The 57,671-nt window shown below is 36.0% G+C and carries 44 protein-coding genes and 1 other RNA gene (1 of these 45 only partly in view); 36 read left to right on the top strand and 9 right to left on the bottom strand.

Annotated elements, in window-relative coordinates; translation table 11 throughout:
* Positions 1-124 precede the first annotated feature (124 nt).
* The 4 genes from AC2Q9J_RS15235 to ssrA all read left to right on the top strand — a co-directional run bounded on the left by AC2Q9J_RS15235 (position 125) and on the right by ssrA (position 4,173).
* Positions 125-871, top strand: coding sequence for an alpha/beta hydrolase (locus AC2Q9J_RS15235; protein WP_499041263.1), 747 nt, complete (start codon positions 125-127; stop codon positions 869-871).
* Positions 872-894: 23 nt separating this feature from the next.
* Positions 895-3,216 carry a ribonuclease R gene (rnr, locus tag AC2Q9J_RS15230; RefSeq protein WP_499041261.1) on the top strand — a complete coding sequence of 774 codons (2,322 nt, stop codon included), beginning with the start codon at positions 895-897 and terminating at the stop codon, positions 3,214-3,216.
* A 51-nt stretch (positions 3,217-3,267) separates the two neighbouring features.
* Entirely contained in the window at positions 3,268-3,732 is a 465-nt protein-coding gene (gene smpB / locus AC2Q9J_RS15225) for an SsrA-binding protein SmpB (protein WP_101803302.1), read from the top strand.
* 87 nt (positions 3,733-3,819) lie between these two features.
* Positions 3,820-4,173: a transfer-messenger RNA gene (gene ssrA, locus AC2Q9J_RS15220) on the top strand.
* 120 nt (positions 4,174-4,293) lie between these two features.
* On the opposite strand, the gene AC2Q9J_RS15215 is transcribed toward ssrA, so the two are convergent.
* From AC2Q9J_RS15215 to AC2Q9J_RS15205, 3 genes are all read right to left on the bottom strand, one after another.
* Positions 4,294-5,481 carry a site-specific integrase gene (locus AC2Q9J_RS15215; RefSeq protein ID WP_499041258.1) on the bottom strand — a complete coding sequence of 396 codons (1,188 nt, stop codon included), beginning with the start codon at positions 5,479-5,481 and terminating at the stop codon, positions 4,294-4,296.
* 247 nt (positions 5,482-5,728) lie between these two features.
* A complete protein-coding gene (locus tag AC2Q9J_RS15210) occupies positions 5,729-6,868 on the bottom strand; it encodes a tyrosine-type recombinase/integrase (protein WP_499041256.1) in 1,140 nt (379 codons plus the stop codon).
* A gap of 20 nt (positions 6,869-6,888) precedes the next feature.
* Positions 6,889-7,119: a helix-turn-helix domain-containing protein gene (locus AC2Q9J_RS15205; RefSeq protein WP_499041254.1), complete on the bottom strand. Its 231-nt coding sequence runs from the start codon at positions 7,117-7,119 to the stop codon at positions 6,889-6,891.
* A 202-nt stretch (positions 7,120-7,321) separates the two neighbouring features.
* Between AC2Q9J_RS15205 and AC2Q9J_RS15200 the strand changes: the two genes are divergently transcribed.
* The 17 genes from AC2Q9J_RS15200 (at position 7,322) to AC2Q9J_RS15120 (ending at position 31,579) form a co-directional block, all read left to right on the top strand.
* Positions 7,322-7,444, top strand: a complete 123-nt coding sequence (locus tag AC2Q9J_RS15200; RefSeq protein WP_499041252.1) for a helix-turn-helix transcriptional regulator — start codon at positions 7,322-7,324, stop codon at positions 7,442-7,444.
* On the top strand, positions 7,445-7,702 hold the full coding sequence (locus AC2Q9J_RS15195; protein WP_499041250.1) for a hypothetical protein: 258 nt from the start codon (positions 7,445-7,447) through the stop codon (positions 7,700-7,702).
* Positions 7,703-8,241: 539 nt separating this feature from the next.
* The gene (locus tag AC2Q9J_RS15190) at positions 8,242-10,527 is read left to right on the top strand and encodes a dynamin family protein (RefSeq protein ID WP_499041249.1); all 2,286 of its coding nucleotides are present in this window, start codon (positions 8,242-8,244) and stop codon (positions 10,525-10,527) included.
* 12 nt (positions 10,528-10,539) lie between these two features.
* Positions 10,540-12,897, top strand: a complete 2,358-nt coding sequence (locus AC2Q9J_RS15185; protein WP_499041247.1) for a dynamin family protein — start codon at positions 10,540-10,542, stop codon at positions 12,895-12,897.
* 15 nt (positions 12,898-12,912) lie between these two features.
* Entirely contained in the window at positions 12,913-15,294 is a 2,382-nt protein-coding gene (locus tag AC2Q9J_RS15180) for a dynamin family protein (RefSeq protein ID WP_499041245.1), read from the top strand.
* A 12-nt stretch (positions 15,295-15,306) separates the two neighbouring features.
* Positions 15,307-16,479 carry a hypothetical protein gene (locus AC2Q9J_RS15175; RefSeq protein WP_499041243.1) on the top strand — a complete coding sequence of 391 codons (1,173 nt, stop codon included), beginning with the start codon at positions 15,307-15,309 and terminating at the stop codon, positions 16,477-16,479.
* A gap of 15 nt (positions 16,480-16,494) precedes the next feature.
* Positions 16,495-18,120, top strand: coding sequence for a hypothetical protein (locus tag AC2Q9J_RS15170; RefSeq protein WP_499041241.1), 1,626 nt, complete (start codon positions 16,495-16,497; stop codon positions 18,118-18,120).
* Between the two features lie 5 nt (positions 18,121-18,125).
* The gene (locus AC2Q9J_RS15165; RefSeq protein ID WP_499041239.1) at positions 18,126-18,404 is read left to right on the top strand and encodes a hypothetical protein; all 279 of its coding nucleotides are present in this window, start codon (positions 18,126-18,128) and stop codon (positions 18,402-18,404) included.
* A 14-nt stretch (positions 18,405-18,418) separates the two neighbouring features.
* Entirely contained in the window at positions 18,419-19,519 is a 1,101-nt protein-coding gene (locus AC2Q9J_RS15160; RefSeq protein ID WP_499041237.1) for a hypothetical protein, read from the top strand.
* A gap of 291 nt (positions 19,520-19,810) precedes the next feature.
* On the top strand, positions 19,811-21,373 hold the full coding sequence (locus tag AC2Q9J_RS15155; protein WP_499041235.1) for a hypothetical protein: 1,563 nt from the start codon (positions 19,811-19,813) through the stop codon (positions 21,371-21,373).
* Positions 21,374-21,397: 24 nt separating this feature from the next.
* Entirely contained in the window at positions 21,398-22,684 is a 1,287-nt protein-coding gene (locus tag AC2Q9J_RS15150) for a hypothetical protein (protein ID WP_499041233.1), read from the top strand.
* Between the two features lie 110 nt (positions 22,685-22,794).
* Positions 22,795-24,465, top strand: coding sequence for a DUF262 domain-containing protein (locus tag AC2Q9J_RS15145; RefSeq protein ID WP_499041231.1), 1,671 nt, complete (start codon positions 22,795-22,797; stop codon positions 24,463-24,465).
* Positions 24,466-24,487: 22 nt separating this feature from the next.
* Complete coding sequence (locus AC2Q9J_RS15140; protein WP_499041229.1) at positions 24,488-26,647, top strand: GmrSD restriction endonuclease domain-containing protein; 2,160 nt, start codon at positions 24,488-24,490, stop codon at positions 26,645-26,647.
* Between the two features lie 187 nt (positions 26,648-26,834).
* Complete coding sequence (locus AC2Q9J_RS15135; RefSeq protein ID WP_499041227.1) at positions 26,835-28,136, top strand: MBL fold metallo-hydrolase; 1,302 nt, start codon at positions 26,835-26,837, stop codon at positions 28,134-28,136.
* Positions 28,137-28,711: 575 nt separating this feature from the next.
* Complete coding sequence (locus AC2Q9J_RS15130) at positions 28,712-29,713, top strand: replication-relaxation family protein (RefSeq protein ID WP_499041225.1); 1,002 nt, start codon at positions 28,712-28,714, stop codon at positions 29,711-29,713.
* 116 nt (positions 29,714-29,829) lie between these two features.
* Positions 29,830-30,768 carry a hypothetical protein gene (locus AC2Q9J_RS15125; protein WP_499041223.1) on the top strand — a complete coding sequence of 313 codons (939 nt, stop codon included), beginning with the start codon at positions 29,830-29,832 and terminating at the stop codon, positions 30,766-30,768.
* Positions 30,731-31,579, top strand: a complete 849-nt coding sequence (locus AC2Q9J_RS15120; RefSeq protein WP_499041221.1) for an ATP-binding protein — start codon at positions 30,731-30,733, stop codon at positions 31,577-31,579. The genes AC2Q9J_RS15125 and AC2Q9J_RS15120 overlap by 38 nt, the downstream gene beginning before the upstream one ends.
* A 1,856-nt stretch (positions 31,580-33,435) precedes the next feature.
* Here AC2Q9J_RS15120 and AC2Q9J_RS15115 read toward each other — a convergent pair.
* On the bottom strand, positions 33,436-33,801 hold the full coding sequence (locus tag AC2Q9J_RS15115; protein WP_499041219.1) for a helix-turn-helix domain-containing protein: 366 nt from the start codon (positions 33,799-33,801) through the stop codon (positions 33,436-33,438).
* 180 nt (positions 33,802-33,981) lie between these two features.
* Here AC2Q9J_RS15115 and AC2Q9J_RS15110 point away from each other — a divergent pair, with 180 nt between their 5' ends.
* The 6 genes from AC2Q9J_RS15110 to AC2Q9J_RS15085 all read left to right on the top strand — a co-directional run bounded on the left by AC2Q9J_RS15110 (position 33,982) and on the right by AC2Q9J_RS15085 (position 41,510).
* Entirely contained in the window at positions 33,982-34,275 is a 294-nt protein-coding gene (locus AC2Q9J_RS15110) for a hypothetical protein (RefSeq protein ID WP_499041217.1), read from the top strand.
* Positions 34,276-34,297: 22 nt separating this feature from the next.
* Positions 34,298-34,594: a hypothetical protein gene (locus tag AC2Q9J_RS15105; protein ID WP_499041215.1), complete on the top strand. Its 297-nt coding sequence runs from the start codon at positions 34,298-34,300 to the stop codon at positions 34,592-34,594.
* Between the two features lie 96 nt (positions 34,595-34,690).
* The gene (locus AC2Q9J_RS15100) at positions 34,691-35,182 is read left to right on the top strand and encodes a hypothetical protein (RefSeq protein ID WP_499041213.1); all 492 of its coding nucleotides are present in this window, start codon (positions 34,691-34,693) and stop codon (positions 35,180-35,182) included.
* A gap of 437 nt (positions 35,183-35,619) precedes the next feature.
* Positions 35,620-37,140 (top strand): class I SAM-dependent DNA methyltransferase, encoded by a 1,521-nt coding sequence (locus AC2Q9J_RS15095; RefSeq protein WP_499041212.1) that lies wholly within the window; start codon positions 35,620-35,622, stop codon positions 37,138-37,140.
* Positions 37,130-38,425: a restriction endonuclease subunit S gene (locus tag AC2Q9J_RS15090; RefSeq protein ID WP_499041211.1), complete on the top strand. Its 1,296-nt coding sequence runs from the start codon at positions 37,130-37,132 to the stop codon at positions 38,423-38,425. Before AC2Q9J_RS15095 ends, AC2Q9J_RS15090 begins: the two co-directional genes overlap by 11 nt.
* Entirely contained in the window at positions 38,409-41,510 is a 3,102-nt protein-coding gene (locus AC2Q9J_RS15085) for a type I restriction endonuclease subunit R (protein ID WP_499041209.1), read from the top strand. Before AC2Q9J_RS15090 ends, AC2Q9J_RS15085 begins: the two co-directional genes overlap by 17 nt.
* A 162-nt stretch (positions 41,511-41,672) precedes the next feature.
* Here AC2Q9J_RS15085 and AC2Q9J_RS15080 read toward each other — a convergent pair whose 3' ends face one another.
* Entirely contained in the window at positions 41,673-42,341 is a 669-nt protein-coding gene (locus AC2Q9J_RS15080; RefSeq protein ID WP_499041207.1) for a hypothetical protein, read from the bottom strand.
* Between the two features lie 26 nt (positions 42,342-42,367).
* Here AC2Q9J_RS15080 and AC2Q9J_RS15075 point away from each other — a divergent pair, with 26 nt between their 5' ends.
* The 4 genes from AC2Q9J_RS15075 to AC2Q9J_RS15060 all read left to right on the top strand — a co-directional run bounded on the left by AC2Q9J_RS15075 (position 42,368) and on the right by AC2Q9J_RS15060 (position 48,827).
* Positions 42,368-46,204 carry a YobI family P-loop NTPase gene (locus tag AC2Q9J_RS15075; RefSeq protein ID WP_499041205.1) on the top strand — a complete coding sequence of 1,279 codons (3,837 nt, stop codon included), beginning with the start codon at positions 42,368-42,370 and terminating at the stop codon, positions 46,202-46,204.
* A 146-nt stretch (positions 46,205-46,350) separates the two neighbouring features.
* Entirely contained in the window at positions 46,351-46,623 is a 273-nt protein-coding gene (locus AC2Q9J_RS15070) for a hypothetical protein (protein ID WP_499041203.1), read from the top strand.
* A 479-nt stretch (positions 46,624-47,102) separates the two neighbouring features.
* Complete coding sequence (locus tag AC2Q9J_RS15065; RefSeq protein WP_499041202.1) at positions 47,103-47,645, top strand: dihydrofolate reductase family protein; 543 nt, start codon at positions 47,103-47,105, stop codon at positions 47,643-47,645.
* A 111-nt stretch (positions 47,646-47,756) separates the two neighbouring features.
* Positions 47,757-48,827: an aldo/keto reductase gene (locus AC2Q9J_RS15060; RefSeq protein WP_499041200.1), complete on the top strand. Its 1,071-nt coding sequence runs from the start codon at positions 47,757-47,759 to the stop codon at positions 48,825-48,827.
* 79 nt (positions 48,828-48,906) lie between these two features.
* Here the strand turns inward: AC2Q9J_RS15060 and AC2Q9J_RS15055 are convergent, their stop codons facing one another.
* Positions 48,907-49,761, bottom strand: coding sequence for an alpha/beta fold hydrolase (locus AC2Q9J_RS15055; RefSeq protein WP_499041198.1), 855 nt, complete (start codon positions 49,759-49,761; stop codon positions 48,907-48,909).
* A 157-nt stretch (positions 49,762-49,918) separates the two neighbouring features.
* Here AC2Q9J_RS15055 and AC2Q9J_RS15050 point away from each other — a divergent pair, with 157 nt between their 5' ends.
* The 4 genes from AC2Q9J_RS15050 to AC2Q9J_RS15035 all read left to right on the top strand — a co-directional run bounded on the left by AC2Q9J_RS15050 (position 49,919) and on the right by AC2Q9J_RS15035 (position 54,440).
* Positions 49,919-50,815: an alpha/beta hydrolase gene (locus tag AC2Q9J_RS15050; protein WP_499041196.1), complete on the top strand. Its 897-nt coding sequence runs from the start codon at positions 49,919-49,921 to the stop codon at positions 50,813-50,815.
* Between the two features lie 210 nt (positions 50,816-51,025).
* A complete protein-coding gene (locus AC2Q9J_RS15045) occupies positions 51,026-51,643 on the top strand; it encodes a class I SAM-dependent methyltransferase (protein ID WP_499041194.1) in 618 nt (205 codons plus the stop codon).
* Positions 51,644-51,929: 286 nt separating this feature from the next.
* Positions 51,930-53,426: a glycine betaine uptake BCCT transporter gene (locus AC2Q9J_RS15040; protein WP_499041192.1), complete on the top strand. Its 1,497-nt coding sequence runs from the start codon at positions 51,930-51,932 to the stop codon at positions 53,424-53,426.
* 138 nt (positions 53,427-53,564) lie between these two features.
* Positions 53,565-54,440: a 5'-3' exonuclease gene (locus AC2Q9J_RS15035; protein WP_499041190.1), complete on the top strand. Its 876-nt coding sequence runs from the start codon at positions 53,565-53,567 to the stop codon at positions 54,438-54,440.
* Positions 54,441-54,445: 5 nt separating this feature from the next.
* Here AC2Q9J_RS15035 and AC2Q9J_RS15030 read toward each other — a convergent pair whose 3' ends face one another.
* The 3 genes from AC2Q9J_RS15030 to AC2Q9J_RS15020 form a co-directional block, all read right to left on the bottom strand.
* A complete protein-coding gene (locus AC2Q9J_RS15030; protein WP_499041188.1) occupies positions 54,446-54,961 on the bottom strand; it encodes a C39 family peptidase in 516 nt (171 codons plus the stop codon).
* Positions 54,962-54,988: 27 nt separating this feature from the next.
* Positions 54,989-55,453, bottom strand: a complete 465-nt coding sequence (locus AC2Q9J_RS15025; RefSeq protein ID WP_499041186.1) for an STAS domain-containing protein — start codon at positions 55,451-55,453, stop codon at positions 54,989-54,991.
* 176 nt (positions 55,454-55,629) lie between these two features.
* Entirely contained in the window at positions 55,630-55,950 is a 321-nt protein-coding gene (locus AC2Q9J_RS15020) for a thioredoxin family protein (RefSeq protein ID WP_499041184.1), read from the bottom strand.
* A 270-nt stretch (positions 55,951-56,220) separates the two neighbouring features.
* Between AC2Q9J_RS15020 and AC2Q9J_RS15015 the strand changes: the two genes are divergently transcribed.
* A protein-coding gene (locus tag AC2Q9J_RS15015; protein WP_499041182.1) for a 3-hydroxyacyl-CoA dehydrogenase/enoyl-CoA hydratase family protein crosses the window boundary here: on the top strand, positions 56,221-57,671 show its 5' portion. Its footprint extends 934 nt past the window's final position; 1,451 of the gene's 2,385 nt are visible here — the first part of the coding sequence; its start codon is at positions 56,221-56,223; its stop codon lies beyond the right edge, outside the window.

Genomic DNA, 57,671 nt, shown 5'->3' with positions numbered 1-57,671 from the left:
TAAATATATATATCTAATTTGAATAGACATTTTATTATTAATTATAGTGGAAGGCGGCGACTCCCGCGGAAAGCGTCCGCCTGGAACGAAAATTATAATGATATTAATTTCTGGAGGGATTTGCATGAGGATTACACCACCAAAACCATTTTTCTTCAAAGCAGGGCCGCGTGCGGTTCTTTTGCTGCACGGCTTTACCGGCAACTCTGCTGATGTGCGGATGATGGGCCGTTTTCTTGAAAAGAAAGGGTATACATCGATTGCCCCTCATTTGGAAGGGCACGGCGTTGAGCCTGAAAAATTAGTGGAGAGTGGACCGGAAGGCTGGTGGCGGGAAGTTGAACAGGCTTACCAGCAATTGAAAGACGAAGGCTATTCGGAAATTGCGGTCGGGGGATTGTCGCTCGGCGGCGTATTATCACTGAAAGCAGGGTATACATTCCCTGTAAAGGGCATATTTACGATGTGCTCACCTATGATTATGAAAACGACGGATTTATTATTCGAAGGTGTCATCAATTACGCCCGCAATTATAAGAAACTTGAAGGAAAAGAAGACGATGTTATAGAAGAAGAAATAAAGGCCCTTCGTGAACATGGCATGGATTCACTGTCAGACTTGCGGGAATTGGTCCAGGATGTACGGGACCATGCGGATCATGTTTATGCGCCGACATTTGTCGTGCAGGGTTCTTTGGATAATGTTATTGATACCGATTCGGCGAATATCATTTATGATGCCGTGGAATCGTTTGATAAAAAGATAAAGTGGTACGAGGAATCAGGGCATGTAATCACCCTTGATAAAGAAAAAGAACAATTGCACGAAGATGTATTGGAATTTCTCGAATCGCTCGATTGGAGCGTGTGAGAACGCCAGAAGGAGGAAATTTAATGGGAAATAATGAAATGTCATTGGACCAGCGCTTATTGGCTTTTATGCGAGAAGATGCATACAAACCCCTGACTGTTCAAGAAATTGAAGAGCAATTCGGGTTTGAAGACGCTGACGAATTTAAAGAATTGGTAAAAACTTTAGTGAAATTAGAAGAAAAAGGACTATTGGTGCGTTCGCGCGCCAATCGATACGGGGTTCCTGAACGAATGAACCTGATGAGCGGCAAGTTCATCGGACATCCACGGGGCTTCGGTTTTGTAGCTTATGATGAAGCCGGACATGATGATATCTTCATCCCGCCGACAGAAGTCAACGGTGCGATCAACGGAGACAGAGTCATGGTAAGGATTTCTGAGTCATCGGGCGGAGATCGCCGTGAAGGTGCCATCATCCGTATTTTGGAACGCGGCACAACTCAGGTTGTCGGAACTTTCCAGGACAATCGCGGTTTCGGTTTTGTCATTTCAGATGATAAAAAGATGAACATGGATATTTTCATTGCCAAAGATGATACGCTTGGTGCGATAGACGGCCATAAAGTGGTTGTGGAAATTACAGGCTGGCCGGAAGGCAGAAAGTCAGCAACCGGTATGGTCAAACAGATTTTAGGACATAAAAACGATCCGGGCGTGGATATTCTTTCAATCATCCACAAACATGGCATCGAAATCGAATTCCCACAGACTGTGCTTGATGAAGCAAACCGTGTTCCGGATGAAATCGATCCGGAAGATATCGTCGGGAGAAAAGATCTTCGGGAAGAGGCCATTGTCACAATTGATGGTGCAGACGCGAAAGATCTGGATGATGCCGTCCAGGTGGTAAAAATGGATGATGGCACATATAAACTCGGCGTTCACATTGCGGACGTCAGCCATTATATTACGGAAGGTTCAGAAATGGACCGTGAAGCCTATGACCGCGCGACGAGCGTATATTTGACTGACCGCGTCATTCCGATGATTCCTCATCGCCTGTCAAATGGCATTTGTTCATTGAACCCGCAGGTCGACCGTCTGACTTTATCCTGTGAAATGATATTCAATGACCAAGGGGAAGTCTTGTCGCACGAAATCTTCCAGAGTGTCATCCGGACTTCAGCGCGTATGACGTATACCGATGTCTACGAAATTCTGGAACAGGACAACCAGGAATTGAAAGAGAAATACAGTGAATTAGTGCCGATGTTCGAATTGATGAAGGAATTGGCAAGTATCCTGCGTGAAAAACGCATGCGCCGCGGCGCCATCGATTTTGATTTTAAAGAATCAAAAGTATTGGTGGATGAAGACGGCAATCCGACAGATGTTGTCGTTCGTGAGCGTACGGTTGCAGAGCGCCTGATCGAGGAGTTCATGCTGGCAGCCAACGAAACAGTGGCGGAACATTTCCATCACATGGAAGTGCCGTCTCTTTACCGGATTCACGAAGACCCAAAACCCGAGAAACTGCAGCGATTCTTTGAATTCGTTACGAATTTTGGTATCGTTGTAAAAGGTACCGGCAATGAAATCCATCCGCGTGCACTGCAGGAAATCGTGGAATCGATTGAAGGCACTCCGGAAGAGCCGGTGATTTCGACGATGTTGCTGCGTTCGATGCAGCAGGCGAAGTATTCAGCGGAAAGTCTGGGTCATTTCGGTCTTTCAACTGAATTCTATACGCATTTCACATCACCTATTCGCCGTTATCCGGATTTGGTCATCCATAGGTTAATCCGCACTTATCTGATTGAAAAAGATCTTTCGAAATCAACGCTGATGCACTGGGAAGCCAATATGGATGATATTGCAACCCATACTTCAGAACGCGAAAGACGTGCAGTGGAAGCTGAGCGGGATACGGATGCATTGAAGAAAACTCAATTTATGGTTGATAAAATCGGTGAGGAATTTACCGGTATTATATCTTCAGTCACCAATTTCGGCTTGTTTGTGGAATTGCCGAATACGATAGAAGGTCTGGTCCATGTTTCCAATATGACGGATGACTTCTACCGTTTCGATGACCGCCAGATGATGATGATCGGCGAGCGCAGCAACCGCCAGTTCCGAATTGGTGATGAAGTTGAAATCAAAGTGATCGGCGTCAAACCGGAAGAGTCGGCTATCGACTTCGAAATTGTCGGCATGACTCAAAATGTCCGCCGCACAAGAAAAGACGCGCCGAAAGTGATCCGTGCTTCCAAAAAAGAAGGCGGAGGCAAAGTAGGGCGTGATGGTAAGAAACAAGACGACGGGCCGACCCGTAAGGGCAAGAATCCGAAGAAGAAATTTTATGAAGGCGCCGCCAAGAAGAACAAGCGCAAAAAGAAATGAGCAAGGAGCGGCTCACGAGCCGCTCTTTTCAACTAATTTGAGGTGGAATCAATGGCAAAAGGATCAGGCAATGTAATTGCCCAGAACAAAAAAGCCGGCTTTGATTATTTTATTGAAGAAACGATGGAAGCCGGGATTGTGCTGCAAGGCACGGAGATTAAATCTGCAAGAAACGGCAAAGTGCAATTGAAGGATGCTTTCGTTCGCATACGCGGCGGAGAAGCCTGGATTTCCAATATGCATATCAGTCCGTATGAACAAGGGAATATTTTTAATCATGACCCTACCCGTTCGAGGAAACTTCTGCTTCATAAAAAGCAGATCCGGGAACTGGAATCCCATTCAAAAGAACAAGGTGTCACGATCGTTCCATTAAAGATGTATTTGAAGGACGGTTTCGCCAAAGTCTTGATCGGTGTGGGTAAAGGTAAGAAAAACTATGATAAGCGTGAAGATCTGAAGAAGAAAGACGCCAAACGGGAAATTGACCGTGCGATGAAAGAACGCAGCCGTTAGGCTTGAAGTCTGACTATCTTTGTCTTATAATGGTTTTATAACACAAGCACGATTGAGTCATACTCTCTCCGTGTCTTCTTATAATGAGGGGACGTTACGGATTCGACAGGGATGGCCAGGGCTTGGGTTGCGCGTCGGAGGGTCGGCTTCGTCATCAACGCACTTATAACAACTGGCAAAACAAACCAAAACCTAGCATTCGCAGCGTAAGCTCGGATCTGCTCTATGTATCCATCGCCCATGTGGCTATGTAGAGCTCAACTTTAGTGGGATACGGTCGGCAGTGCAACTTGAGCTGCCGGCAGGAGATTTTCAAGTTAGCGCACATGACGCCTGCTTATCGGCATAATGCTGCGCGAAACTTAAATGGATAAGCTACACGCGTAGATGCTCAAGTAGCTGAGTTTCTGGACGCGGGTTCGACTCCCGCCGTCTCCATAGTGAGATATCATAGAGTTTCATTGAACGTCAAAATCCTTGATATACCAAGGGTTTTGGCGTTTTTTGATGTCATGGAATTTCATGTAATATCAAAAAAACCTAGTCAAAAACCTAGTCAACCTAGTCAAAAACCTCGTCACGTATTGGAATATCCTCTAAATAGTTTTCGAACTTTTCAATGGTTCCTGCCTTCGCTTTTTCTGTTACATGAGTGTAGATATCCATCGTCGTTTTAACGTCTGTATGACCTAGCCGTACTTGCACTTCTTTTAAGGTTGCTCCCGCTTCAAAAAGCAGGGAACAGTGGGTATGGCGTAAGCCGTGAGTAATAATCATTTTTAGATTGTATTTTTTAATCACATGCATGAGCCATTTTCGAGTTTTCGTCGGCTGTAGAAAGTCGTTGAATTCATTGCTGAATACAAGTTGTTTAAATTGCATTGTATTATAACCCAGACGAAAATAATCTTTCTTCTGTTGCTTTTTCCAGTTTTTAAGAAGATCCATTGTTTTTTGATCCATCTTTATAGTACGAACAACTCCGGTCTTCGTTGGTTTTACATAGAGTTTGTTATCTTTTCCTCGCGAAAGTGCCTTGTTGATACGAATCTCATTATTAACGAAATTTATATCCTTCCATGTAAGAGCCAAAGCTTCTCCTTTACGCATACCGGAAAAAGCGAGTAGACGGAAAAGGGTATAAACCTTGAAGTAATCTTCTTTTTCAAAGCATGCAAGCAATTCAACTAGCTGTTCACGATCGTAAAAGTTTTCTGCCTCGTCCTCATCTATACTGACTTTCTGTAGCTTATTAGGGGCTTCTACTAATGAAAAAGGATTGACTTGAAGGTAACCGCGCTTAATTGCAAAGTCGAGTACTTTTGCAGCATACGCTTTTACCATTCGAAAACGTTGAAGCTTCTTAGCCCACTCATCAACGTGCTTTTGACAAACGGCCACATCGATTTTTTCAATCTTATATACGCCCATGGCAGGAAGAATATGATTTTTGAAAATGCGTGTTGTTTTGACAAAAGTACTTTCTTCAACTGTATTTTCATAGTGATTAACCCAGAGGTCATAAATATCTTGATATGTTTCCAGCTGTTTTTTTCGGAATGTACCTTTACTGATTTCGACTTTCAATGCTGCTAAAGCATCCTTTGCCTCTTTTTTAGTTAGAAATCCTCGGCGTGTGGTACTTAGCTCTTTACCGGTTAATGGGTCAACACCAATATAAAGTTGAAACATATACCTTGTTGCATTGCTCTTGAGTTTATAGCTTTTAATTGTTGTTTGTTTACTCATCCTGTTCCTCCTGAATGCTTACGGAGATAAGATTGGGAGGTGTAGTTAAACTAACTACTCTTTTATTTTATATTGAAGCCTGGCAGTACACAAATAGCACTTCGGTAAATTAAGCATGTAAAGAATAAATGTTTACTGGATTTAAAAAATGAGAAGATGGTATTTTGGAAATATAAATAAGACCACATACATCTGAGATTTCAAATGTATGCGGTCTTATCTTTTTTCTTCCTCAGGTAGGCAGGAATTAATAATCCATGTATTCAACAAATAGTTTTAGGGTATCATCCTTAATTTTATCGGTGTGATGAATATAAGTTTTTGTTGTGGTATCTCTACCAGAGTGTCCTAAACGTTGCTGAATGCCTACTAGATTAGCTCCTGCTTCAATTAATAAAGTAGGATGTGTGTGCCGGAAACCATGTGGCGATAAATGCTTTAAATGATGCTGATCTTGAATAGCTCGACCCCATTTCCATGTATATGAAGGTTGAATAAGTTGGTTTTTAGTATTGGAGAAAATCAATTGCTTTTCGACATGTTGATCCAATAAGCTCAATGTTATGTCTTGTTCCTGCTGCCATTCCTTTAAAATTTCTGCAGTTTTTAAATCAATTTTAACTATACGAGCTTCCCCATTTTTTGTATCACCTAAATGTATCTTGCTATCCTCATCTATAGAAATTGCTTTGGTAACATGGATTTCTTTGTTTTCGTAATCTATATCATCCCAATGAAGAGCTAAACATTCACTTTTTCGCATGCCTGTATATCCTAAAAGACGATAGAATGTATGAATCTTAGTTTTTCTTTCTTTCTTGATAGCTTCTAAAAAGCTTATCAATTCTTCTCGCATATAATACTTATCTCCTTTAGATGATTTCTTTTGTTTGGGAGTATCTACTAACTTAAATGGATCTGCTTGAATATAACCAAGTTTAATAGCATGAGTCATCACCCTAGAAGCATATGAAACTACAGCTTTGAATTTCACAAATTGTTCCACCCAGTTAAAAGCATGATGCTCACATATCTTGAAATTGATTTTATCAATTCGTAAACTACCAATAGCCGGCAAAATATGATTTCTAAATAGCCCTGTAGTTTTCAGATAAGTCGAAGGCTTTACTGTTTTCCTGTACGTAAGAGTCCATTGATTATAAATTTCTTTGTATGTTATAGTTTGCTTCTTTTTGTACGTGCCTTCTCTGTAGGCATTTTTTAAACTATCATATTCTTTTTGAGCTTCTTTTTCCTTTTTGAACTTCCGGCGCGTTGTGCTAACTTCTTTTCCTGTAAGAGGATTAACACCTAAATAAATTTTAAACATGTAGCGTGTATCACCATTTTTGAGTTTGTATGGTTTAATTGCTGGGTTATAGTGCATTTTTTCTCTGTCTCCTTTTATTAAAAACTGTATTCTTTAAAAAAATTATCAATTTCTGTTTTTGAAATTCGCTTTACACCATCGATTTCTGCAACTTTTAATCCTTTTTGTCTAAATTTGATTAAAGTATTGTATGAAATTCCGGCGTATTTTGCTCCTTCCTTCAGAGTCATCCATTCCTTAGCAATCATTCTTGCAGCTATTTCATTCAAAATTGTTTCTAATTCTTGTTGTGCTGATACTTTCTGCATTTTTTAATCTCCTTTATATTGTTTGATGGGGTTTATACCTCTTGAAAGTTGAGTAGTTAAAAGCTTTAATATACTAGCAGGAAGATTTGAGGATTCGAATAGTAAAATATAAATAAATAAAAATTTTTTTAATTAGAATGTCCGCTCCCTGTCCTTTTCAAAATAATGGCAGTAACTTATATTAGTTTTAGGAGGTGTTCTTATGGACCAGTTTGTATATCAAATGTTAAAGCGTCGTCGAATAGAATTAGGAATGTCCCAAGATCAACTTGCTGAAAAAGTAGAAACAGACGTCAGAATGATTAGAAGAATTGAAAATGGCTAAGTGAAAAAAAGCGGCTATCTTGAAGCGATTTGCAAAGAACTAAATATCGGTTTTCACAAGGCAAATCTAGATGAAATCATTAGTCATTACAAGAGCTATACAAGTCCGAATGTGAAAAATGGATTGGATTTAGCACATCTTCTTTATAGATATGGTCACTTAGAGTATTATTTAGAGGAACAACTGGAGTTTGAAGATACAATTTTTATTGAGAGTTTTAATGACGTATTTATTGAAATAATGAATATTATAGAATAATTTATAAAAAACAGAATGATTAACTGGATCAAATTCCAATTGCTATATTGTTCATTTTTTATATGTAAAATACTTAAATTTATATTAATGAACCAGCTAAGCAGCATAGTAGCTGAATAATTATGTAAAGAAGCGGCGTAATATTTTTGCCGCTTCTTTTCTGTTTTTTTATATGCCATAGCGTTTGGGAATTTACCACTTTTTAAAGTTTTCCGCTATGATTGTATTCTTTTCAGTGACGATATATTCTTATTCTCTTCCAAATAATATTTCAATTATAAATTGTAAATAATGGTATAATCATGGTACAAAATTAACGATTTGTAATTAAATAGTTGTGTGATATTTTTTTGCGAATTAGTGATATTAAATTACAGAGATCAAATAGTGTATAAAAAAGGAATTATATATATTGTCTTTAGTCGATGTAGGAGCCAATTAAAATAGCGAGAGAATAAATATGTCTCAGAATTAAAAGAAATTTTATTATCGTAAATTAATTGAAATTCAATAGCATTTTTTTGGGGGAAGCGGTATATATGGTGACAAAAACATTTGATACTGAACAAAAATTAAATCAAATCATTTCATTACCTCAATTGAATAAAGAGTACTATCAAAACTTTATTCAGAGAGCAAAAGATATCCGAAATCAAATGAATGACAAATCTTTCCGTATTACAGTAGTTGGTGAATTTAGTGCAGGAAAGTCAACCTTTTTAAATGCATTAATCGGGAAAGATATTTTGCCTCATTCAGTTAATGAAACTACAGCAGCGGTTACATATATTAAGAACGTAAAGTCTAGCGATCCATTATGTAATAAAGTAATAGTTGAATTTTCTGGAGTAAAAGAATCAATTGTATTAGATATGCCAAAAGATTCAAAAGGATTAACCGAATATGTAACAACAATGGCCAAACAGTTAAATGTAGTTCAAGATGTAGCCTCTGTTACATTACATGTCGATTTTCCATATACAGATGAACCGATCATATTTATTGATACACCAGGTTTAAATGGTGTGGCGGAAGGACATTACGAACGAACGCGCTATGAAATTCAGCGAGCGCATACAAGTATTTACTTATTGCACACTAGAGGCTTATCACAATCGAATGTTCAAATGTATGAACTTTTAAAGCAGTACCAGACATCTTTTGTATTCGTTATTAATGCTATTGATACGTTAAAAGAGATTGAAGGTGAAACCACCGATTTAAAAATTTCCGAATTACGAAAGCAATTAGCTGACATTGGTGTGCAAAATGACTCAACGATTATAGGCGTCTCATCTTTGCTAGCTCTAACTGCAAAAGATCCAACGATTACACAATTATACGAAGACGACACAAATTCTATGACACATGAACGACGTCAATTACTATTAAAGAAATCGAATTTCGGTCAAGTTGAAACGGAAATTTGGAATCGTTTAACAAACAGTGAAAAAGTGAGATTAATGCAAAAAAATATTGAACAAAAAGTGCATGCGCTAATTAAAGATATTAAAACAGAATTCGAGGAACAGGTAGAAATTAATCAAGTAGAAATCGATGGAAAGCAATTACAAGAAATTGAGTTGCGGATGGAACTAGCTAATCAGTCGAAAAATGATAATCTTGATCATTTAAGTAATTTTACAGTGGCTAAAAAAGCTGATATTCGTGCGATACTCCTTGAACGTGTAAAAAAGGATTTAACAGATATTTATGAAAAGATACGAGCTAACGTTGAAAGTGAAATAGCTCATTATATGGAAATACAAGATAATCCTGAAAAGAATTTAGAGAAATTGCAAGAACATGTAGAAAAGGCAATCCATGGAGAAGAAAGAACTTTATCAGATGGATACATGCACATATTGACTGTGTTTTTAACAGAATTATATGAAAGTGCGGTACTGCGAATTGAAAGTCACTATCCCAAAATTTCTATTTCAAAGAAAAAAATTCACTTTACAGTCCAGTTAGAAAAATCTAACTTGGATAATATAAGTGCGCTTAAAAAGATTGAACAAACGGAAAAGAAGCTAAAACAGCTTCGAAATGAAGAATTTTCAGTTCTTGAAATACATAGCGAAGTAGAGCAACAGAAAAGCTATGCAAGACACGATGTTAATTCATTACAAGAAAATAAAATTTCCCTTCTTAATCAACGTCAACGTGAAATTCAAAGTTTAGGAAGGAGGCCTGATGTTGAACGACTTACAGAGTATTATGAAGTTGGAAAAGGTGGTCTCATTGGGTGGGCAGCCAGAATAACAAGACTAGGTGGATATGATACTAAGTCACGTACAATCAAGGACGACAGTAAACGACAATCTTGGGATCAGAAAGAGCAACAAATTCGCGATGAATATAGAAGTAAAGAAAATGACTTGATACGAACGATTAATGTTGCACAACAAAGGGCGCAAAAGTATGAAACGAGTGTGCTTGAAACGAATACTCGACTAAGACAATTAGAATTTAAGCTTGAGTCATTACATGCAGAACTTAACAGTTTACAGCGTGAGAAAAAGGAAATTTATGATCGTAACAAGCGTCTTTATTATTCACGTCAAGAAAAGGAAATTTTATATGCGTTGGAGCAGTATATAATGAATGACTTAACGAAATTTTACCGTCAAGAAATCGATACGATTTTGAACAAAGAAATTCCGAAAGTCGATGAAGGAATTGAAAAATATTACATTCAGTCATACAAAGCTTATATAGAAAAATTGCAAAGATTAAAAAAGCAGGTCGTTCAAAAAGCTAAACCACAGGAATTAACAGAGGCGCAAAAAAATTTAAAGCAAATAGTCGAAGCTTTAGCATAGGGGGATTTTGTCATGAATCAACATTTACAACAGCATCAAAAACGGAAAGAAACATTAAGGACGTTATTAAATCGTTCAATTCAATATTTTGATGGTATTGGGGAAGAAGGAAAAGTTTCGAGTCTAAATCAATTTTTAACAGATTTACAAAATGGAGATTTTTCTATTGTTATTGTAGGGGAGTTTAGTGCGGGTAAGTCTACATTTTTAAATGCTGTTATGGGTGATCGTTACTTGCCTTCTTTTACAAGTGAAACGACAGCAACAATTAACTTTTTAAAACATAAGACGAAATCACCAAATGGGCATACATTACAAATCGATTATAAAAATCCTTCGACACCGACAAAATTTTCAGAAGCGACGAAAGAAGCTATAGCTAAAAATGTATCGACATTAGGTGGCGATCAAGTAGTTCAAAATATTGAATCTGTAACGCTTTATCTAGATTCGCCATTACTGGAGCAAGGTATAACATTAGTGGATAGCCCAGGTTTAAATGGAGTTGCAAAAGGCCATGCAGAAGTTACAGAGCGTCAAATTGAACGTTCGCATGCATGTATCTACATGTTTGCTGCATCTCAACCAGGTTCAAAATCTGACTTTGAAGTACTTGCGAAGCTATCAGAACGATTTGACAATATATTTTTAGTGCTAAACCAAATTGACAAGGTTAAAAAATCGGAGGAAACTGTTGAATCTGTTGTAGGGCGTTTGCGTGAGAACTATTTAACATTCTTCCCAGACCATAAAATGCCTGAAATTTATCCCATTGCAGCTTATCCGGCTTTAGTTGCACGTACGAATGAGCAGTTAGAATATCCCGACAATTCTATGCAAAAAGACCATGATGAAGATGCGTGTATTCGCTTTTTACAGATTTCACGTATTGAATCATTTGAAGAACGGTTATGGAAGTTTGTAACAGACGGCGAAAAAACGGTTCAGGAACTACTTTCACCAAGTGAAAAGATCCATCATGAATTAGTAAAACGCAGCGCGGTGATTAAAGAAACACTAAATACGCTAGAAGATGCAAAAGGTACGGATGAGATTACTGCCCGTATTCAAGAGGTAGAGACTGATTTGCAAGCAATCAGGGAAAAATTAGAACAACAAAAAGACATAATTCAATCAGATATAAAAGAGCTTGTATTAGATTTAGAAAATAATGTAAAAGCACAGATTGAATTTTTACGTTCGAAATTAGGAGCGAAAATTCAGTCGTTTACAGATTTGGAAACGATTCCAATACAAATTGAACGGATTAATACACAGATCAATCGTGAATGTGAACAAATCGTTGAACAGCTAGACGAAGAATTCACTTCTTCTATTCGAAAAAAAATGAATATAAAATATAAAGAAATTGCAGTTTTAGCGAATAGTAAAATCGGACATTCCGATGAAGCTAAAAGCCCGATTCGTACAATCGAGTTTGAAGTAAATACCGATGTGCATGTAAATATGGATTCTTATGATAATAAGACTAAAGAAATCGAGCAAGAGATGGAAGCACTCCGCAAAAAATCAGATGATACTGAAATGAAAGCATTAGAAGCCCGGAAAGTAAGAAAGCAACTTGAAACATTAGATAAGCAATTGATAAATCTACAACAAGAAGAACAAATGAAAATAAACTTTTTAGGCACACGACCTAGTGGAGAACGACTTGAAATCAATGGAACTCGTAAAGAAAAACGTGGAGGACTTTTAGGTTTTGTTGGTGATTTACTGATAGGAAAACGTACAGTAGATGATACTCAAATTGAATATGACAATAGCGCTCAGGTTAAATATGATGAAGAACAGGAACGTTTACGCACCGAGATAAAAAATAGTAAAGATGCAATTGAGTCAGCGAAGAAAAATTTATATGAAAAGGAAAATGTAGACCCTGAAATTTATAGTTATGAGCAGCAAAAAATTCTTAAGCAACAGCAATATTTACAGCAGCAACGTGAAAAATACATTTCAGAATATAGTGACAAGATTCGAAAAGAACAACAAAAAGTATTGACTAATGTCCGATATGAATTTGAAGATTACCTGACAACAATCAGCCGCGACATTACGAGAATGTTTCGTTCAAATATCAAAGGCAAGGAAGAAATGATTGCTAAAATTATGATTCAAGCATTGGAACAACAATTTGAAAAACAGTCTATTGATAAGAAAAATGAGCTGCAACAGTTAATGGATATTTTACAATCTGGTGAAACCGAACGGGCAGAAAAGCATAAAGAGCTAGAACTAGAACAACTACAGTTAAAAGCAATTGCCAAGGACGTTAATGAATTTATTTCCGAAATGGAATCAATTCAAATTGACGTCATTGAGCAAGCTTCAAGTCAAGTTACTTCTATATAGTCAGGGGACATGGACATGCAACAGCAAATCAATCAATATATTGAAATTGGGGAATTATTGCAAGATGGAATTTCACTAGATAAGCTTTCAGTATTACAAGAAAAATTGGACGAGAAACACTTTTATATTCCGATTATTGGACAGTTTTCATCTGGTAAATCAAGCCTAATTAACAATTTAATTGGCCGTCGTATTTTACCGACGATGTTAAGTGAGTCGACAGCCTATACGACGTTTCTTTACTATGGTGAAACTGAATATGCTGAAATAGTAACAGATGATAAAACGATTCAATTTGAAGTTGAAAAGCTGATGAACTTAAGTCAACAAAATTTACAATCAGATACATCAATAAGTGAAATTTTAGGTATTCCACAGATGCACAATTCGGAAATAATTAATATTAATGTGTATTTACAGCATCCATTATTTAAAACAGGTATTGTTTTTATTGATACGCCGGGATTAAATACAATTATTTCAAACCATGAAAACCGTACGATAGATATTTTACCCAAAGCCCATGCCATCATGTATGTTATGGCGAAATCACTGACAGCAGCTGATGTTCGTTTAGTATCTATGATTGATCAAATGGGAATCGATTTGCTTTTTATCCGTACAAAAATTGATCAGTTGCGCAGAGATGAAAATGACACGCCGAAAAAAATTATGCAGCAAGACCAGCAACAGCTAGAAGAGGCAATTGGTCGACAAGCAACGTATTTCGGTGTGTCAAACGAGGAAGACTTATTAATATTTCCAAACTGGAAAACATTGCTGGATGAGTTTAATGATTTCTTGCAAGTACAATTTGTGCAAAATGTTGAAGATAAACGCAAACAAAGCATTAGACGCCAAATGCAGCAAATCAAATTGAAGTTTGAACAAAATTTAAATGAACGAAAGCAGCAGCTAGAAGTAAGCCGCAGTGTTACAGACTTGGATATTCAAAGAAAGATAGAAGAGTTGCAAGAAGATATTAGTTACGTTGACGAGCGTGTTCAAAAGCAGAAAAATAACTTTAGTTTGACATTTGAAGCCACGCAACAAGCGATTTTATCAACATATGATGGACAGTTTAAAGCAGCTGTTGAGAGCTTTGACCAGTCAATACGGCAATTCAATACGGTGGAAACTCTACAAAAAGCAGCGGAAGTACAGGGAGAGCAACAAATAACAAAAGTAGCAGAAGCGCTTAAAATAATCACAAATGATAAATTAAATGAGTTTTTACAAAAGTCTGCAGCGGATACGAATACAGCATTACAAAAAAATATTGAGATTTATTCGTTGGGAGACATGCCGAACATTCAGTTACAAGTCGAAGTGCCAACTGTGGATGATGTTTTTGTGCAGGGTGAATTCATTCAGGAAAAGCTTCAGAACAACTTGTCTGCGTATGAACAAGGCTTACAAGAAATTGAGCGAAAGCGTGCGCAAATGGAAGCTCAAGGCATAGAAATATCAGGTGAAATGCAAGAAGCGACAGGTAAAATAAATGAATTGGGTGCTTATGAAGCACAGTATGTTGAAAAGTATAATACCTCAACACAGGAGACGTTAAGTACAATAGGAAATGTAGTGGACTGGGCGATGGTATTTATTCCTGGTAAAGCATTTGCGACAGGTGCTACTAAGGCAGCCGGCATGATCAATAAAGTGGCAAAAGGGACAAAGTATGTTGAAAAGGTGGCCAAAGTTGCAGCGGCAGTTGAGAAAACAGGAAAAGTTTTAGCCAAAACTGATAAATTTAAAGATATTACAAAAATGGTTGAAACAGCACAAGATTCCCAAAAAGAATCCCGTAAAGAAAGTAAGTTTAATGTTCTGAACTTAATAACGGTAGAGTACTGGTTTGGTCAAGTTGGAAAAATGGTTGACGGGCCACCACAAATTGTAGAAGACAAACAATATAAGGACGCTTTCTTCCGTGAAAAAGCGGAAATTGAAGCGAAAATTGAACATGCCAAGCAATTAGAGCTATTACGTATGCAACAAGTAAATTTACTAGAAACATATGAGGAAAAATTGCGTGAAGAAAAGCGTCTCCAAGAAAAATACGAACAACAATTAAAGCTGCAAATGTATGAAGCCGAAAAACGGCATGAACAACAATTACGTGAACAGCAGGTTATTGCATATCGTCAGCAGCTAGTACGTAATTTTGAACAGCAGATGCAAAATTTATTAATAAGTTATCGTTCAAACGTACAAATGTATTTGGAACGTTTTATTATGCATATGCCAGCTATTATTTCAATGGATCTGCAAAAGCAACTGCATACACAAAAGCAACAATTAGTGCAATTAATTAAGACGCGTCAAAAAAATAAAGACGAACAACTGGCGTACGAAGTAAATTTGTTTAAATATATTCAAATTTTAAATAGTTAGGAGTTAGCTGATATGGATATGAAAGAAATATTGCCATATCAACGATCGCTATTTGTTTTAGGAGATGTTGGATCGGAGCGATATGCCCTATTTCGCAACTACTCTTCCAATAGTGCGAACTTAGAAAGGTTTTGGAATCCCGAAGAAGTGAATTTTAAACGAAGTACGTGGGTTTTGTTTTCTGCAGAGGAAGCACTTTGTTATGAATGGAAGGACAATGGCTTGCGTGACTTGAAAAGTGTAGTTGCAGGTGGAACATATTTTATTTCTGTTTCACCCGGGCAATTACCACTTAACGTAAAACTAGTTTTTCCACCGTATTCAACGTCTGAACATGAATTTAAACAATATTTTTATCAAAGTCAGCTCTTAGCAAGATCAAACACGTTTGTTTGGTTTGAAGGTTTTCCTTACGGTAAGGCGGATACAGTACAGCAGTTGCGTTATTTGCAGGATTTAGGCATTTCTCAATCTCAAATATCAATTGCTGTTACACAAATTAAACGCGAATTTGTCATTAGTGATATTGGTGATATAGATCTGGGTATTCTCAATGCTAGAAATTATTTTCTAGAAAAAGACTACCGCATACTAAAAGAACATGCCGACATTCCACTGCAACGTTCGCTATTATTAGAAGCGATACAGCATAAAACAAATTATTCTCAACAAATTGTATCAAGAAAAATAGATGTATTAGAGGACATACGTGCAAGTATTATTTTTATCAAAGATGACTTGCAATTTGCTTTAGAAAATGAGCAATGGGCAATGAAATTAGAAGATTGCTTTGCTTATGTATACGTTGAAAATAATCGGTTAATACTAAATGTTTGGATTGAACAGTTGAAAGAGCTTTATCATGAATTGCTCGTTACTATCTTGAAACGGGAATTACTGGACACTTATCATTTAAAACAAATTCAAAGCAAGACAAAAACAATAGAAGAATTGCAATCAATTGTTCAAGTAATATGGGATGAACTGGAACATCGGTTAAAAACAATACAAAAAGAACAAGTTTTAAATACATCATATACAGATCGAATAGAATATGAATTGAAAACGCGTCAGATGAAGAAGAAGTGCTACGAATTTTTAAATGACTCGATACAACGTCATTTACCACAAGAAATAACAGGTTATTTAGAAAATACCGTCCAACGTTATTTAGTATTAAGTTAGGAAGAGGATAAATATATGAATCTATTTCCATCGTTAGCAACATTCGTTTTAGTGGCTACATTAGCTTTCCCTTTATATGAAGGAACAACTGCTATTATTGTAGCGCTTGTGGCAGGAATTTCTGCTGGTTGTTTCGTCGCATTAGGTAAGCAGAAACAAGTTCAGCAAACAGAAAGGCAGCAACAGCAGTTCCACCAGATTATGCAGCAATCAACGCAGTCGATTGTAGACAGTTTAGCAAGTTATCAACAGCAATTGACGGAAAATGCATCTGATTTAGCTAAACAAACGAATGAGCAATTGATGTCTGTTTGGTCTGCAACACAGCAACAGTTAACGGAACAAACAAAGCAAATGGCAGACAAATCAACGGACTTGCTGTCAGAGTTAGCAGCACTGCAGCAACAACAAGATCAGCTTGCTAAAAATACAGCACAAAACTTGCAGCAATGGCTTGTTGAACAAAGTAAAATATCAACAGAAACATTTGCTGCAGTTCAGCAAGCACATCAGTCTTTGTTACAGACTACAGAGCAATCGAATAATCAGATTGAAGCATTGTGGAGCGAACATCAACAAAAGTATCTTCAGATTCGTGAACAAGAGCAGCAAACATTTAGTAATGTGTTAGCAGCTATAGAAGCAAAAGAAGCGGCTTACAGTCTACATTTAAATGAACAGCGTGATATTTTCAAAAATGCTCAGCAACAATTAAAAGAATTGTTACAAGCGCAAGCACAGCACTCACATGATGCATTATTAATTGCATGGAAAGAAACAGCCGAACAGCATTTACGACTACGGCAACAAGAGCATGCACATATTATGGACACACAACAAACTGTAACAAACTTAATCGATACGAACACAACCGCTTTAAACGATAAAATTATTACTGGATGGGAAACGACACGTCACTCATTAGTAGATTTACGAAAACTTGAAAATGAGCATTCAACTTCGTTATTGCAATCAGTTGAAAAAGCAAACGAAGCAATGTTAACGACGTTAGTTGACCAACGGCAAACATTTACATCGGCTCAATCATTCTGGGAAAATACGTACGAACAAATTAAAATGTACACGAATCAACTTGGGACACATGAAATAACCTTGGCTGCACATCACCAACAACTTATAGATACACAACAATCAATAAAAGATTCGATTGCATCAACTTTAGACAATACATTGAATCAGTATACAAATACACTTACTGCATCAAAAGAAAGTTTAGTGTCAGGTATTCAGGAGTTGAAAGATCAACGTGCGATATCACAGGAATCATTTGAAGAATTTTTAAATGAATTTTTAGAAGGTATTGAAAGTCAAGAAAAGCAAAGTACTAAATTTACCGAACAATTACAGTCTGAAGTTACGAATTTATTAGATGAATCGTCTAGTCAACTTGAGCGAGCAATCACACAAGCATCACGTACTTCAGATATGCACAGTGCGGCTATGAATGAATTATTGACAGATTCTAAAGGTGTAATTGAGCAAAATCAACATGTACTAAAATCATTAAATGCACAAACAGAAGAAACTAAAACTACTGCTAAAATGTTAGAACGTGCATTCAAAGAGATGACTAACTTAAATAAAAATGATATGGATATTTTACAACGCTTAATGAGGTAATTAAGATGAATATTAACGAATTAGAACTTAGTCAGGCAATGATAGTTGAAATGCTATTAGAGAAAAAAATTGAAGATTTTTTCGGTGATTCGGAAAATGAAATAATTATTTTCCAAGCAAGTATTTCAAAACAAAATTCTAAGCGAAATCAGATAGAAGCTATAGAAACTTTAATTCCTCTGATTCGTGGAAATATTGCAACTGGACACATAAAAAGGGCTTTAAAGTTAATGGTTGTTTTAGAATCTATGATGATTAGACTGAAAAATCAGAGGGAAAAATAAAGGAGATTTACAAAATGAAAATTGAAATTAAGAGAGTTACCTTGCCAAATGCTTGGTACGAAAATAAAATAGGTCAACAATACGAGGTTACTGGCCTTCATAACGAAGGGTTCAAAATAATGTATGATTATGATATAGAAAAAGTTTTTTTTTATATTAATGATGGAAGTTTGATCAAAGCTTCTGATTGCACCATCCAATCACCTGAAAGTATTTTTAGTTCTCTATTTTTAGAGTCCATACTGAAATTTTTTCAAATTGAAAATGGATTTAAAGATAAAAAAAATAAGCTAAAAATAGAACAATTATTGAGGTCAAGTAAACATATACTATTTGAAGAAGTATTATTAGTGGCAGATTGGGTAGGAGATACAAAATTTTTTAACAACGAAGAAGAAAGAATACAGTTTCTAGGTAAACTATTTAAATCTGTATCATCGTCTTCAAAGCCGTTATATTCAGTGAAAATTTTGTTAAACGAGGCTAATGGAAATTATAATCACGCATATAGGGAGTTACATAACATCATTAGTGTAAGTTCTAAAACAATATATAATTTGTTACCTTTTGAAAGCTTGCCACATAGAAATCATTCAGAGCCTTTATGGAAAAATGGACTTTCGGTACTTGAACTGCATCTTATTAGAAAAGCATATTCTCATTTTCATGTCACTATATTTAATAAATTTGGAAAAATTAAATGGAGTTTCTATAATTCTTTCAATTCTCAAAAACACCATTTTCCAGACGACATCATAAGTTCTTTCAATGATGATTTATCAATGACAGTCGTTATTTGGAAAGAACTTACTTCTCAAGAGATGGATGAAATATTAGAAGAAAAAAGCCAACAACATAAAATTAAAGAAGATATAGCAAGAAAATCTATAATTGTTGTTAACAATAGAAATGAAGAAATAAAGGAGAAAATCATAGGAGCGATATTTACTTTGAATTGGAGGAAAAATGAAAGGTATTTAAAAAATAAAGAACTGAGTAATGAAAGTTTTAAAACTACAGAAGAACTTATGGTATCTCCAGGAAACGAATATATTGAGGCAGAGGTTGATACAGAAGATTATTCAGATGTATATGAATACTGGCAAAATCATTGATAGTACTCTTCTTGTATGAGAATAATAATCCATAAAATGTCTATAACAATGTTGAATAAAATACTTTAGAAGACCTTAAAGTGACTCGAGAAGTCATGTTATGGTCTTTTTTATTTTCAATAAAAGTCTACACAAAATAAATTTAAAATAGTCAGATTCATTAATAAATACTTAAAGAAAAAAAGAAAAAATATAAATATGGAAAATTTCTAAAAAATATATTTAACTAAATTCTCTTCATCTTTCTTGTAGTATAATTTTACTATTAAAGGAAATAAAGGAGTGGTTATAATGGATGGTAAAATCCTTGCAAATAGCTTAGTTTCATTAAAAGGAACAGATCTTAGAATGGTATATGCACTGTTATGTAAAACAAATATAGGACATCTCTTATCTTCCAAAACTAAAGATATTTTTTCAAAAGAAGAGCAAGACCACTTTACAATTCATTTAGAAAAAGAAGTAATCACACTTGAAGCAGAAGCTGATGAAACATTGCAAGTCAATTTATTACTTGAATTAACGAAGTTATTAAAAATTCGTGGTACTAAATATACGGTTGAAAAAGAAATTGAAGATCAATGCTCTGCTATAGTGAACGATGTTTACCAGCAGTATCAAAAGCAAGACAAGCAATTTCGCTCTTTCACTACCAATCAATCTGATTCGACAAAGTTACAGCAAATAATTAATTTTCAGATGAGAAAAATATTTAACGAGTTAGATGATAGTTTTCAAGATTTTTCAATAGAGGATCAAACAAAGTTTGCCATTCAGGTAAACGAATATATTCAGAGTTTACCAGAAGAAAAGCAAACAAAAATTAAAGAAAAGCTTGGAATAAATGATCTTACGGATGAGATGGTTCGTAAAACGATTGCAACTAGTGGGACAAGTATTGTATTTGCAATTATTGTCGAAGTAAGCGGATTTGCTTTCTATACAACAGCTACTTCTTTATTAGCCACATTTGCTGGATTATTTGGTATAACTTTACCTTTTGGAATATACACAGGATTAACCTCCACAATTGCAGTAGTTGCTAGCCCATTCTTTATAATTCCTCTATTGCTTGGAGGAGGGGTTGTTCTTATTAACTATCAAAATAATTCATTAAAGAAGAAATTACTACCGATTATAATTATGCAAATCGCTCTTCCCTATATGAGTAATGGAAGCAATAACTTATCTTTCACTAATTTTATCAAAGAGTGGGAGAAACGTTATAACCACTATAGTGATTTATGTAAAGAGTTGAAAGATACAGAGATTGAACAACGCGCTAAAACTAGTGATATCAATCTAATAAATCAAGAAATTAAAAAAAGTGAAAGAATGATTCAACAAGAAAAAGAAAATATTAGACTTGAAAAAGAAAATATACAAATTTCTTTAAAGGATTCAAATCTCGAATCTTTATCCATTTCTATTCCTTTTGCGTTACATAAAAACGAATATAAGGAACTTTCAAACAAAATTATCAATCTAAAAGCTTCTAAGGTTAGCAGAGAAAATGAAAATGGTTTTTTTTCATACATAGGCAAACGTGTAACAAATCTTGCCACTACTTTAGATATAGCAGATGTAGAAAAAAAGAGAACTTTATTATTAAAAGAAATGGTTGAAGATGTTTTACATTCAAATAGTAATTTCAAAGAGACAGAAAGAGAAAATATTAAAAACAAAGAAAAAAATATAAAAGATTTAACCATTCAAAAAAACGGAAAAGTAAAAGATCGAGATAATCTAAAAGGCGTTTTAGCGGTTTTGAGCCAAAATAACATATCTGTTACCCAGGAAATTAAACAATACGAAAAAGAAAATTATGGCATGGCCGATCTAAAAACTATTTAGCCAGTCGAAAAAGAGGAGTAAGGTATGAATATTTCAAATAGAGACTTTTGGAATTATTGGAAAAAGGGAGAGTATGAAAAAGCTTTGTCTTGTAATGTAGAGGAGGAACAAAAGCAGGAGAACAGATTGCAAACTATGCTTTTTGGAAATCCTGAACAATTGAAACAAACAGGGGCGATTGTGACAATTAGTGTCGGAGAATTTATTTATGATTACGTCATGATAAATCCTAGCGTAGTTAAAGGCATGGATTTTGCAAGAACTGAAGATTTTTCTTCTCTTTTTACACTTAGCCAATTTTCTAGTGGAATTGATACTTCTGTGATCACTGGAGACATCGCACAGCTACAGGGATATGTTGCAGAACAAATGATTGCTGCCGAGTTACAGGCTAAAGGTCATGAAGTAGAGTTTCCGCAAACTTCAAACAACCCTGGATGGGACTTATTAATTGATGGGCAGCCTTTTCAAGTAAAGAGTTTAGCGGATCCTCAAGGTGTAAGAGAACATCTTAATACATACCCAGACATACCGGTATATGTTAATGAAGAGCTTGCACCTCATTTTGAAGGCAATCCTAATGTGTATATATCAAACACTTCTAGAGAAGATGTTTTAGAAGCAACATCTTCAACCTTGTCTCATGCTGGAGATCTCTTAGATTTCGAAATTCCTTGGATTGCAGCAGGAGTTAGTTCAGTATCCAATATCAAGCGAGTATGGAAAGATGAAGTTTTGATTAATCATGCAGTTTTTAATGTTGTGAGTGATACATCGTCTAGAGTTATGCTAGGAGCGCTTGGACAAAAAGCGGGAATAGTTTTTGGAACTATGATATTCGGCCCTGCAGGAGGAGTTACTGGTGCAATGCTGGGTGCATACATGGGGACAAGCCAAGGTGGACGACTCTCGACTGGCATTAAACGAACTTTTTATAAAAAACATGAGTATGAATTGGTTGAGAATATGAACGAGTTACTACTAAAAGTGATTACTCAAATCGATGCCAAGATACTTATTAAGAAGAAAAAAATAGATGATATAAAAAGAGAATTAATTGATTCAGATGCCAATAATAAAGTTAAAGCGGAAATAGACCATCAATTTCATAAAGAGAAAGCTTATCTAATAAATAAAAAAGAAGAGCTTATAGCAATTACCTTAGCATTAAAAAACAAGTCTGTATCCATTCTAGATATACTTCCGAATACAATGGCAACCATTGTAAAAACTAAAGTTCATCCAGTCCACTATCAAAACGAATTAAAATTACTCCAGCAAAAATCCAGTAATTATTTGAAGAGAATATAATCTATTCATTAAATTAATACTTTTAAATTACTAAGCGGAACGCTCATGATATATCGACTGAAAATTTAAATAGATGTTGAGAAGCGAGATAAGAAAAAGGAGTTGGGTAAGTGGAAAATACAATAACGTTAAAAACAGTTAATGAATTATTAGAATCTGCCTCATTTTTCATACCATCCTATCAAAGAGGATATCGATGGGATAAACAACAAGTTCTAAATTTACTTGATGACATTTATGATTTCATGGTAAATGCAGGTACTGGATCGTCAGAGTTTTATTGCTTACAACCAGTAGTAGTCAGGAACTCTGAAAAAGAAGACAATGGTCTACCTCTCTATGAAGTGATAGATGGACAACAACGTTTAACGACAATTGCTTTAATTTTAATTTATCTAAATGAAGAGCCTTATAAACTCACTTACGAGACTCGCCTAGATAGTAATAACTTTTTAAAGAATATCCAACAAGAGATTAATGAAGGAAATGATTTGAAAAATATCGATTTCCACTTTTTTAAACAAGCTTTCTTAACCATTGGTGAATGGTTTCAACAACCTAGAGAAAATCGTCGTACATTAAAAAACAAATTTTTAATTGCTTTAGGAGAAACGGTAAAAGTCATCTGGTACGAAGTTGAACCGCATGTAGAGGTTCGAGAAGTCTTTAGCCGCTTGAACATTGGCAAAATTCCTTTGACAAATGCTGAACTGATTAAAGCATTAATTCTATCGAATACACCAGAAAATCAGAGATTTGAACTTGCTAGTGAATGGGATCAAATAGAGCGGAAACTTCGTCAAGATCGTTTATGGTATTTTATTCAACCTTCCAAAATCTACACAAATCGGATTGAGTTTTTATTTGATATCTATACAAAAAATGTCACTAGCAGTCATCATGATCCATTCTATACTTTTTATCAGATGGCTAAAGAAGAAAGTTTTGAAAGAGTTTGGCTAACGATAAAATCATACTTAGCAAGGTTTGAGGAGTGGTATGAAGATAAAGAATTATATCACTTACTTGGCTATTTAACGCAGTATAAATCGATTACGATTTATATGGATTTATATGATAGTAAAGACATTCTTGAAAAACAAGATTTTCGTCGCAAATTAAAAAAAGACATCAATAAAGAAATCGATGCTACTAGATTAGAAGATTTGTACTACGGAGGACCAGACAATATAAAAATAAAAAAGGTATTACTACTCTTCAATATTATTACAACATTAAAACAAAAAAACGATGAAGCCAGATTTCCTTATGATCGTTATGTAAAAGAACGTTGGAGTATTGAACATATACATGCTCAGAATACAGAAGGTCTTAATACGAAAGAGCAATGGTTAGCGTGGATTAAAGACGCAGTATATGTACTAAATCAATTAGAAAAAATAAGTCCGGAATTATCATATACAGAGCTTATTGAATCTCTTGAGAGTAACCTAAAAGAAAACATCACTAAAGAAAAGTTTACAGAACTTTTTGAGGCAGTGTTGGAAGCGACAGAAGATCAATTCGGGTCGAATATTCATGGATTAGAAAATCTTGTATTACTAGATAGGGATACAAATAGTGCGCTTAGCAATCATTTCTATCCGATTAAATACATGAAATTGAAAGAATACGATAAACAAGGAAGCTTTATTCCTTTATGCACGCGTAATACATTTATGAAATACTACAGTAAAGAGGTAGATAATTTTCAGCTTTGGTCAGAGCAGGACGGAAATGATTACATCGAGGCTATTAGAGAAGCTTTGAATTCGTTTTGATTTTATTATTTGGAGGAATATAATGAAAACATTTTGGGAGTTACTTGAGAATTATCAGATAAAAATTCCAATTATACAACGAGATTACGCCCATGGGCGTAAAGACGAGCATTCAAAAGATGTTCGTAATCTTTTATTGGACCATCTAAAAGAGGCTTTGGAAGGGAATCGTCATGTTGATTTTGACTTCGTATATGGCACGGTAGATTTAGATGGCAATGAAAGAATACTCTTACCAATTGACGGACAACAACGATTAACAACTTTATTTCTTTTGCATTGGTATGTGAATATAAAAGAAAGTGCGAATTTAGACAGCGTTTTAATGAAATTCTCCTATGAAACAAGAGTCAGTTCAAGAGACTTTATTAGAGCGTTAGTGGAGAATCCTCCTCTTTATGAAGATATACAAAATCAGTCTCTTTCCAATATCCTTATTGACAAAAAATGGTTTCATTCTCACTGGCTATTAGATCCAACAGTACAGGGAATACTTGTAATGCTTGATGCGATCCATATTAAATTCGCAAATCTTAAGGGTGAAGTAGCTCCGCTCCTAACAAGTGAGCAATCCCCTATCACTTTTAACTTTTTGGAATTAGAAAAGTTTGGATTAGGCGATGATTTATACATTAAAATGAATGCCCGTGGAAAATCTTTATCTACTTTTGAAAATTTCAAGGCTCAATTCGAGAAAATTTTAGAAGAAGCAGGATTTGCAGCAAAAAGCAAAGATTTCTCTTTAATGTTAGAAAAAGATTGGACTGATTTGTTATGGGAGTACAGAGCTGCTGATTTCACCATCGATCAATCTTTTGTGGAGTTATTTAGTTTTCTCACATCTTCTGTTGCAATCAAGGAAAAAACGCTTAAGAATCCACGGATTTTTTCAGAACCTTTTGTTAGGCCAGAAGAGTTAAAGCGGATTTATTCAGAAAAAGAAAATGTTGAATTTCTTTTTGCTTCTCTATCATTATGGAAAAGTAAAGAAGAAATAAACAAATACTTTAATTTCATTTCTAAGAATATCTCCTTATTCTCTGCAGATACGCAGATTTTCGATACTTGTGTTAGTCGAGAATCGAATCTTAATTTAGTAGAACGTATATATTTATATACAATAATTCAAAAAAAATTAAACGGCCAGGAATTGGATGTAGTAGATACCTTACGTGTTATACGGAATTTGGTACAGAGAATTCGCCAAATAAACAATGGACAAATCAATAGTAACTTAAGATATGATACACTCGGACCAATCTTCCGCACTATTGATCAATTAATCGCAACTGGCAAGCCTATATATAATGCAATCCTGACGTTTGATAGCGTAGAGGGATTCGCAGATTCTAGTTGGAAACAGGAACGAGAGAAGGCAGAATTTATAAGTAAGCATCCAGAATTCAAAAAATTGTTATGGGAATTAGAAGATATATATGTGTTTAAAGGTGCAGTACATCAATTGCTGCCGATATTTAAACGCTATCCTAACGAAACAGTAAAGTTTGCTAAGGCACTACTAAAACTTCCAGATTCCTTGATTGCTAGAGCCATGTTAACTATTGACGATTATGCCGTTCGTATTGGTTGGAGCAACTTAGGGCCACGATTTGTATTTGGAGGAAGTTACTATAAGGAATTTATATGGACCAATAATGACTTAACCGATATTTTTACGCAAACTTTTGAGCTTCTTATCGCAGCACCTGATTCCTCTGTTGAAGAAAAATTAAACTATATAATTGACAATAATAATACCTGGCAAAAAAATCATTGGGCTTATTATTTTGTTAAATACCCAGCGATACTAAAAGGAAGTAAGTTGTTATTTGCATATGAAGATGAAAATACATATGCTATTGAACGTTTGTCAGGTGTAAATCTTCAAGCAGAACATATTAACCCGTTTTATGCTGCTGTTATCGAAGAAATTCATGATGAAGAGATTTGCTCTTATGCTTATTCTACTGTTCGTCTAAGTGACAAGAGTAGTTTAGTAACAAGCTTTAATGTAGAGCTTGATATTTCAACCGGAAAATGGAAAAGTACTGGTGATGATGGAATTACGAAGGAATTAACAAAGTATGATGAAACTTTACAAGAGAGCGATCTAGTTCAGAGAGGCGTTACTTTAGTGCGGTACGCTCATAAAATTTTTAAGTCAGCTCCTGTTACTAAGTAAATGCTTAGAGGTTATTTAGTTAGCGTTTTACAAATCTTCTCAAATTAAAATTAGAAACTGACAACAATAAGAGAGTGCGGAAATTACCATTACCGCACTCTTTATACCAAGTGTATTAATCTATAAAATTGAAGTATATAAATTGTCCGATTCAAAAATCTTAATATGTGGGACGGAGAGATATTAAATGCTGACATTTACAGCCTTTGATGTTATTGAAGGAGATGCTTTTCTACTTGAAAAGGATGAGAAGAAAATATTAGTAGATGGAGGAAAAGATAGTAGAAATAATTTTGTTGAAAAATTTTCTAGGACTAGAATCGAACAGTTGGATTTAATAGTATGTACTCATGCCGATGCTGATCACACTGAAGGTATTATAAACTTATTGCGTTCAAGTGTTAAATTGACTTGCAAAGAAATCTGGATACCGGCTAAATGGCAGCGATATATTGATAGAATCAAAGATGACAGGATGAAGTTTATATTAGATTTGACTCAAGAGATTCAGTCTGATTCAAATGGTAAAAGTCATGTTGAATTAGTTGAGAATACAGAGAGAACTTTTGAATCAAAAACAAAAGATAAATTGTTTGAAGACAGTGCGACAATAAAGGGGAATTTTGATTCAATCGCATATTGTCGAGAAATAAAAGAATGTATGGATTATGTAGAAACTAGTCCCAAGCAATTTGAGACATACTTACTGAGTCAGCTTGAGCCTGGAAAAATAATTAAAGGTCTAAACAATATGAGTATTATAGATGGAAAATTAGTTTTACATCTACATGATACATACGAACTTACAGATTCTCAGTTTGATGATTTTCGAGAGGCTTTGGAAAAGTACGGTAAGCTAGAAGCATTGTTAGATGAAGTAATTAAAAAAAAGATTAAAATATCATGGCTTGAATTAGTTGAAGATCCAATGACTAAAGAAAACTTCGATGCTTATGATGAACAAGGGTTGTTAACTCCCTTATGTCATCGCAAAGTAGCTACTTATACCCGCAAAGGATTATCTGAATCTCTTTTGGAAATGCTCCCTAAACACGATCCTAATAAAACAAGTCTAGTTTTAGCTTCGAAAGAAACAAAAAAAAATCCACTTATAATATTTTCATCAGATTCTGATTTTGAAAAGATTGAATTTGTTCCTAGTGCAGAAAATATGTTAATAACTGTTGCGCATCATGGTTCGGAATCGAACAAAGAGGCTATAAACAAATGCATTAATACATCTAATGGTAAAAATCCAATATTTATTCGAGGGGATAGTTATCGTATTAGAATGTCGAAAGCATTTATTAAAAGTGTTCGAAGTTTAGGAAAGACTTACTGTACTAGATGTAGAAGATGGAACATTAATTCACGTGGTGGTACGTGTTCTAGTGAGTACCAACTTATCTCACTAAGTTATAATTCGGGTTGGAAAAGTGTAGGAAATAAAAAGCTAACTCCTTGTATATGTGAAAATAAATTAAAGTGATAAAATAAATATTTTATAATAAGCACTAAAGGAATAATTCAACATTAATATGAGTTCTAAAATAACCATTACCTCAATCTATCTTATTCTAATAAAAATTTTAATGGAATAAATAACGCGCTCTAAACGGAACTAGGAGACACCCAAAATATAATAGGGTGTTAAATTTAGTTTTGAAAATGTAGGTTAAGTAAGATGTTAGATGTAAGAAGGACAACGTAATTAGCGTTGTCCTTTTTGCATTTTCTAAAATATCACATACCACATCGGAATAGATTGAACTAATTTAGTAATAAAAGATAATAATAAAAAAAATTTAATTGAATAAAAAAATGAAAATACCTAGAAATTAAGATTTTTGAAGATATGATGTACTAAGTAAAAAGCCTCTTTCTTATATTTTTGATAATTTTGCGCTTTGAGATGAACAGTGTTGTTAAGATAGAATACTGTATTACGTAGAAGAAAATGATTACCGCGTCAATATGCCGACAAAGGAATTTGATAATTTTGAAAACCGTAATAAAAGGAAAAGACAGCTTTTTATAAAAATCATAATGGAAAAGGAGAACAAGATGGAAAATATAATCATTAAAAAGGGAAAAGGCAGATCAAGAATTGAGGTGAAGCCAAATGAAGTTGAGATGTTAATAATTCTTGAGAGGCAGCATCTATTATCAACCAGTCAATTATTTCGATACTATACTGAATTATGTTTTGGTAAAAGTCATTCCTATGCATTTAAAAATAGAATGAGAAAGTTTGAAGATTTTAAGCTCATTAAATCAGCTAAATTTGCGGAAGGATTTGATGGTGATAGGTTTAAGTATTACACACTGGGATCTGCGGGTATTGAGCTATTGCAAGAAAAAGGTCATTTACCTGATAACTATAACAAGAATAGAATGTACCCACTTTTAAATAAGAAAAATGTCCAGCATTTTCTTATGACACAAGAAGTTGTTTTAAGAGTTATGTTGCGTGGAATGGCAAGATTGTCTATGCCTAGGTATGAAGCAAAGGGACTATCATTAAAAATGATATCTTTATCTCCTGCTGAACATCCTTACGATAGATGGGTACCAAAAGGGAATGGAACATTCAACAGAATTAATAAAGGAGCTGCACATGCAAGAGCAGCAAACTATACGAGGAGTTCTAGTTCTAAAAGTGAAATGGGATACACCTCTACGATGATAAAACCCGACTGGATTATGAAAAGAACTTTTGAAGGAACAGGAAATAAACCAAGAGTCGTTAATATTGAACTTGATACAGGGACAGAACAATGGCCGCAAATAATAGATAAAGTCTGGAGATACTGTTATGTTGCAGAGGAAAATAAAGATACTAATCATGTAGTGGTAATCGTGATGCCAGACGAAACTTATTCGTTAAGAAATAAATATGGAGATAGAAGCCAAAGATTACAGAATATGAATAACAGTTTAAACAGTGACACTAAGCTTCAAGAGAGGATAAAAGAAGTTAGGTTGCAGGTGCGTTTTGCATCTTTAAAAAAAATCGACCATTTAATTGCTAGCTTTTTAGAGCCGGAGATTTTTAGGGAAGATTAAATAAAAGTTAATAATCATAAGGGAAATCCCCAATTTTGTCTGCAAAAAGCTGCTTAAAGCTGCTTTACATGCAGACTAAAATTGGGGATTTTCTGTATTAAAAAGGAGAGTTAATAATGAAAAAGAATAATCCTAAGAGAGCCATTATTAAAGAGGAATTAGTTAAACTAACCGGTAATCATACTTTAGCTATTACATTGAATCAGTTATTGTATTGGTCTTTAAGAATTAAGGATAAAGAAGAATTCATTCGGGAAGAAGTAGAACAGAAGCTTTGTACGGAAAGAAGTATAAAGTATGGCTGGATATATAAAACTTCTGAAGAACTATCCCAGGAAGTTATGCTCGGGAGTCAGACAACGGTGAGAAGATATTTAAAAGAATTGGTCAAATGTGAGTTTATTTTCGAAAGAAGAAATCCTAACCCAAAATACCGGTACGATAAAACTTATCAGTATCGAGTTAACTTAAATAAAATCAGGATGGAATTAAAAACACTGGGATACGAGTTAAATGATTTTGACACTTATTACAATGAAAAAGAATATATTAGTAGGACGGATCATCAAAATGCCCACCCGTATAAGCAAAATGAACATACGAGTAATCATTCTGTTTATACGGTGAATCAAAATGAAGCAGCAATACCAGAGATTACTTCAAAGAATACTTCAAAAAATATATCCAAATTTCTATCTGGTGAAGATGTGATTAAAAAAAATAAAGAAAAGATTGATCTTAAAAAAGTCGGAGAAATAACTGAATATTATTTAGAAAAAAGCAATAAGTTTTATCTTACAAGTAAAGAAGAGGCTGCAATAAAGCAAGTGGCGCTGCTGGAATTGTCTTTTTCACAGTTAAAAGATTTATTCGATAAATGTTACGAGAACTTTCAAGAAAAGCATGCAGGTGAATCAATACGCTCTTTCACTTATCTTGCTAACTATGTTCTTAGGGAGTACAAGAATAAAAATACATCAACTTTAAGTTCTAATAAAAAACAGGGGGTAAAAAAACGTGAAAGTTTTACAAGACGGACTAAACCAAATAATTGAGAATCTGCGCGAAAGATATGGAGAAAGTGAACCAGGCATTTATACCAAGCCATCAGAAAGATGTGCTTACAATAAATGTGACGGTTCCGGCTTTATTCTATTACTTGATGAAAATAAAAACACAGTTATGCGAGAATGTAATTGCAACAAGCGAAAGGAAATAGATATTAAACTTAAAACTGCTAAAATTCCAGAAAAATTTCTGAACTGCACAGTAGCTGATTTTTCAATAGATGTATATGAGGAGGAGGAAGATAGAGAGATAGCCAAACTAGCAAAACAGATAGCTTCAAAGTTTGTTGAAAACTATGAAATATGCAAGCAGCGAGGAAAAGGGCTTTATTTTTACAGTCAAGTAACAGGCAGCGGAAAAAGCAGATTGGCAATAAGTGTTGGTAATGATTTAGTAGAGCGGTTAAATATTGATCTACTATATATTTCGTCTGCAAATGCGATATTTGAACTCCAGAATAGTTTCGACGGCAAAAGTGAGCATACAGCCCAACAAATTTTAAATCGATATCAAAAAGTAGAATTGCTTATAATTGATGACTTAGGAGTTGAGAATAATTCTGTCTGGTCAGAAGGGATTATCACGCAAATATTAGAAGAACGTATGAATAATCGTAAGTTAACTATCATTACTTCAAATATAGAAATTGAGGAATTATCGCTAACATATAAGAAGGGAAGAATAAAAAGCAGAATAGATTATATGACTTTTCCAATAGACATGCCAGAGGAAGATGTTCGTGAAAAGGCGTCTATTGAAAAAAACACCAAACTTTTTAACGAATTATTTGATGTTTAAATCAGTCCTGTAAGTGGTTCATTAAAGGAATTCCTATGGTTTTAATCAAATCTTGTATTTGCAAAAAGGTGTCTCCATAAAATATTGGTAATTTCCAATATAAAAGGAGGCGCCTTTTGTTACGTTTTACTAAAGGTATACATAACAGAAAAACACTGCCAAAAAGCTCATAGAGCTACTAGAAGTCTTAGTTAGGAATATGGAGCAATATTTGAAGGAATATGGCCTTAGTTAGCCTTAAAGCGGCTTTTCAAGTTGCTTCTTTCCCTTAAAGCATAATTTATAACAACTCTTTAAAATTAGCCGCTTCTTGCAAAAATTAAAGCTGCTCCTTGGTTTCAGTATTTTCTGCAACAATGGCGAGGTTTGAGTTTGCCACCAGCTCGATAGTTACCCTCGCCCTTGTGTCTCATGAGAATAAACTACACCAGAACAATCCAAGCCAATTCATGATGTTTCATATTAAGAGAAGACTTCATAAAGATTGCTTTCCTACTTAGTAAATGCAAAATTATTCGTGGTAGATTCATCGAGTGAATAATTCATGTAAAGACGTAAGGACTAATGAAAGCCCCACTAATAGTTACTAATAGTAGACACTATAAAAAAGCCCAATATGAAAGGCTTCTAGCTAGATTTATTAAGTTTAAAATTCGCAAAAGGAATATCGTAACTAATAAAAGAATCAACGTTAGTAACTAATACTAGTTACTAATAGGATATTTAGTAGTCAATTCAAGAATAAAAAGATATTAAAACTAAAAATAATGCATTTAAAGATAATAATCCTTCTGAAAATCATTATTAGTAACTAATATAGGTACTGATATTAGTTACTACAAAAAAGCCTAATCTGAAAGGCTTTTTGCTAGAACTCTAAGAAGATGAATAATGAAAAATAACATAGTAACTATTAGAGGTGTCAACATTAGTATCTAATATTGATAACGAACGAAATTTCCTGGAACGAACTTGAAAAGTAAATACGCCATTCATCGCAGGTATAAATAGGAAATGTCAAAGAGAAGGGTCATTTTGAATATTGACCCACTTCTATTTTTAGGATTTCGAAGAACTTCTTCTAGTTTAATTGGTAACAATACTGCAGGAGTATATATCAAATAGGTAAATTAAAATTGCTATTAAAAAATTCGGATCTTTACCTCGTTACGTCTCCTTCGATTACAGTCAATATAACAATAAGTCAGATTTATTAAGAACATAATTCTTGTTAATTTACTCGAGATAGAGTGTATAGAATTACTTACTCTACAAAACTCCGATATCCTCATACTTAAAGAATGATTTACTGAAACAAATTCAAATCCGTAACTTTTTCAAAAAAAAATTTTTCAAACGGAAAGCAATGTATTGTTCCGAAGTAATGTAGTTTGCATGGTCCTGAATAATAGTTTTAACAATGAAATAAAACCTGTTACTTAGAACGTCTGTATTACTTAGTGTTTTAATCACCGAAGTAGTAGGTTACTTAGAAGGCGAACAATATAACAAAAAAACAGTAGGAATATGAGGTAAGAAATTTTTATCTTCTGGTTTCAGAATGAGAGTTGCAAATGAAGAGAAATATGATCTTAAAAGTATAAATATTTTTGAAAAAAGTTAGCTGAACATCGATAAGAATTATTAAGCTGCCAAAGAATATTAATTAAATCGAATCTAAGGTTCAACGAAATCTGAAAGGATTTTATATTTAGTAGCAACAAAAATGAATTGTTTAGGCAGTGCAGCAAGCCGTGTAAAAATATTTACTTCCCATACAGATAATGATAATTAAGGACGGTAATAAGAAGTTTTTATAGTTATCCATCAGTCTATTTGTAATAGCACTAATAAAATTATTTAGAGTAAGGAAATAAAAGAATATAGAGGCCTTTCTTTTGCTCTATAGTTAGAGAAGCAATAGCCGAATGCAATAATGAATCCAAATCACCATTAATTTCGGCGGAACTTGCTGCAGATAATTCTACGTTAGGATTTAAAAATTCTTTTTTTCCTTCTAATTTTAAAAAGAATTCACTTACGGAAATGTCTAATCCTTCACAGATGTTTGTTAGAACAGAAATGGACAACTCCTGTGTACCGTTTTCTATTCTAGAGAGGGAAGATTGAGCCATGTTAATTTTTTTTGCAAACTCAATTAATTTAATGTTTTTTTCTTTCCTATATTCTTTAATAAGTTTTCCAGCAATAAGGTTATCCATTTTATATTCCTTCCTGAAAATAAAAATTTTAATCTAAACTATTTTAATTTTATTCGAATTACTATAACTGATTCTATCGCATTATTTATTGATTTTACAAATACCCAAAGGTAATATAAGATATAATTATTCCTTTTAAAGGAATATTGATTTTAAAGGAATAAAGAAGGAGGACGTATGATGGTTAAAGGATTTCAGCAGGTAATGGAAGAGTTAGTACAGAGAAGGATAGAAGAAATTATTAATAGTACTGAATTTATTTCAATATCTGAAGCGATTGAACACGACTTGGAAGAGAAACTCAAACAGCTAGCCCAATTAGCTGATGATGTGGACAAGTTGACCCTTATAAGTGACTTCAAAGACAATATCTTTGAACAAGTTTATCTACAAAGCACTATTGCCTACAAAACTGCCTTTAATGACGCTTTGATATTTGCGGTTGACACTTTGATGGCGCCAAAAAAAATATAGTTTGAAAGGGGAAGAGGGATAAATGGAAGTTTTCGATGGAAGACTATATATTGATGTGTCAACTTTGGTAGAGTGTTCAGAAGGAGAAGATATGAAAAACAAAGCTCATGAGAACTTTACATCTGAACTATTTACAGAATTAAGAATTCTGTTAGGGAATAGAGGTTATATGACCGGAATTATTGGCGTGAATTTAGAGCATGTGGAATCATCAACGGAAAATGATGTAAAGCTCATTAAATCTGAGGTGGATCAAGCAAAGCTTCAAATAAACAGTGTATATAATAAAGCTAATGACTTTACATGCGAGATAGATTAAAGATAACGAGATGTTAATGTAAACATCTAAAGACCGAAATCTTTAATTATAATTTGTGTGGATTATATTAATTTCAATAAAGAAAGCAGAGAGAAAATGATCAGCTTAATTGTTTTGCCCATGAATTTTTTCAACAGATCTTTAAGTATCGAAGAGTTAGAATTGGAATTAGACTACTATATGCTTGTACAGTTAAATGACAATGGTTATGTAGCAATCGAAATTCTTGATAAGAGGATGGCTGAGGATTTAAAAAATCTTAAAGAAGAAGAAAAATTTTACGTACCTACTGTTATAGTTTTTAAATACAGAGATAAGGAAATTAGTAAAACTGATTTATTCGTTTATATATATCTTTGCTTACTAGCCTTTTCGATTGATGACAGTAAAGTAAAACCGCTAAAAAAGGAAATATCCCGTAAACTAGGAAAAAGAAAAACAGAAATTGAAGAATCATTAAACAACCTTGTAACAGTCGGTAAAGTTTTTCTGGATCGAAAAAATAGTGGATACTACATTATTGACGAATTAGCCAATCCGATGAAAGTTTATGAGTTGGAAGCTCATCTAAGAAGAGAGAAGAATTAGAATAATCCTCTCAGAATTGTGAAGTAGTACATTCAAATATCTGATATATAAATGAGTCATTCGAAATTTGGACAACGTTAAGTTGTACCTTATATTGAATGGCTTTTTTTTTAATAGTTAAGTACCAGTTAAACCATTCCAGATAGAGCTATTCTAAGCATTGAAGGAACAAATGTGGAATGTGTATTGCAGGCCGCTTCATTTACGAGAGGGAGCTACAAAATAAGAGATGGAATATTTCCCGCCCCTTATTTTATTTAGATTAGAATTTTATTGGTTTTTAAAAACCGAGTCTAATTTTCGATATTAAACTCTTTTGCTATATCTCATAGGTAAAATAAGATTAACTATATAGGTCTTATTGTGAAACCCTTTAAACATTGGTAAAATTAGGTTTATCATACGTTGAAGAGTATTAACAGAAAGAGGGAATTTAAATGTCTACAGCAAATATTGGTTTTGAAGAAAAATTATGGTCAATGGCAGATAAGCTCCGTGGCAGCATGGACGCTTCTGAATATAAAAATGTGGTATTGGGGCTTCTATTCCTTAAATATGTTTCGGATTCTTTTGAAGAGAAATATGAAGAACTTACGCAAGACGAATGGGCAGATCCGGAAGATAAAGACGAGTACCTAGCAGAGAATATTTTCTGGGTGCCGAAAGAAGCTCGTTGGACTTACATTAAAGAAAACGCTAAAAAACCTGAAATTGGTCAGATTATAGATAATGCAATGATTGCTACTGAAAAAGAGAATGAATCCTTGCGGGGGGTTTTGCCGAAAGACTATGCACGTCCGGCTCTCGATAAAACAAGACTTGGAGAAACAATCGATTTGTTCTCGTTTAAAATCGGAGATAAAGAAAGTCGCTCCAAAGATATGTTGGGCCGTGTCTATGAATACTTTCTCTCTAAATTTGCAAGCGCAGAAGGGAAAAATGGTGGGGAATTTTATACGCCAAGTTCTGTAGTTAAGTTACTTGTACAGATGTTGGAACCGTATAAAGGCCGAGTTTATGATCCTTGCTGCGGTTCGGGAGGCATGTTCGTTCAAAGTGAGAAGTTTGTTGAAGAACACCAAGGGCGTCTAGGAGATATTGCTGTCTATGGTCAGGAATCAAATCCGACAACTTGGAAATTAGCGAAAATGAACTTGGCTATCCGAGGAATTGATGGGAATATTGGTGATCACAATGCGGATACTTTCCATAACGATTTACATAAAGGGTTAAAAGCTGATTATATCCTGGCAAATCCACCTTTCAATATCAGTGACTGGGGTGGAGAAAAGTTGAAAGAAGATGTCCGATGGCAATTTGGAACGCCGCCAGTAGGAAATGCCAACTATGCATGGATTCAACATATGGTTTCAAAACTTGCAACATCTGGTACAGCAGGCTTTGTGCTTGCAAATGGGTCTATGTCGACAAGTACAACATCAGAACTTGAAATACGTAAAAATCTGATTGAGCAAGATCTTGTCGAATGCATCGTTACACTGCCGGGACAATTATTTTACTCCACACAAATACCGGTTTGTTTGTGGTTTATTACACGTAATAAAGCAAAAAATGGTAAAAAAGAACGCTGTGGAGAAATTCTTTTCATCGATGCCAGAAAACAAGGTCATATGGCTTCGCGGACATTGAAAGAATTTTCAACAGAAGACATCAATAAAATTTCAGACGTATACCATGCATGGCGCGGAACAAATGAGCAGGAATACGAAGATGTAGCAGGTTTTTGCAAAGTTGCTAAACTTGATGAAGTGCGTGAGCATGAGTATATCTTGACGCCTGGCCGTTATGTAGGGTTAGAGGCTGCAGTAGAAGACACTGAGCCGTTTGAAGAAAAGATGGAGCGGTTGACTGGTGAATTGGCAGAACAACTTGTAAAGTCGAAAAAAATTGAAGACCAAATCCGTAAAGCGTTGGAGGGGATTGGGTATGGAGTTTAACAACTGGAATGAATATAGAGTTGGTGAAGTATGTGATATTCGTTCGAGTAAAAGAATCTTTTTAAAAGACTATGTTTCTAAAGGTATTCCTTTCTACCGATCAAAGGAAATCATATTAAAACATAAGAATGAAAAGATAAAGGATCCCTTATATATTTCTAAAGATAAATTTATAGAAATTAAAGAAAAGTATGGAGCGCCACAAGAAAATGATATCTTATTAACTTCTGTTGGCACACTAGGCGTACCATATATTGTACAAAAAGAAGAAGAGTTTTATTTTAAGGATGGAAATTTAACGTGGTTTAACAACTTTACGTCAGATATCAATCCTAGTTTTCTTTATTACTGGTTAGTTTCTCCGATAGGGAAACAAGAACTTGATGCTATTACAATTGGTTCTACACAAAAAGCATTAACTATGGTTTCGCTTAGGAAAATGAAAATAAAAGTACCGCCGTTAACAATTCAAAATCAAATTTCACAAATTCTTTCTTCTCTAGATAAGAGTATTATAATTAGCCATAAAAGTATCTCTATTCTTGAAGAAATAGCACAAACTCTCTTTCAGCGTTGGTTTATTGATTTTGAGTTTTTAAATGAAGATGGACAACCATATAAATCAAGTGGCGGAGAAATGATGGAGAGTGAATTAGGTTTAATTCCAGTAGAATGGAAAGTTGGAAAAGCTTCAGATATGTTTTACTTTTCTCCTAAAACTTCTTTGAAAAAAGGGGACGTAGCAGATTATATTGAAATGAAAGATTTAAATGATTCTGCAATGATTCATTCTTGGAAAAAGAGAGCGTTTAGTGGATCAGGCAGTAAATTTATTAATGGGGATACATTACTTGCTAGAATTACGCCTTGTCTTGAAAACGGAAAAATTGGATATGTTGACTTTATGGAAAAAGATAAAATGGGATGGGGGTCTACTGAGTTTATAACAATTAGAAGTAAAGAAGAGTATCCAATGACACTTACGTACTTTTTTTCTTCAAATCCTGCTTTTAAAAAATATGCTATAAGTAATATGAATGGTAGCTCTGGAAGACAACGTGTTAACCATCAGACCCTAAGCAATTATCCTTCTGTTATATATCCAAAAGATATTACACAAAAGTTTGCGTTGATAGTTGATGAAATAATGGGATTGATATCCAATATGCGCAATGAAATTAACACCTTAATAAACATTAGAGATACGCTTCTTCCAAAACTTATCTCTGGAGAAATCGAACTCCCTGACGAAACAGAGGTGATCGAACATGTACCAATTTCATGAAGACGATCTTGAACAAGCTACTCTGGAATGGCTTGAAAACTTAGGATATAAAATAGAAAATGGGCCAAGTATCGCTGTAGATGGAGATACGCCTGAACGTGATAGCTATGCTGATGTTGTTCTAAACGGCCGTCTTGAAGAGGCATTATTGCAAATTAATCCCGATGCCTCATTAGAAAGCGTATTGCGGGCAGTTCAGTTGGTAACCATGGTGCAGTCTCCAAATCTTGTTGTCAATAATCGGATTTTCCAGAAGTATGTCACAGATGGCATAGACGTGGAAGTCCGAAAAGAAAATGGGCGTAATGCGACAGAAAAATTGTGGTTGTTCGATTTCCAAAATCCGTCGAACAATAATTTTCTGGCAGTGAATCAGTTCACTGTCATTGAAGGACAAAACAACAAACGTCCGGATGTGATTGTTTTTGTGAATGGCTTGCCGTTGGTTGTGATTGAATTGAAGAATTCGACAGACGAACAAGTGGGGATTTCAAAAGGATTTAATCAGCTTCAAACCTACAAATCAACGATTCCATCTTTATTTCAATACAACGCCTTTATGGTAACAAGTGATGGAATAAATGCTAGAGCTGGGTCACTCACTGCAGATGAAGAACGGTTTATGATGTGGCGCACAGTGGATGGAGAGTCAATTGCTCCTTCGACGATGCCGCAGCTTGAAGTGTTGATTCAAGGGATGTTCAAGCCTGAAGTTTTGCTAGACCTGCTCCGCCATTTTATTGTTTTTCAAACAGACGGTGAAAAGACATTTAAAATCCTCACTGCCTATCATCAGTATTATGCAGTAAATAAAGCTATCGAACAGGCAAAACGTGCTGCTGCCGAAACCGGAGACCAGAAAATCGGTGTTATTTGGCATACTCAAGGATCAGGGAAGAGTTTATCAATGGTTTTCTATGCCGGTAAGCTTGTTTTAGAGATGAATAATCCAACAATTATTGTCTTAACGGATAGAAATGACCTTGATGACCAACTTTTTAATACATTCTCAATTTCCAATGAATTATTGCGTCAAACACCAAAACAAGCAAATAGCCGTAGTGACTTAAGAAATTTATTGGCTGTTGAATCTGGAGGCATTATTTTTACCACAATGCAGAAGTTTGCTCCTGAAGAAGGATTCACCCATATGGATGCTTTAACTACTCGTCGGAACGTTATTGTAATGGCTGATGAAGCTCATCGGACGCAATATGGCTTCCAAGCGCAAGTGACCAAGACAACAGATGACGTGGCTACTAAATATGGCTATGCAAAATACATGCGAGATGCCTTGCCAAATGCTTCTTTTATTGGATTTACTGGAACTCCTGTAGAATCAAGTGATAAAAACACGCCGGCTGTTTTTGGTGATTATATTGATATTTATGATATGACTCAGGCGGTTGAAGATGGTTCGACGGTAAAGATTTATTATGAGAGCCGCATCGTGAAACTTGATTTGCCAGAAGGCTTGGATATAGATTCGGAGTATGATGAAATAACTGAATTCCAGGAAGAATCGGATAGAGAAAAGTTGAAATCTAAATGGTCACGCCTGGAAGCACTGGTTGGTGCTGAACAGCGACTTCAAAAGTTGGCTGCCGACATGGTGAATCACTTTGAGTCCAGACAAAACGCCATGTTCGGGAAATCGATGATCGTCGTCATGTCCCGCCGGATTGCCATCGATCTGTACCAGGAAATCATCAAATTGCGTCCAGAATGGCATTCAGAAGATGATAAGAAAGGCGTTATCAAAATCGTAATGACAGGAACTTCGAGTGATCCGGAACACTGGCAACCTTTCATCGGCAATAAAAAAAGGCGGGATGATTTGGCTCGTCGTATGAAAGATGTTAATGATGAACTCAAAATTGTCATTGTCCGCGATATGTGGTTGACCGGATTTGATGTACCTTCTATGCATACGATGTATATCGACAAGCCCATGAAAGGGCATAACTTAATGCAAGCCATTGCACGAGTAAACCGTGTCTTTCGAGATAAGCCAGGTGGATTGATTGTCGATTATATTGGAATTGCGGACAGCTTAAAAGAAGCATTAAAGCAATACACCGATAGTGATCGAGGCAACACCGGAATTGATACAGCGGTTGCAGTAGATGTATTGCTAGAAAAATTCGAGATTATTCAAGATATGTTGTACAAGCATAGTTATGACAACTTTAATTCAGAGAAAGCTTCTGAGCGTATGAGAGCGATTACTGAAACGATGGATTTCGTGATCGGCTTAGGAGAAGAAGAGAAGAAGCGTTTTATGAAAGTTGTAACTGAACTTGGAAAAGCTTTTGCTTTATGTGCTACTGAACCGGAAGCGCAAGAGTTAAATGCAGAGATTGGATTCCTTAAAGCTGTGAAAGCCGCTCTGGTTAAATTGATTCCTGATGATGGTACCCGAAAAACGCCTGAGCAAGTGGACGCTCAATTGAATCAGCTGATATCAAAATCGGTTATTTCAGATGAAGTAATTGATATCTATACTTCTCTTGGCATTCAGAATCCAGACATTTCGATTTTATCGGATGAATTTTTGGACGAAGTCCGGGCATTGCCGCAGAAAAACTTGGCAGTGGAATTGCTGAATCGCTTATTACAGGGGAAAGTGAAAAATGTACAGCGAACGAACCTTGTGAAAGCACAGAAATTCACTGAGATGCTGAATAATGCCATCAAAAAATACAACAAGCGGGCCATTGAAACTTCAAAAATTATTGAAGAATTGATTCAGCTTGCAAAAGAAATGAATGATTCTGTGAAGGCAGGAGAAGCTTCGGGGTTGATTAAAGAAGAAGTAGCCTTTTATGATGCTTTAGCTTCTCATGAAACAGCAGAACAGGTATTAGGTGATGATATCCTAAAAGTCATCGCACACGAGCTTACAAAGGCAATTAAAGAGAATATGAGCATTGACTGGAACTTACGAGAGTCGGCCAGAGCGAAAATGAGAATTACTGTTCGAAGGTTATTGAAGAAATATGGTTATCCGCCTGATTTACAGAAGTTGGCGGTAGAGACCGTTGTTGAGCAGGCTGAGTTGATGGCTGAGAGTGTTAAACTATGATAGACGTTACATTAGCTTAAGAATTTAAAAAGAATTAGAAGTAGATTGCTTTTTTTCAATCTTATAGATGATTACTCTTGATGTTGATTTACTAGAAAAGAGGAACCGAGGCAAAAGTGCTTCGGTTCCTTATCATTTAATAAATTCATTTAGAACCAAAAATTATTCCTCGTTCTTAGATGATAATATAAGACTTTCATAAATCCAATCGTTCAAGCGAGTGTAAAGGTAGTCAAATTCATGCATCATATTAATGTAATCTATTCCGAAACTTTCTTTTCCATCTCCATAAATAAACTCTACTAATTCCTTATCAAAAGGATATCTGTAATTCATAGAACCTGTATCAGTAAGATCTAATTCTGAGATTAATTTACCTATTTTTTTTAATTCGTTTTTATGAGTTTGTGTATTAATAAAGCTATAATTAGCGCGGATTTCATTATTAGCCTTGTCCCATAAACTTTTAAGATTATGACCTTCCAGTTTTTCTTTTACTTTTTCCATCTCTATTTTTTGATCACAATAATTTTTAAATAGTATTGCTTTCAAACTAAGTTCAATTGAGTGGCGATACAAATAAATTGCTGGATTAATTAGTGTATCAGCTATATGTCCATGATTAGAATCGATAGACAAAATTAATTTGTCAGCAGCTTCTTTAAAATGCTTAGCGTACAAATTAAAGAACTCATCATTCTGTATAGAGGTTTTTTGCCAATTAGGAAAAGCGTTTCGATATATATCGGAATTCTGTTTAAATAGCATTGCATTCACCTTTTCTCTAAGAAATATTGGGCAGTTAAACAATCTTTTTGCTTCATGTCTCAATTATATAACACAAGGAGTGAATACTTATGTCAGAAGAACAAATAAATCTGGAATCTTTAGAAACACTATTACCTGATACTGAAGAGACAGAAAGCAAAAAAGTTTATCTTAAAACACTAAAATGGGCATTGGAAAATAAGGATATAAAAAATTTAGCGATTACTGGTACCTATGGATCTGGGAAAAGTAGTATTCTAAAAACTTTTTGGAATGCTTATGATAAAAAAGAAAAAGTTCTAGAGATTTCTGCAGCAACATTTAGTGAAGAAAAAGAATTCTCTCGGAACCCAGAGGGAAATGAAGAAACAGAAGAAAGTTCGGGAGACTATGTTAGTGTTGAGAATGTCTTAGAACAACACATTACGCAACAAATGTTTTACAAAGTTAAGCCAGAAAAGATTCCTCTATCTAGATTTACTCGAATACACAACGAGAATAGTTGGGAGACTTTTTGGAATACGTTACTATTTTTGTTTTCGTTCCTCTTAGTTTACTTTTCTATTAAATATGAATGGTTAACAAAGCTATTCACATATAATACCAGTGAAAATTTCAATTCTATGAATTTATTTATATTTATAGTGCTTTTATTAATTGGTATATTAATCCTCTCATTTGCAATATTTAGAGCAGTCAAAGTAGCAAAAAACTTACGTCTAAGTACTTTTGGAATTGGAAACGCAACCTTTGAATTAAAAGCAGACAAGGATAATACAGTCTTTAATAAATATTTAGACGAGATAATCTATTTCTTCTCTCAGACAGGTATTAATGTTGTAGTTTTTGAAGATTTAGATCGTTTCAACAATTTAAATATATTTGAGAGATTAAGAGGACTCAATCATATTTTAAACCAGTCAGAAGAGCTTAAAGGAGAAAACATAATTTTTGTTTATGCTTTAAAGGATGATATATTTTCGGAAAATGATAACTTTCAGGAAGTTCAGAATCGCACAAAGTTCTTTGATTTTATCATTCCAACAGTAAAAATAATGCACTCTTCAAATTCAGAAAGTGTACTTTTAAGTAAGTTGAAAAGATATATCAAAGATGAAAATGCACATGGCGAAGAAGACGGGGTTTCAAAAAAATTAATAACGGATGTATCTTTATTTATAAGTGACATGAGAGTACTGAAAAATATATGTAACGAATATTTTATTTATCGATCAGCTTTAAATCAGTCTGGAATTCTACAAGACAAGCTATTTGCGATAATTGTTTATAAAAACATTTATCCTAAAGATTTTTCGGACTTACTGAACAATGAAGGGCATTTAAGCAATCTTTTCAATATAAAGCAACATCTAATTAGTATACATAAATCAGAATATGAAAAACAATTGGAAGATCTAGAAAAAGTAGTAGCATTTATTGAATCAGATACAGTGGAGTCTTTAGACGAACTAGTAATAACACATCTTAGAAAAATGAATAATTTGAATACAAGTCATAGTATTGAACTAGCTGGAACTAATTATAGTATTAATGATAGTAAGAGTATGGCTGACTTTTTGAAAAAATTGCTTGAACTATCTCCTAATGAACCGCCTTTGAAAATTCAAACGGGTAGGCACAATCCTCCATCTATTAGCTTTAAAGATTTTTGTACAGCTAAAAACACGAGTCCAGACATTCTAATAAGAGCAAAAGCGATTGTTATAAGAGATGAAGATAAGGTACCTATAACTAAAAGTAAAATAAAAGAATTAAAGAAGTTTATATCAGAATTAAATACTAGTAGCTTTTCAGAAGTGATTAGAAAACCGCATGCTTTAATAGATGAACATTTGAAGGAGAGGGATTTATTAAGGGTACTGATCCTGCAAGGATGGATTGATGAAGATTACGATGAATATATTACTTATTTTTATGAAGGATCAATGTTTAAGGAAGATGTTAATTTTCTGAAGAGTGTAAGGCTAAGCAATCCCAAAGGTTTCGACTATAAATTAAAAAATATAAATGAAGTTCAAAAGAAATTGAGTAAAGAACATTTCTATAGTCCAGCCATATTAAATTATGATTTGCTTAGTTTTTTATTAAATGCTGTAGAAGATGAATCAATACAAAAAAGAAATTATTTGATAGATTATATTAGTAATGATCTAATAGAGAATTTTAGTTTTGTATTAGACTTTTTAGAGAAATATAATATGGATTTAACCCCAAAAGTAAAAGTACTTATCCATGACCTAGTTGAAAGAAATGAAAACTTATGGGATAAGATGTTTGGAAGTTTTAAAGACAAAAGCCAGGAAATTAAATTTATCCAGTTATTAATATTCACAGTTACTCTTTCAGAATTAAAGAAATTAAATGGATCTGATAGCCTTTCTCATTATATTGAACAAAGTCGAGAATTTTTATCTTGGTGGAGTGAAAATGAGTTAGATGATGATGATATAGAAAAATTGAGATTAACTTTGGAAACACTAGAAGTACAATTCTCAGACTTGCAATATGTCGAAGATTCAGCAGATATTATTGACCTGATTATCGAGAATAACTTTTATAAATTAAAGAAAGAAGTTTTATCTACACTGTTATATAATTTTGAAACTATAAATTATGAGGTTATCCACAGTCAGAATTCAATAATGATGAGAAGAAGAATTGAAGATGAAATTGGAGTATTTGTATCAGAAATACTATTAGATCAATTTTCTTATAATGAAACAGAGGACATGTTTATAAATCTTCTAAACCATGAAAACTTAGATAAAGAGTTGAAATTAGAGCTGCTAGAAAAATGGGATGGTACAATCAGAGATCTAAAAGAAGTTGAGAGTATAGAGTTGTATTCAAAGATTTTAGAAGAAAACAAGATAGAAGTTAGTTGGTTAAATATTAGAACTTATTATTCTACATTAGAAGTGGATGAAGAATTGCAAATATTAGAGGATTTTATAACTATTTCTTCGAATTTTGATAACTTGATAAAAGAAACCGAAAAAGTAAATAGTCAAGAGATTGAAGAAGCATGTTTTCAAGATGTTATAAAATTAGTAATTAGTTCTGATAAAGTTTCCGATGAAAAAATTAATGACTTTTTAGCAAATATAGATCAAGAGATAATCATAGATTCTCCTAGTGAAATTTCTGAAAGAAGATACATGATGTTATTAGAAATGAAGCTACTTTCATGGCAAGAGAATATACTAGAACACTTACGAGAAACGAACGCTACATTAGCTACCATGTATTTTCACTTGATTAGAGAATCTCTATCATACGAGGAAATCGAATCTTTAATTAGTAACCAAAAATTGCCTTGGGACAAAAATATCTATTTCTATTTTGATGAAAAAGAAGAGGAGCTATTCGCATATAATTATTTAATTTCTTTTGAAGAACAGCAATTCATTGAAAAATTAATGGAAATAGAATGTAATTCATTGCTTTACGAAGAAATAATAAAGGATGAAAATGTCATGGCTGATACAAAGTTCAGCATGATTAATACTTTCAAACAGTTGAAGGTAAAACTTAATTCAGAGATAATAAATTGGCTCTTAAATAAATTTAAAGAAGAAGGCTTTGAAATTATTAGCGACTCTTTGGAAAGAAAAATAATAGAAGATGATTTTCTAATGTCTTTACGAAGCCAAGAGAATATAGCTCTTATTTTCTTAGGATGTATAGAAAAATATCAATACAAAAAGAGGAAGATTTATAATCTATTATCGGAGCTGCCAGAACCATTTTCCCTTTTAATTATTCCTAACAAGCGAAATACTGAATTTATGTATTCCACACCTATGACAAAGTTGTTAAATAAGTTAGATAGTATGGATGTGATTGCTAGCTTTTCAGAAAGAGAAGGACTATTGTATGTGAATAATAAAAGGCAGATAAGATAAGATAAAGAAGCGGCACAATAAGAGTGCCGCTCCGAGAGCGTAAAATATTTGTGTAAATGAATAATTCACTTCGAAGTAATAAATTAAAGGGATAGCAAAATGAAAGCGGTGTTTTAGGGGCATATTAGAAGTAGAGGAGGATGACTTTGGGGAGCATAGATGAAGAATTTAAAAGCCTCAATGATGACAAGGAAAAACTTCGTCTAAAAGAATTGAAAAATAAATATCTTTCCGATATAAATACAAACCTTGAAGGTGCAAAAAAAGAAGGCTACAAAATAGGCATGGAAATAGCAATTAAAAATATTTTAAAAAACATGCCAGACATGACAGTGGAAAGTATTGCTGAAATACTTGAAGTCGATATAAGACAAGTGGAAAGAGTAAAAAATGAACAAACGAATTTAAAAGAAAACTAAAGGTATTAAGAGTATTCCAGATAGAAGTTACTCTTAACCTATAGTTTCTATACGGAACTAAATCATTATGATAGTGATTCGAGTTTCTACTATATATGTAGAACGAATTAAGCTCTTATTGCTAGAAGAAACACTTTTAATCGAAATGCAGAAATACAGTTTATGTGTTTAACATAAAGCGTCTCTTTGAATAGGTAATTCTCATCTCCGTAAGCAATTTTTATAAACCTAGTCAAAACCGTGGTCAGTGATTTAAAAGGGTATGCCAAAACCCTTGAAAACACTGGTATTACTGCACTTTTAAAGGGAGGGGGTCTGACTCCCGCCGTCTCCATAGATTTTATGGAGCTACATAAGAACGCCAAAACCTTTACCTGGGTTTTGGCGTTTTTTCATTTCAACGAAAAGAAGGAATTCCTATTATATAGAAGGAATTAGATTCATCAGAAGAAAAACTTTCTACCAGAGGAGTGATAGGAATGGCAAAAGTGGTCTTGGGAATGATCATGTCGGTTGATGGATTCATCAATGATAGGCACGGCAGTTTGGGTAAATTGTATGCCAGTTTTGAGCCGAACGACGAGATCAATGCGGCGATGGGCAATACCGGAGCGGTAGTAATGGGGCGCAATAGCTTTGAGAGCACGGAAGACACGGATGCCTATGCAGATGATTATGAGTTTCAGGTGCCGCTGTTTATATTGACTCATCACCCGCCTGCCAGGCATCCGAAAGAAAACGAAAAACTGACAATCACATTCGTGACTGAAGGCATCGAGAATGCCATACGCCAAGCAAAAACGTCAGCTGACAATAAAGACGTGGTGGTTTTAGGCGCGAGTACCGGCCAACAAGCGTTGAAAGCAGGGCTGGTGGATGAATTGCAGATTGCCATCGCTCCGATACTTCTTGGCGAAGGGCTCCGTTTTTTCGAACATCTGGATGACCTTGAGATTGAACTGGAAAAAATAAAAACGATCGAGACTGACCGGCAGGTGGAGATATGGTACAAGGTAATTTGATTTATCGTGAGCAGACTCATCCCAAAATAATCTATTCCGTTTTACTGATGAAAATGACGGGTAGATAACTACTGTCAACAATTAGTAAATAGAATATTTGAGGAGGATTCGATGGAATATATTTATCTTGGCAACTCAGGTCTCCGGGTTCCTAAATATATACTGGGAACTATCCCTTTTAGTGGAACAAATGGTTTTGAGGCAGCGGGCAATGTGAAGGAAGATGAAGCTCGCCGGATGGTGGATATCGCTCTGGAAGCGGGCATCAACATGTTTGATACCGCAAATCTTTATTCGCAGGGTGACGCGGAAAAGGTGCTTGGTGCAGCGATCAAGGGACGGCGGGATGAAGTGCTGCTGACGTCCAAGACCGGATTTCCACTCAGTGAAAATCCGAATGGCCAGGGAGCTTCACGCAATAACATTCTGACTTCCATTGACCAGTCATTGGAGCGTCTGGGTACGGATTATCTGGATTTATATTTTGTGCATCTATGGGACGGACAGACGCCGATTGAAGAAACGGTCGAGACGATGGACAGCCTGGTGAAATCAGGGAAGATCCGCCACTGGGGTGTGTCAAATTACAGCGGCTGGGCGCTTGCAAAGACCCATACTTACGCAAAACAGGCCGGTTTTATTCCGCCGATTACACAGCAGATCTACTATACGCCGGAAGCGCGTGAAGCGGAGTATGAACTTCTGCCGGCGGGTACTGAGCTGGGTGTCAGTTCCATGATCTGGAGTCCGCTCGGTGAAGGATTATTGAACGGCAAAATCGGCAGGGAAAAGGAAGCACCTGAAGATACGCGTCAAGGCGGCGGATGGCCGGAGCCTTGGGTGATGGATCAGGAGCGGCTTTACCAGGTGATTGACGCGCTTGAAGAAGTGGCGGCGAACCACAATGCTTCCGTGCCGCAAATCGCGTATACGTGGGTAAAAGACCGTCCGAACGTCGGACCGATTGTAATCGCAGCGCGAAATGAAGAACAGCTGAAAGAAAATATTGCGTCATTTGATATTGAATTGACGAAAGAAGAGCATGACAAGATCGAGTCAGTCGCTCGTCCTGCACCGATCTATCCGCATTGGCACCGGGCCATGAGCGCTCCACAGATGGGAAGCCCTTCTGAAATCGGGTACTTGCAGGCTTATAAAAAGTCGATGGGAATCGACGATTAAACTTTCTATCGCGAATAAAAGACACAGCTGCATTCCTTAAGGGAGTGCGGCTGTGTCTTAATTTTGGATGTTCTACTTTTTAAGGTTTTTCACCAATCCATTTTTGAATCACTACTGACAGTTGATCTGGATGATCCCATTGCAGCAGATGTGAAGAGTCAGTAATTGAAAAGACTGACACATCCTCGATCGACTCTTTCATTTGAACGATTCCTTTATTCCGTGCTTTGTTTAATTCTCTTGGAAGTTCTGCATGGATCAGGATTGTGGGAATTTTTATGTACGGGTAGGCCTCAGCAAAAGGTTCTTCGAAAAAAGCTTTGATTATGTACAACACTGTGTGTTTCGATGCGATCAATTCATATTGGCCGTCCCGCGTTTTTTGAAAAATGGAGCGGACATACTGTTCTTTCCGGGCATCCCAATTTCGGGTGAAACTGCGGTATTCATTAAAGATATCGATTTCAGATTGATAGATTGATTGGTCCATATAGTCGGTCCATCCGGAATAGGCATAGTCAAAAGTCATTTCAGGCTGGTTCTGCGGGAAAGTGAATGCGCCGTCAAGCAGGATCAAGCCCTGAACCTCATCAGGGAAGTGTTGAGTGAAATGCAATGCCACATCCGCTCCCCAGGAATGGCCCATGATAAAATAAGGTTTTTGGATAATCTGAATGAGTGTTTGTTTCAGCCACTTCGCCAAATTTGAAAAGAGATAATCTTCCTCGTTGGGGAGAGTGCTGGTTTTCCCATGCCCAGGCATATCTAAAAGGATGAGATGGAAATCATCACTCCAGTGATCCGCCAGTTCTGCAAAACTATAGAAAGCGTTCCCAGCTAGACCGTGCAGGCAAAGGATGGCCGGCTTATTTACATCCCCATACTCGAGATAACTTACTTTTCCTGAATGCGTATTGATTTCGCGTTTCTCCATTTTCAAGCCTCCGATTATTGAGTCTATGGAAATCTCTTGCCAGTTGTTCGTGATTTCATTATACAAGAATATACAGTACTCAGATGGAAGTTGGACATGTCAATTGCTATAGTTAATAAAACGGTGAAATTCTCTAAACAAATATAGGGAGTGAAATATGAAAAACCTTTTGGAAATAAATGATAAACAAATGGAATTCTTTCAAAAAGGCCAAAAGGGCAAAGCTATTTTAATAGTGACCGGCATGGCTTGTTCTTTCGAGGAATGGCATTTAATATGCGAAGCATTGAGCTTGAACGACCAGATAATTATGTTTCACAGGCCGGGACTTGGAGCGAGCGACATTGGGGATGAAGAGCGGACAACTGCCCAAGCTTGCAAGGAAATCAATATTTTACTTGATAGGCTGAAGATAACGGAGCCCATACTTCTGATTGGCCATTCCTATGGCGGCCTGATAGCACAGCATTATGCGAAATTGAATCCTCAGCAGATTGACGGAATGATTCTGGTGGATTCCACTTCGGAAGATTTGAAGAAATTAAACAATCTGGATCTACCAGTTCTGAATGAGGGTGCATCAGACGAAGAATGGATTGAAAGCTGCAGAATCTATGAGGGCATGAATGAAAAAGAACTTGCGGCACTCTTGCAGACAACCTTGTCGATTTCGCAAGAAAGACTTCCTGAATCTATACAACAGAAGATAATCGATTTCCAGTATCAACCGAATTTATACAAAGCGATGAAATCGGAAGTTGCGAATTGGGTGGAAGACGCGGCCCGCATCAAAGCTCTTGGAAGTCTGGAACAATTGCCGCTCATAGTAATCGGTAGAGATAAATCGCATATGGTCAAAATGGGAGTAGAAGAAGGCTTGCCTGAAGGGGAATTGGCATTACTGGAAGGCGTTTGGGAAGAGTTGGTAAGTGAGCAAGCTGGTTTGTCTTCAAACAGCAAACTAATTTTTGCAGAAGCTGCGGGGCATTCAATATATCTTGACCGACCTGAGGTAATTATCCGGGCTGTAGCAGATATAAAAGGAATGATATAAATTCGAAATTCAAATGAGCAGCTTAAAAATGAATCCAAAGGAGAGAATTATATTATATTCAACCCCAGAAAACATCCTGAATGGCTTGAGCCGCATTCCCTCCTGTGGTATCAGCAGCTCGGAGACAGCGAAAAGGTTTATTCATATCCATGGAAGTCTTCGATAGATGTTCCAAATGGAGAGACCATTTTTGATACTTAAGTGCTGCAGATGGTCAAGGATAAGAAAGTGCTGGATGTCGGCTGCGGGCACGGAGAGTTTGCGTTAAAGTGCAGTCAATTTGCTGAAGAAGTAACTGGATTTGATGCAATCGAATCATTTTTAGAAAACGGGATAATGAAACAAAAGCATAATTTGAAATTTATTTTAGGAAATACAAAAAAGGGGCTGCCATTTGATGATAATGAGTTTGACATTGCCTATATCCGAAAAGGGCCGACGTCTGCTTACGGGGATTTGAAACGGGTTGTAAAAAACGATGGCCATGTGATTGGTCTTCATCCAGGAGACGGTTCAGGAAAAGAGCTGGCTGATTTATTTCCGGGATTTTTTAATCGCTTAGCGGGAACGCCCATCCTTGATAAGATTAAAGGGGTCCTGCACAATTGTTCATTTGATAACACAGAAATCGAAATTATGGAAACGACAGAATATCTTCATGAGCCATTGGACGTTATCCGATATGGCTGTTTTGGACAGTCTTTGAATCTTATCTCTGCCGCAGAAAAAGAGAGTCTCCATAGAATAGAAAGCATATTTGAGAAGGAAGCTGTCAGCAAAGGTCTTCCAATCACGCATTCCCGTTACATAATCAGAGTGAAAGTATAAGGGAATCCATAAAGTCAGAAACGCATAATGATGGATAAAATGCGTTTGTAAAGACTGAAATCTACTGGTTTTGATGAAAAACGTTTAGGGTATTTAATACAGTGGACTCATAAAAACTGGTATACATATTTCAACAGATCCTCAGAGTCTGGTTGGTTTGCTTGACTTCAACTTCTGTTTTCCGTAGTCTTGAATATTGTTGAATAAATCTGAGATTCTGTTTTGATTGGTATGGCTGTGAAATTATCAATCGTTCAAACAGAGAATTGAAAAGGGGGACGCTTAAATGAAAAAAGTTACCAATGTTTTTTGGATAGCTCTTGTACTTGTGCTGCTTGCAGTTGCATATGGGGCACTTGCACCGACTAATTTTGCGGAAGTTACAGGCAACATTGAAGAATTCCTGACAACTTCGTTCGGCTGGTATTATTTATTGATCGTTTCTGTCATGGTTCTATTCTGCCTATTCTTCCTAATCAGTCCGATGGGGCAGATCAAATTAGGGAAAGATACCGATAAACCGGAGTTTTCTTTTGCTACATGGGTTGCCATGCTGTTTTCAGCAGGCATGGGAATCGGGCTGGTATTCTGGGGTGCGGCTGAACCGCTTTCCCACTTTGCAATCGATCCGGCTACCGCAGATCCCGGAACGGCTGAAGCATTCCGTGAATCGATGCGATTCACATTCTTCCACTGGGGGATCCATGCTTGGGCAATTTACGCAGTAGTAGCTCTGCCGCTAGCTTATTTCCAGTTTAGAAAAGGAGAGCCGGGACTTATTTCCGCTACCTTAAAGCCATTGTTCGGCGATCGGATGAACGGGCCACTTGGCGTACTTGTCGATGTCATTGCCGTTTTCGCTACAGCGGTTGGTGTTGCGACAACATTAGGCTTCGGGACGATCCAAATTAATGAAGGTCTGGCTTTCCTGTTTGACGGAATTCCAGGTGATAACTTCACAGTCCAAATGATCATCATTGCAGTAGTCACGATATTGTTCATGATTTCCGCTTGGAGTGGATTGAGTAAAGGGATTAAATACTTATCAAATACCAATATGGTGCTTGCAATCAGTTTGCTGGTCTTAGTCATAATTTTGGGGCCGACCTTATTAATCCTGAACATGTTCACTGAAAGTCTTGGCGCTTACTTCCAGAACCTCGTGAAAATGAGTTTCCGTGCTGCACCTATTGATGGAGAAAACCGTGCCTGGATCGACGGCTGGACAATCTTCTATTGGGCATGGTGGATTTCATGGTCGCCATTCGTGGGGATCTTTATCGCACGTGTTTCCAAGGGACGTACTATCCGCCAATTCCTATTTGGTGTATTGATGATTCCGACACTGATCAGTTTCATCTGGTTTGCTGCATTCGGGTCAACCGCTATTGACGTTCAAAACAGCGGGGTCGATTTAACAGGATTATTAACTTCTGAAGTTCTGTTCGGCGTATTCAATGAAATACCGCTGGGTGTGGTCTTGTCGATTATCGCCATTTTGCTGGTGACGACATTCTTCATTACATCTGCGGATTCGGCGACATTTGTTTTGGGCATGCAAACGACAAATGGTTCATTGCATCCTGCAAATGCAGTCAAGCTGACGTGGGGAGTCGCGCAGTCGTCAATTGCAGTCATCCTGCTGTCAGCCGGTGGACTGGATGCGCTTCAGACAGCGTTAATCATTTCAGCATTTCCATTCTCATTCATAATGCTGCTAATGATGGCTTCGTTCTATAAAGCTTTAAATCTGGAATACAAAGCAATTAAACGCAAACGATAAAGAGAAACTTCATTGAATGGGGAATCCCCATCGAGTGTTAGTTGATCCAATCGGGATAAAACCGCCGAACAGGCGGTTTTTTTCTGTTTAAGAGCGTATAATGGATTATGGGATTAATTGAATGGAGGAATAATTTTTATGGAAAAACCGCACGTATTATTGGTTGATGGAATGGCTTTATTGTTCCGTTCTTTCTTCGCGACTTCAGCAGTCGGCCAGTATTTCAGAACAACTGATGGACTTGCGACTAATGGCGTCCAGGGATTCACCCGCCACGTACTTGCTGCTAAAACCATGATGAAACCGACACATATGGCGGTGTGCTGGGACATGGGCGCCCACACTTTCCGCACGGATCTGTTTGATGGATATAAAGCAAACCGTCCGGCGCCGCCTGAAGATATGCTGCATCAATTCGACATGGCAAAAAACGTCTCAGAGCAACTGGGATGGCAAAATTTCGGGGAAGCAGGCATTGAAGCGGATGATTTTATCGGATCGTTTACGAAACAATGGGAAGATGAAGTCGATTTCACTATCATCACAGGTGATAAAGATATGCTTCAGCTGCTCAAGCCTTCTGTAAAAATCGCTTTCATGAAAAAAGGCTTTCATATTTATGACGTATATACAGATGACCGTTTCAGAGAAGAGTACGGCATTGAGCCGAACCAGTTTGCAGATGTTAAAGCATTCATGGGAGACGCAAGCGATGGATACCCGGGCGTTAAAGGAATCGGACCGAAGACAGCATTACAGCTGATCCAGAAATATGGTTCAACTGACGGGGTTCTGGAGGCGATTGATGAGCTTAAACCAGCACAAAAGAAAAAGATAGAAGAAAACAAAGAGATGCTTCTCCTATCCAAAGAACTTGCCGTGATTAAATGTGATATTGACCTTGATATTCCGCTGGACCAAATCGGAGTTCCGCAATATACCGCAGAACATATCCGCATCTGCGAAGATCAGCAATTGAATTTATTGGCTAGGCAATTGGAAAAAAATCTATAAAAAAATCATCCCGGTTTTTGCGGGATGATTATTACAAAACTCAATACAGAACGATGTTCATTATAGGAAACTGTCCGGATCTTACTCGGGCGGTTTCTTTTTCCGTTGTCATGGAAATAGAGAATCACATCGCCGTCTTTGTCTTCAAAACCGATAAGCGGCACCCAGTGGTAATTGAACAGGGGTTTTGAAAACCAGCGGAATGTGAAATAGCGGTCGAATTTCATCGCCAGCGGCCTGCCATTCCGCAGTTCCCGTTTTATTTCGGAGAGTGAGCGGGTTTTTTGGATGGCGTATTGGCTGCCAGCGATTTTGCGGAAATTCCGTACAAGCCTCCAGGTAAAGAGGCCGATCGCTGTAGTGCCTAGCAACCGGTATACGTCGTTGACGCCAAGTGACACATTTTCGTGGTAGTTGAAAATGGCGGCTGCTGTTACAGGTCCGCAGGCGGAGCTGCGTTTTTTATTGTCTATCGCCGCATCGTATTGTGACATTCCTTCGAATGGCAGAAGGATTTTCAAGACGTTCGCCTCCAAACTGAATTTACATCATTTCGAAGAAAGGCTTTCTTTCTTTTCATCGAGCAATTCTTTTAATGCAGCGCGGAAGGTCTGATAAACTTCCAAATCCACTTGAATGCCGGCATGTACAATTTCACGGACAAAACGCGGATTAAATCCAACATAGATAGGGCGAAGACCCATCAATTTCAGAGCACTGTTCAGCGCCGTCAGTTCATTTGCCAGTTCATTATAATCGAATGTCTGGATATCTTCGGACTGGACGCCTGTAAAGTCGAAAATGACACATTCCGTTTCGCGATGCTCACCTGCGTGCTGTAAAGCTTTGCTGCGAATCAGTTCAAAACGGTCACTTGATATCAATCCGGCAATCGGCATTAGGATTGTTTTTGGAACAATTGACGGAATGATGGGGGCAGACATATTTTTGATGACCATTTCGTAATATTTTACAAGGTCTTTCAATTCACTTATTTCTTTTTGGGGATCCATGGTGACACCTCATTAAATTTGGTAATTCCAGTATACAGTATTAAAAGCAGAAGTGCTTATGAAGATGTGAAAATGGCTTATCGACTGGGAATCTGCTCACAATATGATGGTTTCCTGCTCATCCGGGTACAAAAATATCGCAGTCTTAAAAGCAAAAAAAAAGAATAGGCAGGCGCCTATTCGGGTTGGTTGGCTAAAAAGTCAATGACATCTTCAGGTGATTTTGCGTTTGCGCTGTGAAGATGCGCAGTTTTTTCTCCGTTTTTGAAAATTAGAAGACTTGGAATTCCCATGACTTCATAATTATCAGCGATTTCCGGCAATTCATCACGGTTTAAATCGAACCACTGGTATTTATCGTACTCAGCGACGATGGGATCGATGAACATGTCCATGCGTGTGCAATCCGGACACCATCCAGCCTGGAATTTGACGATTACGGGCTCATCGCCTGTAATGGCTTGTTGGAATTCTTCATTGGTAGTTAGCGATTTCATAGATTTTTCCTCCTGTTGTTTCTATTATGAAAGAAATGAATTGATGGTTAATAAGATCATGGCCAACTCAATTCATTGACTCAACTTTTATAGTGTACCGTTCATCCGCATTTTCGAAAAGAAAAGAAACTTATCGGTTTAAAAAATTGAGGATTAAATATTGCGAAAAAAAGGAAAATAACTTACACTTATGGATATAGAGAACGTTCTATTTTTTTTAGCTCAAAAATGAATGAGGATTCATTCAAAAATTATGAGGAGGGTTTGCTAGTGGCATACCAAATAAGAAAAGCAGCAGTAATCGGATCTGGAGTTATGGGATCAGGGATTGCAGCGCATCTTGCAAACATAGGAATTCCAGTATTATTACTAGACATAGTTCCGCGTGAAGTGACGGAAGCGGAACAGGCGAAAGGCCTGACGCTTGAACATCATGCAGTTCGCAACCGTATCGCAACAACTTCAATCCAGAAACTATTGAAACAGAAACCGGCTCCTCTGACAGCCAAAAAGAATTTAGACCTTATCACACCCGGAAACCTTGAAGACGATCTGGAAAAACTTGCAGACGTTGATTGGATCGTTGAAGTTATCGTAGAGAATCTTGATGTAAAAAAATCTTTGTACGAAAAAATTGATGCTGTAAGAAAGCCTGGCACAATCATTTCTTCAAACACTTCAGGCATCTCAATCAATGCAATGGCTGAAGGGCGTTCAGAAGATTTCAGCAAGCATTTCCTGGGGACGCATTTCTTCAACCCGCCACGCTATCTGAAACTTTTGGAAGTAATTCCAGCGGCATCGACTGCACCTGAAGTGGTCGAGTTCATGACTGCTTTCGGCGAAGATGTTCTTGGTAAGGGTGTTGTAATCGCAAAAGACACACCTAACTTTATCGCTAACCGCATTGGAACTTACGGTTTATTGGTTACACTGCGTGAAATGCAGAGCCGTGGCTATTCCATCGGTGAAGTGGATTCCGTAACCGGACCTTTAATCGGACGTCCAAAATCGGCGACTTTCCGTACACTGGACGTAGTTGGCCTGGATACCTTCATGCACGTTGCGAAAAACGTCTACGATAAAACCGAAGGCGAAGAGCAAAAAGTATTCGAAGCTCCTGAATTCATGAAAAAAATGGTGGAAAACGGCTGGATCGGCGCTAAATCAGGCCAAGGCTTCTTCCTTAAAAAAGACAAAGAAATTCTTGAACTGGATCCGGAAACTTTGGAATACCGCCCTGCCGGCAAATTGAAAACGCCTTCACAGGAAATGGCCAAAGCACAGAAAGGTTTTTCTGCGAAGATGAAAACGCTTGTTTACGCGGATGACCGCACGGGTGAATTATTATGGAACATCCTGGCTCCGGTTCTTCGCTACTCAGCAGAGTTGAATGGCGAAATCGCTGACGATATTGTCTCTATCGACAATGCCATGAAGTGGGGCTTCGGCTGGAACCAGGGACCATTTGAAATCTGGGATGCAATCGGCGTTGAGAAGTCTGTCACAAAAATGAAAGAAGAAGGACATGACGTTCCTGCTTTCGCACAAAGCCTGCTGGACAGCGGCAACGAAACCTTCTACAAGGAAGTTGACGGCGATCTTCATTTCTTCAATGGTTCAGATTACGAAGCTGTTCCGGTCAATGAAAAAGTGATCGACTTGAAACGTTATAAGAAAAAACATGGTGTCATCAAATCAAATTCAGGTGCGAGCCTGAT

Source organism: Planococcus sp. RAB007_Raresut (genome assembly GCF_057369535.1).
The sequence above is the reverse complement of the archived record's forward strand: the minus strand, read 5'-3'. Positions and strand labels throughout refer to the sequence as shown.

Bases quoted from the DNA above. Each gene is read 5' to 3' on its own strand.
- AC2Q9J_RS15075 (WP_499041205.1), top strand. From the start codon at position 42,368: ATGTCAGAAGAACAAATAAATCTGGAATCTTTAGAAACACTATTACCT.
- AC2Q9J_RS15040 (WP_499041192.1), top strand. From the start codon at position 51,930: ATGAAAAAAGTTACCAATGTTTTTTGGATAGCTCTTGTACTTGTGCTG.
- AC2Q9J_RS15085 (WP_499041209.1), top strand. From the start codon at position 38,409: ATGTACCAATTTCATGAAGACGATCTTGAACAAGCTACTCTGGAATGG.
- rnr (WP_499041261.1), top strand. From the start codon at position 895: ATGGGAAATAATGAAATGTCATTGGACCAGCGCTTATTGGCTTTTATG.
- AC2Q9J_RS15160 (WP_499041237.1), top strand. From the start codon at position 18,419: ATGAAAATTGAAATTAAGAGAGTTACCTTGCCAAATGCTTGGTACGAA.
- AC2Q9J_RS15185 (WP_499041247.1), top strand. From the start codon at position 10,540: ATGAATCAACATTTACAACAGCATCAAAAACGGAAAGAAACATTAAGG.
- AC2Q9J_RS15140 (WP_499041229.1), top strand. From the start codon at position 24,488: ATGAAAACATTTTGGGAGTTACTTGAGAATTATCAGATAAAAATTCCA.
- AC2Q9J_RS15100 (WP_499041213.1), top strand. From the start codon at position 34,691: ATGATCAGCTTAATTGTTTTGCCCATGAATTTTTTCAACAGATCTTTA.
- AC2Q9J_RS15115 (WP_499041219.1), bottom strand. From the start codon at position 33,801: ATGGATAACCTTATTGCTGGAAAACTTATTAAAGAATATAGGAAAGAA.
- AC2Q9J_RS15235 (WP_499041263.1), top strand. From the start codon at position 125: ATGAGGATTACACCACCAAAACCATTTTTCTTCAAAGCAGGGCCGCGT.
- AC2Q9J_RS15155 (WP_499041235.1), top strand. From the start codon at position 19,811: ATGGATGGTAAAATCCTTGCAAATAGCTTAGTTTCATTAAAAGGAACA.
- AC2Q9J_RS15050 (WP_499041196.1), top strand. From the start codon at position 49,919: ATGAAAAACCTTTTGGAAATAAATGATAAACAAATGGAATTCTTTCAA.
- AC2Q9J_RS15170 (WP_499041241.1), top strand. From the start codon at position 16,495: ATGAATCTATTTCCATCGTTAGCAACATTCGTTTTAGTGGCTACATTA.
- AC2Q9J_RS15065 (WP_499041202.1), top strand. From the start codon at position 47,103: ATGGCAAAAGTGGTCTTGGGAATGATCATGTCGGTTGATGGATTCATC.
- AC2Q9J_RS15150 (WP_499041233.1), top strand. From the start codon at position 21,398: ATGAATATTTCAAATAGAGACTTTTGGAATTATTGGAAAAAGGGAGAG.
- AC2Q9J_RS15090 (WP_499041211.1), top strand. From the start codon at position 37,130: ATGGAGTTTAACAACTGGAATGAATATAGAGTTGGTGAAGTATGTGAT.
- AC2Q9J_RS15025 (WP_499041186.1), bottom strand. From the start codon at position 55,453: ATGGATCCCCAAAAAGAAATAAGTGAATTGAAAGACCTTGTAAAATAT.
- AC2Q9J_RS15060 (WP_499041200.1), top strand. From the start codon at position 47,757: ATGGAATATATTTATCTTGGCAACTCAGGTCTCCGGGTTCCTAAATAT.
- AC2Q9J_RS15215 (WP_499041258.1), bottom strand. From the start codon at position 5,481: ATGAGTAAACAAACAACAATTAAAAGCTATAAACTCAAGAGCAATGCA.
- AC2Q9J_RS15095 (WP_499041212.1), top strand. From the start codon at position 35,620: ATGTCTACAGCAAATATTGGTTTTGAAGAAAAATTATGGTCAATGGCA.
- AC2Q9J_RS15105 (WP_499041215.1), top strand. From the start codon at position 34,298: ATGGAAGTTTTCGATGGAAGACTATATATTGATGTGTCAACTTTGGTA.
- AC2Q9J_RS15110 (WP_499041217.1), top strand. From the start codon at position 33,982: ATGGTTAAAGGATTTCAGCAGGTAATGGAAGAGTTAGTACAGAGAAGG.
- AC2Q9J_RS15180 (WP_499041245.1), top strand. From the start codon at position 12,913: ATGCAACAGCAAATCAATCAATATATTGAAATTGGGGAATTATTGCAA.
- AC2Q9J_RS15020 (WP_499041184.1), bottom strand. From the start codon at position 55,950: ATGAAATCGCTAACTACCAATGAAGAATTCCAACAAGCCATTACAGGC.
- AC2Q9J_RS15205 (WP_499041254.1), bottom strand. From the start codon at position 7,119: ATGCAGAAAGTATCAGCACAACAAGAATTAGAAACAATTTTGAATGAA.
- AC2Q9J_RS15035 (WP_499041190.1), top strand. From the start codon at position 53,565: ATGGAAAAACCGCACGTATTATTGGTTGATGGAATGGCTTTATTGTTC.
- AC2Q9J_RS15190 (WP_499041249.1), top strand. From the start codon at position 8,242: ATGGTGACAAAAACATTTGATACTGAACAAAAATTAAATCAAATCATT.
- AC2Q9J_RS15200 (WP_499041252.1), top strand. From the start codon at position 7,322: ATGGACCAGTTTGTATATCAAATGTTAAAGCGTCGTCGAATAGAATTA.
- smpB (WP_101803302.1), top strand. From the start codon at position 3,268: ATGGCAAAAGGATCAGGCAATGTAATTGCCCAGAACAAAAAAGCCGGC.
- AC2Q9J_RS15045 (WP_499041194.1), top strand. From the start codon at position 51,026: ATGGTCAAGGATAAGAAAGTGCTGGATGTCGGCTGCGGGCACGGAGAG.
- AC2Q9J_RS15125 (WP_499041223.1), top strand. From the start codon at position 29,830: ATGAAAAAGAATAATCCTAAGAGAGCCATTATTAAAGAGGAATTAGTT.
- AC2Q9J_RS15210 (WP_499041256.1), bottom strand. From the start codon at position 6,868: ATGCACTATAACCCAGCAATTAAACCATACAAACTCAAAAATGGTGAT.
- AC2Q9J_RS15165 (WP_499041239.1), top strand. From the start codon at position 18,126: ATGAATATTAACGAATTAGAACTTAGTCAGGCAATGATAGTTGAAATG.
- AC2Q9J_RS15055 (WP_499041198.1), bottom strand. From the start codon at position 49,761: ATGGAGAAACGCGAAATCAATACGCATTCAGGAAAAGTAAGTTATCTC.
- AC2Q9J_RS15130 (WP_499041225.1), top strand. From the start codon at position 28,712: ATGGAAAATATAATCATTAAAAAGGGAAAAGGCAGATCAAGAATTGAG.
- AC2Q9J_RS15135 (WP_499041227.1), top strand. From the start codon at position 26,835: ATGCTGACATTTACAGCCTTTGATGTTATTGAAGGAGATGCTTTTCTA.
- AC2Q9J_RS15175 (WP_499041243.1), top strand. From the start codon at position 15,307: ATGGATATGAAAGAAATATTGCCATATCAACGATCGCTATTTGTTTTA.